The 56,393-nt window shown below is 71.5% G+C and carries 48 protein-coding genes and 1 pseudogene (2 of these 49 only partly in view); 25 read left to right on the forward strand and 24 right to left on the reverse strand.

Annotated elements, in window-relative coordinates:
- Nucleotides 1–541: the final stretch of a dipeptidase gene (locus ACZ7LS_RS18395; protein WP_382877079.1), read on the forward strand. The gene continues 824 nt to the left of window position 1, outside the view; only the last 541 of its 1,365 coding nucleotides appear in the window; its start codon lies off the left edge, out of view; the stop codon is at nucleotides 539–541.
- A gap of 126 nt (nucleotides 542–667) precedes the next feature.
- On the opposite strand, the gene ACZ7LS_RS18400 is transcribed toward ACZ7LS_RS18395, so the two are convergent.
- Nucleotides 668–1,765 carry an NUDIX hydrolase gene (locus ACZ7LS_RS18400; protein ID WP_382515483.1) on the reverse strand — a complete coding sequence of 366 codons (1,098 nt, stop codon included), beginning with the start codon at nucleotides 1,763–1,765 and terminating at the stop codon, nucleotides 668–670.
- A 231-nt stretch (nucleotides 1,766–1,996) separates the two neighbouring features.
- Between ACZ7LS_RS18400 and ACZ7LS_RS18405 the strand changes: the two genes are divergently transcribed.
- Both ACZ7LS_RS18405 and ACZ7LS_RS18410 read left to right on the forward strand, forming a co-directional pair.
- Nucleotides 1,997–2,185 carry a hypothetical protein gene (locus ACZ7LS_RS18405; protein ID WP_382515480.1) on the forward strand — a complete coding sequence of 63 codons (189 nt, stop codon included), beginning with the start codon at nucleotides 1,997–1,999 and terminating at the stop codon, nucleotides 2,183–2,185.
- 23 nt (nucleotides 2,186–2,208) lie between these two features.
- Nucleotides 2,209–2,685, forward strand: coding sequence for a hypothetical protein (locus ACZ7LS_RS18410; protein WP_385135426.1), 477 nt, complete (start codon nucleotides 2,209–2,211; stop codon nucleotides 2,683–2,685).
- A 22-nt stretch (nucleotides 2,686–2,707) separates the two neighbouring features.
- Here the strand turns inward: ACZ7LS_RS18410 and ACZ7LS_RS18415 are convergent, their stop codons facing one another.
- Entirely contained in the window at nucleotides 2,708–3,670 is a 963-nt protein-coding gene (locus ACZ7LS_RS18415; protein WP_382515475.1) for an ROK family protein, read from the reverse strand.
- Nucleotides 3,671–3,925: 255 nt separating this feature from the next.
- On the opposite strand from ACZ7LS_RS18415, the gene ACZ7LS_RS18420 reads away from it, so the two are divergent.
- Nucleotides 3,926–4,915 (forward strand): LacI family DNA-binding transcriptional regulator, encoded by a 990-nt coding sequence (locus ACZ7LS_RS18420; RefSeq protein ID WP_385135514.1) that lies wholly within the window; start codon nucleotides 3,926–3,928, stop codon nucleotides 4,913–4,915.
- Nucleotides 4,916–5,038: 123 nt separating this feature from the next.
- Here ACZ7LS_RS18420 and ACZ7LS_RS18425 read toward each other — a convergent pair whose 3' ends face one another.
- The 5 genes from ACZ7LS_RS18425 to ACZ7LS_RS18445 all read right to left on the reverse strand — a co-directional run bounded on the left by ACZ7LS_RS18425 (nucleotide 5,039) and on the right by ACZ7LS_RS18445 (nucleotide 9,628).
- Nucleotides 5,039–6,337: a DUF6986 family protein gene (locus tag ACZ7LS_RS18425; protein WP_382515472.1), complete on the reverse strand. Its 1,299-nt coding sequence runs from the start codon at nucleotides 6,335–6,337 to the stop codon at nucleotides 5,039–5,041.
- 141 nt (nucleotides 6,338–6,478) lie between these two features.
- Entirely contained in the window at nucleotides 6,479–7,441 is a 963-nt protein-coding gene (locus ACZ7LS_RS18430; RefSeq protein ID WP_382515469.1) for an electron transfer flavoprotein subunit alpha/FixB family protein, read from the reverse strand.
- Nucleotides 7,442–7,537: 96 nt separating this feature from the next.
- Nucleotides 7,538–8,332 (reverse strand): electron transfer flavoprotein subunit beta/FixA family protein, encoded by a 795-nt coding sequence (locus ACZ7LS_RS18435; protein WP_382515467.1) that lies wholly within the window; start codon nucleotides 8,330–8,332, stop codon nucleotides 7,538–7,540.
- A gap of 198 nt (nucleotides 8,333–8,530) precedes the next feature.
- Nucleotides 8,531–9,037 (reverse strand): flavin reductase family protein, encoded by a 507-nt coding sequence (locus tag ACZ7LS_RS18440; RefSeq protein ID WP_382515464.1) that lies wholly within the window; start codon nucleotides 9,035–9,037, stop codon nucleotides 8,531–8,533.
- 195 nt (nucleotides 9,038–9,232) lie between these two features.
- Nucleotides 9,233–9,628, reverse strand: a complete 396-nt coding sequence (locus ACZ7LS_RS18445) for a TlpA family protein disulfide reductase (protein ID WP_382671258.1) — start codon at nucleotides 9,626–9,628, stop codon at nucleotides 9,233–9,235.
- Nucleotides 9,629–9,982: 354 nt separating this feature from the next.
- Between ACZ7LS_RS18445 and ACZ7LS_RS18450 the strand changes: the two genes are divergently transcribed.
- Entirely contained in the window at nucleotides 9,983–10,711 is a 729-nt protein-coding gene (locus ACZ7LS_RS18450) for a lysophospholipid acyltransferase family protein (RefSeq protein WP_356516421.1), read from the forward strand.
- 144 nt (nucleotides 10,712–10,855) lie between these two features.
- Here ACZ7LS_RS18450 and ACZ7LS_RS18455 read toward each other — a convergent pair whose 3' ends face one another.
- From ACZ7LS_RS18455 to ACZ7LS_RS18465, 3 genes are read right to left on the reverse strand one after another with little or no spacing between them, the layout of a single operon-like run.
- Complete coding sequence (locus tag ACZ7LS_RS18455) at nucleotides 10,856–11,944, reverse strand: threonine aldolase family protein (protein ID WP_382515461.1); 1,089 nt, start codon at nucleotides 11,942–11,944, stop codon at nucleotides 10,856–10,858.
- Entirely contained in the window at nucleotides 11,923–12,681 is a 759-nt protein-coding gene (locus ACZ7LS_RS18460) for an SDR family NAD(P)-dependent oxidoreductase (protein ID WP_385135909.1), read from the reverse strand. The genes ACZ7LS_RS18455 and ACZ7LS_RS18460 overlap by 22 nt, the downstream gene beginning before the upstream one ends.
- A 26-nt stretch (nucleotides 12,682–12,707) precedes the next feature.
- Nucleotides 12,708–14,105, reverse strand: coding sequence for a DUF6421 family protein (locus tag ACZ7LS_RS18465; RefSeq protein WP_382515456.1), 1,398 nt, complete (start codon nucleotides 14,103–14,105; stop codon nucleotides 12,708–12,710).
- A gap of 300 nt (nucleotides 14,106–14,405) precedes the next feature.
- On the opposite strand from ACZ7LS_RS18465, the gene ACZ7LS_RS18470 reads away from it, so the two are divergent.
- The gene (locus ACZ7LS_RS18470; RefSeq protein WP_385135912.1) at nucleotides 14,406–15,056 is read left to right on the forward strand and encodes a glycerophosphodiester phosphodiesterase; all 651 of its coding nucleotides are present in this window, start codon (nucleotides 14,406–14,408) and stop codon (nucleotides 15,054–15,056) included.
- A gap of 108 nt (nucleotides 15,057–15,164) precedes the next feature.
- Here ACZ7LS_RS18470 and ACZ7LS_RS18475 read toward each other — a convergent pair whose 3' ends face one another.
- The 4 genes from ACZ7LS_RS18475 to ACZ7LS_RS18490 all read right to left on the reverse strand — a co-directional run bounded on the left by ACZ7LS_RS18475 (nucleotide 15,165) and on the right by ACZ7LS_RS18490 (nucleotide 19,005).
- Nucleotides 15,165–15,728: a GNAT family N-acetyltransferase gene (locus tag ACZ7LS_RS18475; RefSeq protein ID WP_382515450.1), complete on the reverse strand. Its 564-nt coding sequence runs from the start codon at nucleotides 15,726–15,728 to the stop codon at nucleotides 15,165–15,167.
- Nucleotides 15,729–15,836: 108 nt separating this feature from the next.
- Nucleotides 15,837–16,715 (reverse strand): carbohydrate ABC transporter permease, encoded by an 879-nt coding sequence (locus ACZ7LS_RS18480; RefSeq protein WP_385135914.1) that lies wholly within the window; start codon nucleotides 16,713–16,715, stop codon nucleotides 15,837–15,839.
- On the reverse strand, nucleotides 16,712–17,632 hold the full coding sequence (locus tag ACZ7LS_RS18485) for a carbohydrate ABC transporter permease (RefSeq protein WP_382515444.1): 921 nt from the start codon (nucleotides 17,630–17,632) through the stop codon (nucleotides 16,712–16,714). Before ACZ7LS_RS18485 ends, ACZ7LS_RS18480 begins: the two co-directional genes overlap by 4 nt.
- Complete coding sequence (locus tag ACZ7LS_RS18490) at nucleotides 17,629–19,005, reverse strand: ABC transporter substrate-binding protein (protein WP_385135918.1); 1,377 nt, start codon at nucleotides 19,003–19,005, stop codon at nucleotides 17,629–17,631. The genes ACZ7LS_RS18485 and ACZ7LS_RS18490 overlap by 4 nt, the downstream gene beginning before the upstream one ends.
- A 169-nt stretch (nucleotides 19,006–19,174) precedes the next feature.
- Between ACZ7LS_RS18490 and ACZ7LS_RS18495 the strand changes: the two genes are divergently transcribed.
- The 5 genes from ACZ7LS_RS18495 to ACZ7LS_RS18515 all read left to right on the forward strand — a co-directional run bounded on the left by ACZ7LS_RS18495 (nucleotide 19,175) and on the right by ACZ7LS_RS18515 (nucleotide 27,792).
- A complete protein-coding gene (locus ACZ7LS_RS18495; protein WP_382515439.1) occupies nucleotides 19,175–19,960 on the forward strand; it encodes an IclR family transcriptional regulator in 786 nt (261 codons plus the stop codon).
- 144 nt (nucleotides 19,961–20,104) lie between these two features.
- Nucleotides 20,105–20,791 carry a ThuA domain-containing protein gene (locus tag ACZ7LS_RS18500; protein ID WP_382968912.1) on the forward strand — a complete coding sequence of 229 codons (687 nt, stop codon included), beginning with the start codon at nucleotides 20,105–20,107 and terminating at the stop codon, nucleotides 20,789–20,791.
- Nucleotides 20,776–21,855 carry a Gfo/Idh/MocA family protein gene (locus tag ACZ7LS_RS18505; RefSeq protein WP_385135922.1) on the forward strand — a complete coding sequence of 360 codons (1,080 nt, stop codon included), beginning with the start codon at nucleotides 20,776–20,778 and terminating at the stop codon, nucleotides 21,853–21,855. The genes ACZ7LS_RS18500 and ACZ7LS_RS18505 overlap by 16 nt, the downstream gene beginning before the upstream one ends.
- Before the next feature lie 251 nt (nucleotides 21,856–22,106).
- On the forward strand, nucleotides 22,107–25,535 hold the full coding sequence (locus tag ACZ7LS_RS18510) for an alpha-mannosidase (RefSeq protein ID WP_385135925.1): 3,429 nt from the start codon (nucleotides 22,107–22,109) through the stop codon (nucleotides 25,533–25,535).
- Nucleotides 25,528–27,792: an ROK family protein gene (locus ACZ7LS_RS18515; protein WP_385135928.1), complete on the forward strand. Its 2,265-nt coding sequence runs from the start codon at nucleotides 25,528–25,530 to the stop codon at nucleotides 27,790–27,792. Before ACZ7LS_RS18510 ends, ACZ7LS_RS18515 begins: the two co-directional genes overlap by 8 nt.
- A 76-nt stretch (nucleotides 27,793–27,868) precedes the next feature.
- On the opposite strand, the gene ACZ7LS_RS18520 is transcribed toward ACZ7LS_RS18515, so the two are convergent.
- Nucleotides 27,869–29,143, reverse strand: a complete 1,275-nt coding sequence (locus ACZ7LS_RS18520; RefSeq protein WP_382515426.1) for a glycoside hydrolase family 99 protein — start codon at nucleotides 29,141–29,143, stop codon at nucleotides 27,869–27,871.
- Nucleotides 29,144–29,494: 351 nt separating this feature from the next.
- Here ACZ7LS_RS18520 and ACZ7LS_RS18525 point away from each other — a divergent pair, with 351 nt between their 5' ends.
- The 5 genes from ACZ7LS_RS18525 (at nucleotide 29,495) to ACZ7LS_RS18545 (ending at nucleotide 33,602) form a co-directional block, all read left to right on the forward strand.
- Nucleotides 29,495–30,079, forward strand: coding sequence for a DUF5134 domain-containing protein (locus tag ACZ7LS_RS18525; RefSeq protein WP_382515424.1), 585 nt, complete (start codon nucleotides 29,495–29,497; stop codon nucleotides 30,077–30,079).
- Nucleotides 30,080–30,261: 182 nt separating this feature from the next.
- Nucleotides 30,262–31,197, forward strand: a complete 936-nt coding sequence (locus tag ACZ7LS_RS18530) for a M56 family metallopeptidase (protein WP_382515421.1) — start codon at nucleotides 30,262–30,264, stop codon at nucleotides 31,195–31,197.
- A gap of 104 nt (nucleotides 31,198–31,301) precedes the next feature.
- Entirely contained in the window at nucleotides 31,302–32,003 is a 702-nt protein-coding gene (locus ACZ7LS_RS18535; RefSeq protein ID WP_382515419.1) for a phosphatase PAP2 family protein, read from the forward strand.
- 19 nt (nucleotides 32,004–32,022) lie between these two features.
- Entirely contained in the window at nucleotides 32,023–32,733 is a 711-nt protein-coding gene (locus ACZ7LS_RS18540; RefSeq protein WP_382515417.1) for an HAD family hydrolase, read from the forward strand.
- A 215-nt stretch (nucleotides 32,734–32,948) separates the two neighbouring features.
- Nucleotides 32,949–33,602, forward strand: a complete 654-nt coding sequence (locus tag ACZ7LS_RS18545; protein WP_382515415.1) for a TetR/AcrR family transcriptional regulator — start codon at nucleotides 32,949–32,951, stop codon at nucleotides 33,600–33,602.
- Here the strand turns inward: ACZ7LS_RS18545 and ACZ7LS_RS18550 are convergent.
- Nucleotides 33,578–35,074, reverse strand: coding sequence for an LVIVD repeat-containing protein (locus tag ACZ7LS_RS18550; protein WP_382515412.1), 1,497 nt, complete (start codon nucleotides 35,072–35,074; stop codon nucleotides 33,578–33,580). The genes ACZ7LS_RS18545 and ACZ7LS_RS18550 overlap by 25 nt on opposite strands.
- Before the next feature lie 158 nt (nucleotides 35,075–35,232).
- Between ACZ7LS_RS18550 and ACZ7LS_RS18555 the strand changes: the two genes are divergently transcribed.
- The gene (locus ACZ7LS_RS18555) at nucleotides 35,233–35,919 is read left to right on the forward strand and encodes a DUF305 domain-containing protein (RefSeq protein ID WP_382515409.1); all 687 of its coding nucleotides are present in this window, start codon (nucleotides 35,233–35,235) and stop codon (nucleotides 35,917–35,919) included.
- A gap of 71 nt (nucleotides 35,920–35,990) precedes the next feature.
- On the opposite strand, the gene ACZ7LS_RS18560 is transcribed toward ACZ7LS_RS18555, so the two are convergent.
- Together ACZ7LS_RS18560 and ACZ7LS_RS18565 are read right to left on the reverse strand one after the other, a co-directional pair.
- Complete coding sequence (locus ACZ7LS_RS18560; protein ID WP_385135935.1) at nucleotides 35,991–36,959, reverse strand: DUF6214 family protein; 969 nt, start codon at nucleotides 36,957–36,959, stop codon at nucleotides 35,991–35,993.
- Between the two features lie 104 nt (nucleotides 36,960–37,063).
- Nucleotides 37,064–37,450 carry an ArsR/SmtB family transcription factor gene (locus tag ACZ7LS_RS18565; RefSeq protein WP_382671401.1) on the reverse strand — a complete coding sequence of 129 codons (387 nt, stop codon included), beginning with the start codon at nucleotides 37,448–37,450 and terminating at the stop codon, nucleotides 37,064–37,066.
- 220 nt (nucleotides 37,451–37,670) lie between these two features.
- Here ACZ7LS_RS18565 and ACZ7LS_RS18570 point away from each other — a divergent pair.
- The 4 genes and pseudogenes from ACZ7LS_RS18570 (at nucleotide 37,671) to ACZ7LS_RS18585 (ending at nucleotide 41,716) form a co-directional block, all read left to right on the forward strand.
- Nucleotides 37,671–38,829 (forward strand): annotated as a pseudogene (locus ACZ7LS_RS18570) (NADH:flavin oxidoreductase/NADH oxidase).
- Nucleotides 38,830–38,902: 73 nt separating this feature from the next.
- Nucleotides 38,903–39,580 (forward strand): uracil-DNA glycosylase, encoded by a 678-nt coding sequence (locus tag ACZ7LS_RS18575; RefSeq protein ID WP_129771673.1) that lies wholly within the window; start codon nucleotides 38,903–38,905, stop codon nucleotides 39,578–39,580.
- A gap of 100 nt (nucleotides 39,581–39,680) precedes the next feature.
- Complete coding sequence (locus tag ACZ7LS_RS18580) at nucleotides 39,681–40,700, forward strand: N-acetylglucosamine kinase (RefSeq protein ID WP_385135937.1); 1,020 nt, start codon at nucleotides 39,681–39,683, stop codon at nucleotides 40,698–40,700.
- 95 nt (nucleotides 40,701–40,795) lie between these two features.
- The gene (locus ACZ7LS_RS18585) at nucleotides 40,796–41,716 is read left to right on the forward strand and encodes a sirohydrochlorin chelatase (protein WP_382875511.1); all 921 of its coding nucleotides are present in this window, start codon (nucleotides 40,796–40,798) and stop codon (nucleotides 41,714–41,716) included.
- A gap of 257 nt (nucleotides 41,717–41,973) precedes the next feature.
- On the opposite strand, the gene ACZ7LS_RS18590 is transcribed toward ACZ7LS_RS18585, so the two are convergent.
- From ACZ7LS_RS18590 to ACZ7LS_RS18600, 3 genes are all read right to left on the reverse strand, one after another.
- A complete protein-coding gene (locus ACZ7LS_RS18590; protein ID WP_382515391.1) occupies nucleotides 41,974–43,032 on the reverse strand; it encodes a lactonase family protein in 1,059 nt (352 codons plus the stop codon).
- Between the two features lie 166 nt (nucleotides 43,033–43,198).
- Nucleotides 43,199–44,713 carry an FUSC family protein gene (locus ACZ7LS_RS18595; RefSeq protein ID WP_385135974.1) on the reverse strand — a complete coding sequence of 505 codons (1,515 nt, stop codon included), beginning with the start codon at nucleotides 44,711–44,713 and terminating at the stop codon, nucleotides 43,199–43,201.
- A 251-nt stretch (nucleotides 44,714–44,964) separates the two neighbouring features.
- Entirely contained in the window at nucleotides 44,965–47,028 is a 2,064-nt protein-coding gene (locus ACZ7LS_RS18600; protein WP_385135941.1) for an AfsR/SARP family transcriptional regulator, read from the reverse strand.
- Between the two features lie 169 nt (nucleotides 47,029–47,197).
- On the opposite strand from ACZ7LS_RS18600, the gene ACZ7LS_RS18605 reads away from it, so the two are divergent.
- The gene (locus ACZ7LS_RS18605; RefSeq protein WP_382515386.1) at nucleotides 47,198–48,076 is read left to right on the forward strand and encodes an alpha/beta fold hydrolase; all 879 of its coding nucleotides are present in this window, start codon (nucleotides 47,198–47,200) and stop codon (nucleotides 48,074–48,076) included.
- A gap of 49 nt (nucleotides 48,077–48,125) precedes the next feature.
- On the opposite strand, the gene ACZ7LS_RS18610 is transcribed toward ACZ7LS_RS18605, so the two are convergent.
- The 3 genes from ACZ7LS_RS18610 to ACZ7LS_RS18620 all read right to left on the reverse strand — a co-directional run bounded on the left by ACZ7LS_RS18610 (nucleotide 48,126) and on the right by ACZ7LS_RS18620 (nucleotide 53,678).
- Nucleotides 48,126–48,785 (reverse strand): TetR/AcrR family transcriptional regulator, encoded by a 660-nt coding sequence (locus tag ACZ7LS_RS18610; RefSeq protein WP_382515383.1) that lies wholly within the window; start codon nucleotides 48,783–48,785, stop codon nucleotides 48,126–48,128.
- Nucleotides 48,786–48,843: 58 nt separating this feature from the next.
- Nucleotides 48,844–49,632, reverse strand: a complete 789-nt coding sequence (locus tag ACZ7LS_RS18615) for an SAM-dependent methyltransferase (RefSeq protein ID WP_382671195.1) — start codon at nucleotides 49,630–49,632, stop codon at nucleotides 48,844–48,846.
- 266 nt (nucleotides 49,633–49,898) lie between these two features.
- Nucleotides 49,899–53,678: a S8 family serine peptidase gene (locus ACZ7LS_RS18620; protein ID WP_385135945.1), complete on the reverse strand. Its 3,780-nt coding sequence runs from the start codon at nucleotides 53,676–53,678 to the stop codon at nucleotides 49,899–49,901.
- 406 nt (nucleotides 53,679–54,084) lie between these two features.
- Here ACZ7LS_RS18620 and ACZ7LS_RS18625 point away from each other — a divergent pair, with 406 nt between their 5' ends.
- The 3 genes from ACZ7LS_RS18625 to ACZ7LS_RS18635 all read left to right on the forward strand — a co-directional run.
- The gene (locus tag ACZ7LS_RS18625; protein ID WP_385135947.1) at nucleotides 54,085–55,557 is read left to right on the forward strand and encodes a hypothetical protein; all 1,473 of its coding nucleotides are present in this window, start codon (nucleotides 54,085–54,087) and stop codon (nucleotides 55,555–55,557) included.
- Between the two features lie 85 nt (nucleotides 55,558–55,642).
- Nucleotides 55,643–56,125: an Lrp/AsnC family transcriptional regulator gene (locus tag ACZ7LS_RS18630; RefSeq protein WP_356516356.1), complete on the forward strand. Its 483-nt coding sequence runs from the start codon at nucleotides 55,643–55,645 to the stop codon at nucleotides 56,123–56,125.
- Nucleotides 56,126–56,150: 25 nt separating this feature from the next.
- Nucleotides 56,151–56,393, forward strand: partial view of an HAD family hydrolase gene (locus ACZ7LS_RS18635; protein WP_385135950.1) — the start only. Its footprint extends 447 nt past the window's final position; the window shows 243 of its 690 coding nt (coding positions 1–243); its start codon is at nucleotides 56,151–56,153; the stop codon falls past the right edge of the window.

Here is a 56,393-nt window from a genome sequence, read left to right on the forward strand (position 1 = left end):
TGTCGGTCTGATCGGCGAGGGCACGGTCTCCGACCGGATCTGGGCCCGCCCGGCCGTGACCGTACTGGGCATCGACTGCCCGCCCGTGGTGGGCGCCACCCCGTCGATCCAGGCGAGCGCGCGGGCGACGGTCAGCCTGCGGGTGCCGCCGGGCCAGGACGCCGCCGAGGCGACCGGACTGCTGATCTCCCACATCGAGAAGCACACGCCGTGGGGCGCGCGGGTCGCGGTGGAACAGGTCGGCCAGGGGCAGCCGTTCCGCGCGGACACCTCCAGCCCCGCGTACACCGCGATGGCCGACGCGATGCGCGTGGCGTACCCCGGCCAGGAGATGCAGACTTCTGGAATGGGCGGCTCCATCCCGCTCTGCAACACACTGGCCGAGCTGTATCCGCACGCGGAGATCCTGCTGATCGGGCTGAGCGAGCCGGAGGCGCAGATCCACGCGGTGAACGAGAGCGTCTCCCCCGAAGAGCTGGAACGCCTGTCGGTCTCCGAGGCCCTGTTCCTGGTCAACTACGCGCGGTCCAAGCGGGCCTGACGACGCTTGAGGGGACCGGCGCCGGCCGGGGCCGCCCCGGAGTGGCCCCCGGAACGGCCGCCGCGCCGCTCCGGAGCTGCCCTCGGGTCCGCTCCGGAGCGGACCCGAGGGCCTCTGGGGGCGCCGTCAGCCCACGGGGATCCCGTCCTCCAGGTTGAGTACGGTCCCGCGCTCCCTGGCCCGCAGAGCCCAGCGCAGCCGTGCGTAACGGGCGGGCGGCAGCAGCCGTCCGGCCTCCTCCTCGCCGACGAAACGCCAGCCCCGCAGCTCGGGCCCCGGCAGCAGCAGTTGTCCGGCGAGGTGCGCGGGGAGCAGACCGCCGTCGAAGAGCAGCCGCAGGCCGCCGTACCCCGGCGGCCTCGGCGGCTCCCAGTCGACGACCAGCAGTCGGGGCACCTCGGTGAGTTCTATGCCGATCTCCTCGGCGACCTCACGTATCCCGGCGCGGGCGGGCGCCTCACCGGCCTCCACCACTCCGCCGGGGAACTCCCAGCCGGGCTTGTACGTGGGATCGACGAGGAGGACCCGGTCCTGCTCGTCGAAGAGCAGGACGCCCGCCGCGACGGTCTCGGCGGTCGGCTCGGGCGTCTGCACGATCTCGCAGAGGCCCGCCGTGCCGGTCCGTACCGCCTCCGCGAGACAGACGGCGGTCTCGCGGGCCGTGAGACCGGAGTTGTCGATCACGAGGGCGTCGCCGGTGAGCCAGCCGAGCGCCGCGTGGTAGGGCTCGATGTACGCGTCACCCCCGCGCCGGACGCGCTCGCCCACTCCGTGCCCGCCCGCCCCGTGCCCGCCCGGGTCGTCCGCGCGAGACCCGCCCGACTCGCGGGCCCCATGGGCCTCCTGGGCCTCACGGGCCGCGATCCTGCCACGCAGGATCGTTTCATCTGTTGTCAGCAACACGTGCCGTACGGGGATACGACGCGAGGCGAGTCCGCCGAAGATCTCGTCCCGGTACTCCTGGCGCAGCAGCGTCATCGGCACGACGAGCGCCCCGCCCACCTCGGCCAGCAGCGCGGCCGCCGTGTCGACCACCAGGCGGCGCCAGATCGGCAGGTCCTGGAAGTCGGTCACCTCGGCGAGCCGCTTCTGCGGCAGCAGCTCCGCCAGCGTCCCGCCGATCAGCTCGGGTTCGTACAGAGTGCAGTTCGGGATCAGGTCGATCAGTTCGCGTGCGGTGCTGGACTTGCCCGCTCCGAACGCACCGTTGATCCAGACGATCACGGTTCCCCCTCTTCCGTAGCCCTCAGTGGACTGCCCGCAACACCCTGCCCCGGAAACCCCCGGGCAGACCGGGGAGCCCGCACCGGCCGACCGGTCGTGTCCGAGCTGTGTCCGGATCGAGGTCGTGCCGAGGCCCCGTGGGCGTCTTCTGTACGGACCGATGTCGCCGCCGGGCCGTAACACAACCCCGAGGCACGTCGTTGAGAGCTCGACACAGCAAGGGGGTCATCGATGCGCCGGACGGTGCTGGAGAAGTTTCCCGCGGGAGGACCGCGCGGCAGTTGGCCCGCGGAGGAGTTCGCGCGGGCACGGCGGGACGAGGGCACACCGGCCGAGGTCGTGATGGATCTCGACTCGGACGTGTTCCTCGTCGTCGTACCGCACCAGGCGACCGACACGGGCTCCTGCGGCGTCAAGTGACGCGTACGCGCCGGAGAACCGGCATGACCGGAGCACCGCCCGCGCCCGCACCGCCCGCGCACGCCCCGCCGCCCACGCGCGATCCGTCGGTGTCCGCTCCGTCACCGCGCGCCGCGCTCGCGCGCGCACCGCTGCCGCGCGCCCGGCGGTCCGCGCTGACACTCGCGCTCGCGGGCCTCGCCGTGTCGCTGTCCGCCACCCCCGCGGCGGCCGACAGCAGCGCCTGCACCCACCACTTCTCCGGACCGCAGGTCTGCATCAGGCTGGAAGGGCAGGGCGGCCGGAACGCGGTCACCGCGATCTGGACCAATCCGCCGAGGGAGGTCACCTCGCGCACCGTGTCCCTGTTCCGGGACGGACAGCTCGTCGATACGGCGACGGCCACGCGTTCCGGCAAAGCGCTGACGCACGGCTGGCCCGCCGAGGACACGGGCTCCGACACCGAGTTGTGTGTGAAGTTCCGCGGCAGCCAGCGCATGGCCTGCCAGACGACTCGCTAAGTGCTCCCCGGGAGCCCGGCGTTCAGCCGCCGACCGCGGCGGCCGTCCCGTCGCGTCCGCCGACCGCGGCGGCGGCCGCCGCCGCGCCCACCAGACCCGCGTCCCGGCCGGTCAGCGCCGGGGCGATCTTGATGCCCTGGACGAAGGAGAGCGAGGCGTAGTCCTGGAGCGAGCGGCGCAGCGGCGCGAAGAGCACCTCTCCCGCGTTCGCCACTCCGCCGCCGATGACCGCGATACGGATCTCGACCAGTGTGGCGGTCGCGGCGATGCCGGCGGCCAGTGCCTGGGCGGCCCGCTCGAAGGAGGCGATCGCCACCGGATGCCCGGCCCGTGCCGAGGCGGCCACCGCGGCGGCGGAGGTGTCACCGTCGGGTCCCGGCTCCCAGCCGCCCTCCAGCGCCCTGCGGGCGATATTGGGGCCGCTGGCGATGCGTTCCACACAGCCCCGGCCGCCGCAGGGGCAGAGATCGCCGTCCAGCTCCACACTGATGTGGCCGATGTGACCGGAGTTGCCGGTGGGACCCGGGTGGAGTTTCCCGTTCAGGACGAGCCCACCGCCGACCCCGGTGGAGACGACCATGCACAGCGCGTTGTCATAGCCGCGGGCGGCGCCCTGCCAGTGTTCCGCCGCGGTGATGGCGACACCGTCTCCGACGAGTGTCACCGGCAGCCCGCCGGTGATCAGCCGCACCCGTTCCACCAGGGGAAAGCCGCGCCAGCCCGCGACGTTCACCGGGCTGACCGTGCCGGCCGAGGCGTCCACGGGGCCGGCGCTGCCGATACCCATCGCCGTGGCCGACGCCCAGAGCGGGGACGCGGACACCTCGGCCAGGACCTCCTCGACGGCGCGCATCACCGTCTCGCCGTCCTCCCGCGCGGGTGTGGGCCGTTGTGCCCGTACGAGGATCCTGCCGTTGCCGTCCACCAGCGCGCCGGCGATCTTGGTGCCGCCGATGTCGAGTGAGGCAACGGGGTCGGTATGCATCGGTGTGGGATCTCCCGGCGATGAGGTATCCCCGCGTAGACCGGGGATGGACGGAACAGCGGCTTCGATGAACAGTCTCCATTCCCCTGACAACGTTGTCCAGGGCCTATGCTCGACGCCACAGCCGTAGCAGGCAAACCCACGGCAAAGCGACCGGCGAATGAACGCCGGAACACCGACGGAACGACGACAGGACAGCGCACTGTGGCCGACAACACCCGCCGCCCCGAGCCCCGTTACGGCAACAGGCCCACGATGAAGGATGTGGCCGCGCGTGCCGGAGTAGGACTCAAGACGGTCTCCCGGGTGGTCAACGGGGAGCCGGGTGTCACACCGGACACCGAGCGCCGGGTCCAGGAGTCCATCGACGCGCTGGGATTCCGCCGCAACGACTCGGCGCGCGTGCTGCGCAAGGGGCGTACCGCCAGCATCGGCCTCGTCCTGGAGGATCTCGCGGACCCGTTCTACGGGCCGCTGAACCGCGCCGTGGAGGAGGTCGCCCGCGCCCATGGCGCGCTGCTGATCAACGGATCGAGCGCCGAGGACCCGGACCGCGAGCAGGAACTGGTGCTGGCCCTGTGCGCGCGCCGGGTGGACGGGCTGATCGTGATCCCCGCCGGGCACGACCACCGCTATCTGGAGCCGGAGATCAAGGCCGGGGTCGCGACGGTCTTCGTGGACCGGCCGGCGGGGCGGATCGACGCGGACGCCGTGCTGTCCGACAGCTTCGGCGGTGCCCGCTCGGGCGTCGCCCATCTGATCGCACACGGCCATCGCCGGATCGGTTTCATCGGCGACCAGCCCCGTATCCACACGGCGAGCGAACGGCTGCGCGGCTATCGCACGGCGATGGCGGACGCGGGGCTGGCGATACACGACGACTGGGTCTCGCTCGGCACGACCGCCCCGAAGCGGGTGCACGACGCCGTCGTCGCGATGCTCGCGGGGCCCGAGCCGGTCACCGCGATCTTCACGGGCAACAACCGCGTGACGGTGACGGTGGTACGGGTACTGGCCGCGCACGACCGCCCGGTCGCCCTGGTCGGTTTCGACGACATCGAGCTCGCCGATCTGCTGAACCCGGGCGTCACGGTCATCGCGCAGGACGCGGCGACCCTCGGCCGTACGGCGGCGGAGCGGCTCTTCCACCGGCTCGACGGGGCGGCCGACGCCCCCTCACAGGTGGTGCTGCCGACGCGGCTGATCGCTCGCGGTTCGGGCGAGATCCCGCCGCAGGCGGAGTAGCGGCGGAGTAGCGGGAGGCGAGGACACGGCTCGTCGCCGCTCCCCCTTCCCCTGCGGGCGCGGGAGCGGGAGCGGCGCTGACGGCCCGGCGAGCGTGATGACGACGGCCCGGCCGGACAGCGTCTAGGGAGCGGTGACCGTCAGGTCCGCGCGGCGTGGGATCGCGAAGGTCTCCAGATCGGCGCGGGTCAGACCGGTGAGCCCGGTGACCTCGTCGCTGTCGAGGGCGCCGCAGTCGAGTCCGCGCAGCAGGTAGCCGCTGAGCGCCTTGGCGGTGGCGGGTTCGTCCATCACGGCGCCGCCCGCCCTGGCGGCATAGGCGGCCAGCCGGGCCGCGGCCTGCTCCAGGCCCTCGCGGTAGAAGGCGTACACGGCGGCGTAGCGGGTCGGCAGATGGCCGGGGTGCATGTCCCAGCCCTGGTAGTAGGCGCGGGCGAGCGCGCGCCGTGTGAGGCCGTAGTGCAGCCGCCATGCCTCGTGGACCTGTGCGGTGGGCCCGACCGGCAGGACGTTGGTGGAGCCGTCGCAGACCCGTACGCCCGTGCCGGCGGCGGCGACCTGCATGACGGCCTTGGCGTGGTCGGCGGCCGGGTGGTCGCTCGACTGGTACGCGGCGCTGACCCCGACGCAGGCGCTGTAGTCGAAGGTTCCGTAGTGCAGCCCGGTGGCCCGGCCGCCGGCCGCGTCGATCATCCGGGCCACGGTGGCGGTGCCGTCCGCGGCGAGGATCGACTGACTGGTCTCGATCTGGATCTCGAACCCGATCCGGCCCGGTTCCAGGCCGCGCGCCTTCTCGAACTCCCCGGCCAGCCGCGCCATCGCGGCGGCCTGCTCGGCGTAGGTGACCTTGGGGAGTGTCAGGACCAGCCCCTCGGGAAGGCCGCCCGCCTCCATGAGTCCGCTCAGGAAGATGTCGAGTGTCCTGATCGCCCGGTCGCGTACGGCGGCTTCCAGGCACTTCATCCGGATGCCCATGTACGGGGCGGCGGTGCCGTTCCGGTACGCCTCGTGGACGAGCCGGGCGGCGCGGGCGGCGTCCTCGTCCTCCTCGTGGCCGGGGCGGGGGCCGTAGCCGTCCTCGAAGTCGACGCGCAGGTCCTCGACGGGTTCACGGCTCAGCTTGTCCCGTACGCGCTCGTACACGGGTTCCGCCAGTTCGCCGGAGAGACCGAGCACGCGCGCGAGCGCGGCCGCGTCGGGGGCGTGTTCGTCGAGGGCGGCGAGCGCCTGGTCGCCCCAGGAGCGGATGGTGTCCGCGGCGAAGGCGTCGCCGGGTACGTAGACGGTGTGGACGGGCTGGCGGGTGCCCGGGTCGCCTGGGTAGCGGCGGGCAAGCTCCGCGTCGACCGACGCGAGGGAGACGCCGACGGCCGCGCCGACCGCGTCCGGGAGACTCGTGGCCACCTTCTCCTGCTGCCCCATTCCCACACCCTCCAATTTTCCGCTCTGCGGAATCAACAATCCGTTGAATGAAGTTAATCGGCGGGCTCGCGCCGCGTCAACGACGCGGGGCCGCGCGGTGATGGTCACCACGCGGCCCCGGGCCCGTACAACGCCGGCGGATCAGCCCTTGCGGATCTTGATCTCGTCGGTGAGCTGCGGGACGACCTCGAAGAGGTCGCCGACGACGCCGTAGTCGACGAGGTCGAAGATCGGCGCCTCGGAGTCCTTGTTGATCGCCACGATCGTCTTCGAGGTCTGCATACCGGCGCGGTGCTGGATGGCGCCGGAGATGCCGGAGGCGATGTACAGCTGCGGGGAGACCGACTTGCCGGTCTGGCCGACCTGGCTGGAGTGCGGGTACCAGCCGGCGTCGACGGCGGCGCGGGAGGCGCCGACGGCCGCGCCGAGCGAGTCGGCGAGCGCCTCGATGACCGCGAAGTTCTCGGCTCCGTTGACGCCTCGGCCGCCGGAGACGACGATCGCGGCCTCGGTCAGCTCCGGGCGTCCCGTCGACTCACGCGGGGTGCGGGAGACGACCTTCGTACCGGTGGCCTTCTCGGAGAAGGAGACCGTCAGCGCCTCGACGGCGCCCGCGGCCGGAGCGGCCTCGACCGGGGCCGAGTTGGGCTTGACGGTGATGACGGGCGTGCCCTTGGAGACCCGGGTCCTGGTGCTGAACGCGGCGGCGAACACGGACTGCGTCGCCACCGGACCCTCCTCCCCGGCCTCCAGGTCGACGGCGTCGGTGATGATCCCGGAGCCGGTGCGGACCGCGAGGCGCGCGGCGATCTCCTTGGCCTCGGCGGAGGACGGGAGCAGCACGGCGGCCGGCGAGACGGCCTCGTAGGCGGCCTGGAGCGCGTCGACCTTCGGGACGACGAGATAGTCGGCGAACTCGGCGGCGTCGGCGGTGAGCACCTTCACCGCGCCGTGCTCGGCGAGCGCGGGGGCGGTGCTCTCGGCGCCGGGGCCGAGCGCGACGGCGACGGGCTCGCCGAGCCGGCGGGCCAGCGTCAGCAGTTCCAGGGTGGGCTTGCGGACGGCACCGTCCACGTGGTCGACATAGACGAGAACTTCAGCCATGGGACTTCTTCTCTCCTGCTTGCGAAAGATAGCGGGGGCGGGCGGCGAGTGGGGCGCGGACGGGGGCCGGACGAGCTTCCGGCCCGCGAGACCGTGTCAGACGAATTTCCGCTCCGCGAGGAAGGCGGCGAGCTGCTTGCCGCCCTCGCCCTCGTCCTTGACGATCGTGCCCGCCGTACGGGCCGGGCGCTCCGTCGCCGAGTCGACCGCGGTCCAGGCGCCTTCGAGACCGACCTCGTCCGCGTCGATCTCCAGGTCTTCCAGGTCCCAGGACTGCACCGGCTTCTTCTTCGCGGCCATGATGCCCTTGAAGGACGGGTAGCGTGCCTCGCCCGACTGGTCCGTCACCGACACGACCGCCGGCAGGGACGCCTCCAGCTGCTCGCTCGCGGTGTCGCCGTCCCGGCGGCCCTTGACGAGTCCGTCCGCCACCGAGACCTCGGAGAGCAGCGTGACCTGCGGAACGCCGAGCCGCTCGGCGAGGATCGCGGGCAGGACGCCCATCGTGCCGTCGGTGGAGGCCATACCGCAGATGACCAGGTCGTAGCCGGTCTTCTCGATGGCCTTGGCCAGCACCAGGGACGTGCCCATGACGTCCGTGCCGTGCAGGTCGTCGTCCTCGACGTGGACGGCCTTGTCGGCGCCCATGGAGAGCGCCTTGCGCAGCGCGTCCTTGGCGTCCTCGGGGCCGACGGTCAGTACGGTGATCTCGGCGTCGCCGTCCCCGTCGAAGTCCCCGGCGATCTGCAGGGCCTGCTCGACCGCGTACTCGTCGAGCTCCGACAGCAGACCGTCCACGTCGTCCCGGTCGACGGTCAGGTCATCGGCGAAGTGCCGGTCGCCGGTGGCGTCGGGCACGTACTTCACACAGACAACGATCCTCAAGCTCACGCCGGCTCTCCTACTGCATCGTCATTTCTGGGCTGCCTTGTTGCACGCAGCATAGGCGCCTTATCGGGCGGTTTCCGGTCGGGGAGACCGGCGCACCGGAGTAAATATTACTCGCCAGTACACCCAGAGTGTTCCCGCTGAGCAAGCGCTTGGAACTGTGACCTTGCCAACGCGGCGGGAGAGCCGGAGCCAGAACGCTCAGTCGCGCAGCGCGTTGAACCGCCCCTGGTGGTAGAGGAGCGGCCGGCCGCCGCCCGCGGGGTCGCCGACGACGGCCTGCGCGATCACCAGCCGGTGGTCCCCGGCCGGGACCCGGGCGATCACCCGGCAGACCAGCCAGGCCAGTACGCCGTCGAGCACCGGCACCCCCTCGGGCCCGGTCCGCCAGGATGTGGGCGGCGCGAACCGGTCGGCGCCGCTGCGCGCGAACGTGGCCGCCAGATCCCTCTGGTGCTCGCCGAGTATGTGCACGCCGACATGGTCGGTCTCGGCGAGGACCGGCCAGCTGGAGGAGGAGGTGCCCACGCCGAAGGAGATCAACGGGGGTTCGGCGGCTGCCGAGTTGAGGGAGGTGGCGGTGAATCCGACCGGGCCCTCCCCCTGGGCCGTGATGACCGCGACGCCCGCGGCGTGCTGCCGGAACACGGAGCGGAGCAGATCGGGAGAGGCCAGTCGGGGAGTGGAGAGATCGGGTGTGGCCGTCATGGAGTTGTCCTTCTTCGGGAGTGGCGAACAGGGCCGTGGCTGCTCAGACAGCCGGACAGCGCGCGCTCGCGTTGCGGGCCAGGTCGACATGGGCCCGCCCGTAGAGAAGGAGTTCTTGGGGCACCTCGTCAGCGTGACGATAGGTGGCGGGCGCAGTCAAGTACGTAACGGCCGCCCTCACGTCACACCCCGGCGTCACAGCGCCTCGCCCAGCGCGGCGATCACATCCGCTGTGCGGGGCTGACCGGCCGCTCTCCGTACGACGCGGCCCGCGGCGTCCAGTACCAGCACCGTCGGGGTACTGAGGATGCCCAGCTCACGCACCAGCTCCAGCCGTTCCTCGGCGTCCAGCTCCACATGGGAGACGCCGTCGACCATGCCCGCCACGTGGGCGAGGGTGCGCCTGGTGGCCCGGCACGGCTGACAGAACGCGCTGGAGAACTGGACGAGCGTCGCCCGCTCCCCCAGCTCGCCGCCCAGCTCGGCCGCGCCGAGCCGCTCACCGCCGTCGTTCCCCCGCACCATGGGCCTCCCGTCCCCGCGCAGCACGATGAGGGCGCCCGCCTCTGGCGAGCACCGCCGCACGCGCATGAGTCCTGTCGTACTCATCGCCTCGTGAAGCGCCGGCACCACCGGAGAATATTCCGCGGCCGCCGCCCTGAGGGAGACCGGCGGCGACCGGCGGGGGCCGGGCGCGCGCTCGCCTTCGCCTTCCTCCACGCGGTCCTCGGCCGCCGCCCGGGGTGCGAGATGTACCTGTTGGTCCGGCGCACTACGGCTGCGCTGCGGTGCTATGACGCCGACGTGACGAGAATCTCGCCGGACGCACAGACCAGGACTGGCCACGGGGCCGCGTATGGGGCACCATCGGCGCAATGCCGAAAACCTACGGCTGCGTAACTTCCGCCGGGAGAACCCTCCCCGGAACAGAAGGGTCCTCACCTGATGGCAGAGCTCGTCTATCGGCCGGTCATCGGCGCCGCCCGTACGATGTTCAAGGCGCTGGACCTGAAGATCGACACTCAGGGTTCCGAGCACATCCCGCGCACCGGTGGCGCCGTGCTCGTCAGTAACCACATCAGCTACCTGGACTTCATCTTCACGGGGCTCGCGGCGCTCCCGCAGAAGCGTCTGGTGCGCTTCATGGCGAAGGAGTCGGTCTTCCGGCACAAGGTCTCCGGTCCGCTCATGCGCGGCATGAAGCACATCCCGGTGGACCGCCAGCAGGGCGAGCAGGCGTACTCCCACGCGCTGGACTCGCTGCGCTCCGGCGAGATCGTCGGGGTCTTCCCCGAGGCGACCATCTCGCCGTCCTTCACACTCAAGAGCTTCAAGTCGGGCGCGGCCCGGCTGGCGCAGGAGGCCGGGGTGCCGCTGATCCCGATGGCGCTGTGGGGCACCCAGCGGGTGTGGACCAAGGGCCGGCCGCGCAACTTCAAGCGCAGCCACATCCCGGTCACGATCCGGGTCGGTGAGCAGATCGAGGCGGCGGCGGACCAGTACGCGGGAGCGATCACGCGACGCCTGCGCGAACGGGTGCAGGAGCTGCTGGAGGCGGCGCAGCGCGCCTATCCGGTACGCCCGAGGGACGCGGCCGACACCTGGTGGGTGCCCGCGCACCTCGGCGGCACCGCGCCCACCCCGGCGCAGGTCCGTACGGCGGAGACCGGCTGAAACGTCTCTCCTCCGTCCTCCTCGGAGGACGGAGGAGAGTAGGCGGCGGGAAGCGTCGCGAGAGGCGGAACCGGCCGGAAACCGATGGGTTTCCGGCCGGTCGCCTGTCCGCGCGCGTCCGCTGTCGCGTGACGCGCGCGTTCGCTATCGCGCCATCTCTTCCTTGAGGGCCTGCACGAAGGCGTCGACGTCGTCCTCGGTCGTGTCGAAGGAGCACATCCAGCGGACGTCGCCCGCCTTCTCGTCCCAGAAGTAGAACCGGAACCTCCGCTGGAGGCGGAGGCTGACCTCGTGGGGCAGCCGCGCGAAGACGGCGTTGGCCTGGACGGGGTGGAGGATCTCCACCCCGTCCACCGCGCGTACGCCCTCCGCGAGCCGCTGGGCCATCGCGTTGCTGTGCCGGGCGTTGCGCAGCCACAGATCGCCCGCGAGGAGCGCCTCCAACTGCACCGATACGAACCGCATCTTGGACGCGAGCTGCATGGAGAGCTTCCGCAGATGCTTCATGGCCCGCGCGGCGTCCGGATCGAGGACGACGACGGCCTCGCCGAAGAGCATGCCGTTCTTCGTGCCGCCGTAGGAGAGGACATCGACACCGACGGTGTTGGTGAACGTGCGCATCGGGACGTCCAGCGACGCGGCGGCGTTGGATATCCGCGCCCCGTCGAGATGGACCTTCATGCCCCGCTCATGGGCGTGCGTGCAGATGGCGCGGATCTCGTCGGGCGTGTAGACCGTGCCCAGTTCGGTGTTCTGGGTGATCGACACGACCTGCGGCATGGCCCGGTGCTCGTCGTCCCAGCCGTACGCCTGCCGGTCGATCAGCTCGGGCGTGAGCTTGCCGTCCGGGGTCGGTACGGTCAGCAGTTTGAGGCCGGCGACCCGCTCGGGGGCGCCGCCCTCGTCCACGTTGATGTGCGCGGTCTCGGCGCAGATGACCGCGCCCCACCGGTCGGTGAGCGCCTGGAGCGCGACCACGTTGGCGCCGGTGCCGTTGAAGACCGGGAAGGCCTGCGCGGTCGGGCCGAAGTGGCTGTGCATGACGCGCTGGAGGTGACCGGTGTAGTCGTCCTCTCCGTAGGCGATCTGATGACCGCCGTTGGCGACGGCGAGCGCCGCCAGGACCTCGGGGTGGGCGCCCGCGTAGTTGTCGCTGGCGAAGCCGCGTACGTCGGGGTCGTGATGCCGGCGCGCGTCCGTCGCACGGGACCTCACGGCTCGGGGGTCAGCCACAGGCGGTTTCCATTCACTTCCCGGGCGGGCCGGTCCCAGAATCCGGCGATGGCCTCGGCCAGATCCGTGACATCCGTGAAGCCCGCGAACTTCGCGTTCGGGCGCTCGGCGCGCATCGCGTCGTGCACCAGTGCCTTGACCACCAGAATGGCAGCCGCGGCCCGGGGGCCCTCCTCGCCCCCCGCCTTGCGGAAGGCGTCGCCGAGCGCCAGCGTCCATGCCTCGGCGGCGGCCTTGGCGGCGGCGTAGGCGGCGTTGCCCGCGGTGGGCTTCGTCGCGCCCGCCGCGCTGACCAGCAGGAAACGCCCGCGATCGCTGCGCAGCAGGCCGTCGTGGAAGGCGAGGGAGGTGTGCTGGACGGTGCGGATCAGCAGCTTCTCCAGCAGGTCCCAGTCGGCGAGATCGGTCTCGGCGAAGGAGGCGCTGCCGCGCCAGCCGCCGACGAGATGGACCAGTCCGTCGATCCGGCCGAACTCCTTCTCGGTCTTGTCCGCCCACGCGCGGGTGGCGGCGAGGTCGAGCAGATCGACGGTGTCGCCGGTGACCGTGGCGCCGCCGTGCGACCGAGCGGCGTCGACCGCCTCGGCCAGCCGGGTGGCGTCCGCGTCCGCGCCGACGACCGTGGCGCCCGCCGCCGCGAGCCGCAGCAGGGCGGCCCGGCCCGCGGGACCCGCCGCTCCGGCCACCGCGATCACGGCGCCGTCCAGTGCGCCGTTTCCGGCACCGTTCCCGTTCATGGCCGTGGCCTCTCGCTCGCGAGGGCTCACGCGGCCGCTCGCCCGGTGTCGTTGGCGGTGATCCCCTTGGTGGAGGCGATCACGTTCTTGAGCTTCTTGGAGAGCGCCTCGTAGAACATGCTGAGCGGGAACTCGTCCGGAAGCACGTCGTCGACCAGCTTACGAGGCGGCTGGGTGAGGTCGAGGGCGTCGGGGCCCTTGGCCCAGCGGGAGCCGGGGTGCGGGGCGAGATACGTCGAGACCAGTTCGTAGGCGGCGAACCAGTGGACCAGCTTGGGACGGTCGATGCCGGCCCGGTACAGGTCCTCGATCTCCGCGCAGAGCTGGTTGGTGATCTGCGGGGCCCGCTCCCAGTCGATGCGCAGGGTGTTGTCCGTCCAGCGCACCACATCGTGCTGGTGGAGATAGGCGAAGAGCAGCTGGCCGCCGAGTCCATCGTAGTTGCGTACCCGCGCGCCGGTGACCGGGAAGCGGAACATCCGGTCGAAGAGGACGGCGTACTGGACGTCGCGGCCCTGCGCGACACCGTCCGCCTCCAGCCGTACGGCCTCCCGGAACGCGGTGAGGTCGCAGCGCAGCTCCTCAAGGCCGTACATCCAGAACGGCTGGCGCTGCTTGATCATGAAGGGGTCGAACGGCAGGTCGCCATGGCTGTGCGTACGGTCGTGGACCATGTCCCAGAGCACGAAAGCCTGCTGGCAGCGGTCCTGATCGGCGACCATCGCGCTGATGTCGTCGGGCAGTTCGACGCCGAGCGTACGGACGGCCGCGTCGATGACCCGGCGGAAGCGGGCGGCCTCGCGGTCGCAGAAGATCCCGCCCCAGCTGAACCGCTCCGGGGCCTCGCGCACGGCGATGGTCTCCGGGAAGAACACCGCGGAGTTGGTGTCGTAGCCGGAGGTGAAGTCCTCGAAGGTGATGCCGCAGAAGAGCGGGTTGTCGTAGCGCGTGCGCTCCAGTTCGGCGAGCCACTCGGGCCAGACCATGCGCAGCACCACCGCTTCGAGATTGCGGTCGGGGTTGCCGTTCTGCGTGTACATCGGGAAGACGGCGAGGTGCTGGAGGCCGTCCACCCGGTCGGCGGCGGGCTGGAAGGCCAGCAGCGAGTCCAGGAAGTCCGGGACGTCGAAGGCGGCGTCCGCCCATTTGCGGAGGTCGGCGACGAGCGCCGTGTGGTAGGCGGAGTCGTGCGGCAGGAGAGGGGACAGCCGCTCGACCGCGGTGATCACCCGCTCGACCGCCGCCTCGACGAGAGCGCGCGCCGGGGCGCCCTCGGCGTCGAAGTCGATCGAGCCGTCCTTGGACTGCCAGGGGCGGATCTCCTCGACGGCATTCTTGAGCTCCCGCCAGGCCGGGTGATCGATCACCCGGGCAGCGCTCGATATACCGGTTACGGCGGCGTCCTGCGCAAGAATTTCCGTCATGTCACTTCCTCCACGGGAGAACTTGGCGTCAAGACACCGTATAGGGCTTCGCTTCTCCCTTACAAGCAGGGCTGACACAAATTATCCTGCGCACCCCCATGGTCACCGTAGTTTTTCCCGTTACCCAGGGGTCGCACACTCGTAACCAGCGTAGCCCGGCGGGCTTCAACCGGCCTCCGGACTGCCTGGTGCGCGGCCGGGTCCCAGGGAGGGGCCTGGCCGTTAGGCTGCGCGCGGGAGCCGCCGTCGACGGAAGCGAGGATCGTCTTGACTTTCCAGACCATCGGTCATCGTGGAGTGATGGGTGTCGAACCGGAGAACACCCTGCGCTCCTTTCTGCATGCCGAGCGCGCGGGTATGGACGCCATCGAACTGGACCTCCATCTGACCAAGGACGGCGCCCTCGCCGTCATGCACGACACGGACGTGGACCGTACGACCGACGGAACGGGCGCGATCGCCGACCACACCCTCGCCGGGCTGAGGGAGCTGGACGCGGGGCGGGGCGAGCGCGTCCCGGTCTTCGAAGAGGTGCTGGACGCCGTACGGTCGCCGCTCCAGGCGGAGATCAAGGACAGGGCCGCGGCCCGCGCGCTGGCGGAGGTGATGCTCAGGCGGGGGCTCGTGGAGCGCGTCGAGGTGTCGTCGTTCCATGACGAGGCGGTCGCCGAGATCGCCTCGCTGGTGCCGGGCGTGCGTACCGTACTGATCGCCAGCCGCTGGGGCGCCGACATCGTGGACCGGGCCGGGGCGGTGGGCGCCGCCCGGCTGGCCCTGAACATCAGGAGACTGACCCTGGAGGTCGTGGAGCGCGCGCACGCGCAGGGGCTGGGGATCATCGGCTGGGTGGTGAACACCCAGGACCAGCTGCGGCTGGCGCGGGCGTTCCAGCTGGGGGCGGTGACCACGGACTTCCCGGAGATCCGGCGCACGGGCCGGTTCACCGCCTGAGTCCGCCGAGTCCGCCGAGTCCGCGCGGGGCCCGCCCGAACCCGCGCGGGGCCCGACCGGGCCGGGCCCCCGCGTCTCGGCACAGCGGCGTTCCGGTCCGGCGGCGTTTCAGCCCAGCGGCTTGACCAGCAGCTCGAACTCCAGGTCGGCACGTTGCGGGATACCGAAGCGCTCGTCGCCGTACGGGAAGGGGTGCAGCTTTCCCGTACGGCGGTAGCCGCGCCGCTCGTACCAGGCGATCAGTTCCTCCCTGACCGTGATCACGGTCATATGCATCTCCCGCACGTCCCAGGTCTCGCCCGCGATGCGCTCCGCCGCCGCCAGGACCTGCTTGCCGAGGCCGGAGCCCTGCGCGCCCGGCTGTACGGCGAACATCCCGAAGTAGGCGGCGTCGTCGCGGTGTTCGAGCTGGCAGCAGGCGATCAGCTCGCCGTCCCGCTCGGCGACCAGCAGCCGGCTGCCCGGCGACTCGATCACTTCGAGCACCCCTCGCGGGTCGGTTCGCTGCCCCTCCAGGATGTCCGCCTCGGTGGTCCATCCCGTACGGCTGCTGTCGCCGCGGTACGCCGACTCTATGAGCGCGACGAGCGCGTCGGCGTCGGCCGCCGTGGCGTCCCGGTAGACGAGTTCGCCGGTCCGGTGCGGGACGGTGGGGTGGCTGGGGACGTCCATGGTGCGCGCTCTCCTCTGTCCGGCCTGTTCGGTATGCCCGACCTGCCCTGGGTCGGCCGGGACCTCCGCAGCCTAGCGCGAGCGGCCGCCGCGGCGACCGGGCCCGCGTCAGCCCTTCACCGCCCCGACCAGCCCGTTGACGAAGTACCGCTGGAGGCTGAGGAAGAGCAGGATCACCGGGATGACCACGATGAGCGCGCCCGCCATCAGGTTGTTGTACTGCGGCACGTTCTCCGTGGAGAGGTACTGGAGTCCCAGCGGCAGGGTGTACGTGGACGGATCGTTCAGGGAGACCCGGGTGAGCAGGAACTCGTTCCAGGTCGGGATCGCCGTCAGCAGCGCGACGGTGATCAGCGCGGGTCTGGCCAGCGGCAGATAGACGCTGGTGAAGATCCGCAGCTCGCTCGCCCCGTCGACGCGCGCGGAGTCGCGCAGCTCGCCCGGGACGGCCAGGAAGGCACCGGTCATCAGCAGCACCGAGAGCGGGGCGCCGCCGTTGACGAACGGCAGCACCAGCCCGAAGTGCGTGCCGAGTACGCCGAGTTTGTTCTCCAGCAGCACGATCGGCAGCATCACCGTGATGCCGGGCACGAACAGCAGGGACACGAAGAGCTTCTGGAGGGCGCCCCGTCCGGGGAAGCGCAGCACGGCGAAGGCGTAGCCCGCCGCCGCGTAGATCACCAGCGTCAGCACGACCGTATAGACCGTGACCAGCAGGCTGTTCAGGAAGAAGTCGAAGAAGTGCAGCTTGTTCCAGGTGTCGACGAGCGTGTCGAACGTCGGGTTGGCCGGGATCAGATGCCCGCCGCGTACGACCTCGATCTGGTCCTTGAAGGCGGCGGACACCATCCAGAGGAAGGGGTAGACGCTGACGAGTCCGTAGAGACCGAGAAGTACGCCGACGACGGTACGGGCGACGAGCCGGCGGGTGCGTGCCCTGCTCTCGTCGGGCGCACCGGTACGGGCTTTCAGGGAGAGCGAGGTCATGTTCTGCTCCGCAGCGCTCGCAGGTTGATCAGGGCGAGGACCAGCGCGACGGCGAACAGGATCCAGCCGAGCGCACTGGCGAGCCCCAGGGTGGGCGCGAGATTCTTGAGGAACGCGAGGCGGTACGCCTCCAGGCCCAGCACATTGGTGTGATCACCGGGGCCGCCGTTCGTCATCACCAGGAAGGTCTGGAAGCCCTGGAGCGATTCACGCAGATTGAGCAGCACGACGATGGCGGTGAGGGGCCGCACCAGCGGCCAGACCACCGAGGCGTTGGTGCGCCACCAGCCCGCGCCGTCCAGTTCGGCGGCCTCCAGCACACTGCGGTCGATCCCCTGCAGACCGGTCAGATACAGCAGCATCGCGACCGGGACATGGCCCCAGACCGTCACCACGATCATGGTGGGCATGGCGGTGGACGGATTGCCGAGCCAGCCCTGGGGCTGCTGGAGCGAGCCGAGCCCGAGACCGTCGAGGAGGAAGTTGACGGCACCGTCCGGCTGGAGGATGTACTGCCAGGCGAAGAAGACCGCGACCCCGCTGGTCACATAGGGCAGGAAGTACACCGAACGCAGCACCGACTGGAACCGCTTGACCCGGTTGAGCAGTACGGCGAGCGGAAAGGCGACCGCGACGGTGAGGGCGGGTGCGGCGATCATCACCCAGAGGGTGTTGACCGCCGCGTGCCGTACCCGCGGGGCGTAGACGGGGCTGCGCCACAGCAGGTCGGCGTAGTTGTCCAGCCCGACCCAGGTCCAGTTGGGGGTGAAGCCGTTCCAGGTCGCGAAGCTGAGCGCGAAGCCGTACCCGACGGTGTACAGGCCCATCACACAGAACAGGACCACCGCCGGGCCGACGAAGAGGTATCCGGTGAGCGTCTCGTACGGACGGATGCGCCGGCGGGGAGCCGTCGTCACCGCGCCGCCGCCCAGTAGGAGGCGTTGAGTTCGCGCAGCTTCCTCGCCGTCTGTTCGACGGACTGCTGCCCCAGCGGGGTGAGGTCGGTGAGGATGGCGCCCGCGTCGTCCTGCTCGTAGCCCGGCGCGCGGAACTCGTTGCCGCGGCTGGGGTCGTAGGTGTTCTGCGGGCTGCCCTTGAAGCTGTCGACCATGGCGGCGAGCGCCGGGCCGAGTACGGCGGCGGAGCCGGCGCCGAGTTCGGTGGCCGGGACGTCGGAGGCGTCCTTGGCGAAGCGCTCGGCGATGTCCTTGGTGGAGAGGAACGCCAGCCATTTCTTGGCGTTGTCGGGCTGTTCGCTGGTGGCGGCGACGCTGAGACTGGTCAGCGCGAGCGGGCCGAGCGCGCGGTCGGGGACGGCGCCGTCCTTCGGGGAGGGCAGCCCGAACGCGAACACGTCGTCGGGGTTCATCCCGTTCTGCTTGAGGAAGGCGAGAGTGAAGGTGCCGCCGATGTTGAAGGCCGACTTGCCCTGCGCGAAGGCCTGGTCGGCCTGGTCGATGGTGAGGGACTGGGCGCCCGGCATCCAGTACGGGGTGAGCTGGTCGTACATGCTCAGGACCTTGATGCCGTTGGGCGAGCCGAAGTCGGCGCTCCGCTCCTTGCCGAAGAGGCTCTCGTATCCGCGCTGTCCGAGCTGGCTGAAGGCCAGCGGCTGGAGGACCCAGGTCAGGCCGGTGGACTGGACCTTGAGGCCGAGGGACACGCCGCCGGTCCTCGGGTTCTTGTCGGTGGTCGCCTTCAGCGCGTCCAGGAAGCCCGCCCAGTCGGCCGGGGGCTCCGTGATACCGGCCTCGGCGAGCATCTTCTTGTTGGCGTAGACGATGCCGAAGGTGCCCACGGTCAGCGGCACGCTGTAGCGGGCGCCCTTCTCGATGCCGTGGTCCTTGGCGGCCTCCGACAGCGAGTCCTTGTAGCGCTGGTCGGTGATGAGTCCGGACTCCCGTACGGACTCCTGGATACGGCCGGCCCAGTCGCCCGTGAAGTCGTCGCCGAGGTCGGACACGACCCCCGCCGCGCCGAAGACCCGGTCCTCGCCGTCGGAGTGCACTTCCAGCACATCCGGCAGGTCGCCGGTCTTCGCCGCGCTCTGCACCTTGGTGGTGTAGGCGTCGTCGGGTGTGTAGGACTCGACCGTGACCGAGATGCCTGTCTGCTTCTTGAACTCGGCGGCGGCGTTGCGCAACGCGCCGACGTGGGACTGCTTGAACGTCCACATCTCCAGCGAGGTGGAGTCTCCTCCGGAGTCGGAGGAACCGCCGCAGGCGGAGAGGGCGGTGAGCGAGAGCGCCGTGGCGACGGCGACCGCCGCGAGCCGGATATTCCTTGACATAGGTATACGCATGGCCCCTACCTAAGGATCAACCGTTCAGAAGGCCGAATGGCGTTGGAGTGACTGAACTTATGGTTGGGGTGATATAGCGTCAAGACGCACGTCGAGATTCGTGCCGACCGGTTCGCCGAGGGGCACCGGTGCGAGAAGCGGAGGTTCCGTGGAATCGGTGGCAGCAGCAGCGCGGGGGCGCAAGCCCGAAGAGGTCAAGTCCGCGGCTCGGGTCCTTGAGGTCCTCGAACTGCTGGGCGCGGAAGGCGCCCGGCTCTCGCTCGCCGAACTGGCCGGCACGATGGCCGTGCCCAAGAGCAGCCTGCACGCGATCCTGCGCACGATGGAGGCGCGCCGCTGGGTGGACCTGGATCCGTCGGGCACCCGCTACAGCCTTGGCCTCAAGGCCCTGTTGACGGGTACGGCCTATCTGGAGGGCGACGATGTGGCGAGCCTCGCCGGCCCGGTGCTCGACTCCCTGGCGGAGGAGACGGGCGAATCGGTGCACCTGGGCAGGCTCGATGGTACGGACGTCGTCTACCTGGCCAAACGCGAGTCGCGGCATGCCCTGCGGATGTACTCGGCGGTGGGCAGGCGACTGCCCGCGCATGCCACGGCACTGGGCAAGGCGATGCTCTCCCTCTATGACGCGGCCGAGGTCAGGATGCGGCTCAACTGGCCGCTGGAGAGGCTCACTCCGGACACGGTGACCGACCCCGACGCGCTGCTGGGCCAGCTGTCCGAGGCGCGGCTGCGCGGGTGGGCCATGGACGACGGCGAGAACTCGCCGGACATCCGGTGCGTGGCCGTGGCGCTCGGCACCGGCCATGGCGGCGGCGACGCGATCAGCTGCTCCGCGCCCAAGAGCCGGATGGACGACGCCCGCGCGGAGGAGATCGCTCTCGCGGTCACCGAGGCGGCCCACTCGCTGCGGACTCTGCTCAAACGGCTCGGGCAGCACTGACGCCGTTCCGCCGCCCATTTGGTAGAGTCGTTGACAAATAGATCTCCCTCTCCATACGTTCGGATGGCAGTACGTTATTCCGCCATACGTATGCCCACGTTCGCTGGGCCTGCCGCGCGACACCCGACCTGCCACGCAACACCGATGGGAGTGTGCACGACCATGACGTCCGAGACATCCGACGCCCGGAGGGCCCTGGTGGTCCGCGGCGGATGGGAGGGACACCAGCCCGTGGCGATCACGGAGTTGTTCCTGCCCTTCCTCCGCGACCGCGGCTATGACATCCGGATCTCCGACACCTTGGACGTCTACACGGACGCCGAGCTGCTCGCCGCCACCGATCTGGTGGTCCAGTGCTGGACGATGGGCGAGATCACGGCCGAGCAGAGCGCCGGACTCACCGCGGCGGTCCTGGCCGGCACCGGACTGGCCGGCTGGCACGGCGGGATCGTGGACTCCTTCCGGGGCGATGTCGGCTACCAGCTGCTCACCGGCGGGCAGTTCCTGATGCATCCGCCCGGCTTCTCCGACCACCAGGTCACGCTGGCCGAGGAGCGTGCCGACCATCCGGTGATCGCCGGACTGAGCGACTTCGCTGTCCATACGGAGAAGTACTGGCTGGCCACCGACCCGCTGATCGACGTCCTGGCGACCACGGAGTTCGCGGCGGACGAGGAGCGGGCACGGCCGGTCACCATGCCCGCCGTCTGGACCAGGACCTGGGGCGAGGGACGGGTCTTCGTCTCCACCATCGGCCACAAACCGGACGACTTCGACGTGCCCGAGGTACGGGTGCTCACCGAGAGGGGACTGCTGTGGGCGAGCCGCTGAGGATCGGCATGGTGGGCGCGGGCAAGATCAGCGGCGCCTATCTGGACACACTGGAGCGGCTGGAGAACGTCACACTGACGGCCGTCACGGATCTCGACCAGGAACGCGCCGCGTCGGTCGCCGCCCGGGTACCGGGCACGGCGGTGGCCGGATCGGTGGCCAAGCTGGTGGCGCGCCCCGATGTGGACGCCGTACTCAATCTGACGATCCCGGCGGTCCATGCCGAAGTCGCCCTGGCCGCGCTCGCCGCGGGCAAGCATGTGTACGGGGAGAAGCCGCTGGCCGCCACGCGCGCGGAGGCGGACCGGATGCTGGCCGCGGCCGGGGCGGGCGGGCTGCGGATCGGCTGCGCGCCCGACACCGTGCTCGGTACGGGCGTCCAGACGGCGCGCAAGGCGGTCGACGACGGGCTGATCGGCGCGCCGGTCGCGGCGACGGCGTTCATGACCACGGCGGGCCACGAACGCTGGCACCCGGACCCGGAGTTCTACTACCGGCGGGGCGGCGGCCCACTGCTCGACATGGGTCCGTACTACCTCTCGGCGCTCGTCCATCTGCTGGGGCCCGTCATCACGGTCACGGGCGCGGGATCCCGGCCGCGTGACGAACGGGAGATCGGCAGCGGGCCGCGGGCCGGAGAACGGTTCGCGGTGGAGGTCGACACGCATGTCACGGGCATACTGCGGCACGCCAACGGCGCCCTCACCACGCTGGTGATGAGCTTCGACATCCAGGCCGCCCGGCTGCCCCGTATCGAGGTGTACGGCACCGAGGCCTCGCTGTCCGTCCCCGATCCGAACGGCTTCGACGGAACGGTCGAACTGCACCGGGGCGCCGGGGAGTGGGAGACGCTGCCGGTCACGGCCGGATACGTGGGTGCCGGGCGCGGCACCGGACTCGCGGACCTGGCCGAGTCGCTCGCCGAGGGCCGCCCGCACCGGGCGTCCGCCGAACTGGCGCGCCATGTCCTCGACGTCATGCTGACGCTGCTCGACTCGGCTCGGCAGGGCAGGGCGCTCCCGGTGGAAAGCGTCTGTCGCAAGCCGGAGCCCGTACGGCACTGACACGGCAGCGGCGCGGCAGCGACACGGCGCTCGCACAGCACTCGTACACGGCGCCGGGCGGCGGCCGGCCTTCCCCTCACGCGTTGTCAATTCACTTACTTTCCGACGCCTTCGCCATTCGTCAATTTATTAACCTGACAATTCCGCCGCACGCCGTCACCACCAGGCAGAAGAAGGCAGAGGAAAGCCGTTGACTTGATAACACACGTGGTTTTACATGGCGGTTACTGGCTGGACAGGAAGGGCCGCCCATGTATGACCGCAGGAACTCCGGAGAGGCGCGGATCAGTCATTTCCTCGCCGCCCGACTGCGTCCCGCGCTGTACACCGGGCGGCTTCCGATGGATATCAGCGCCTGGCACATCCCCGGTGAGCCGGTACCCGTCGATGTGGCCCTCCGGGCCGACTACACACCGTTCTTCGTGGGTGACGCCTGGGGCCGTCCCTGGTCGACCAGCTGGTTCCAGGTCCACGCCACCGTCCCGCAGCGCTGGGCGGGCGAGCGGGTGGAGGCGGTCTTCGACCTCGGATTCGAGCCGGGCTCCGGTTTCGATCCCGGCCCCGGCCTCGTGTCAGGCCCGGGCTTCGCGTCCGGCTCCGGCCTCGGGAGCCCCGGCGGGCCGGGGAGCCGCGCCGTGGGACTCGTCCACGACCCGCGCGGCACCCCTCTCCAGGGGCTGCACCGGCTGCACCGGTCCATGACGGTGTCGGCCCCGGCGAGCGGCGGCGAGCCGGTCCGGCTGTTCGTCGAGGTCGCCGCCAATCCGCCGATCGACGCGGATACCGGCGCGGGCGCGCACTACGGGGATCCGGTCACCGCCGGGGACGAGCCCCTGTACCGGCTGCTCCGCGCCGATCTCGCCGTACGCGACGAGGGCATCTGGCAGCTGATCCATGACATCGATGTCCTGGACGGTCTGATGCGCGCGCTCCCGGCCGAACTGCCCCGCCGGTACGCGATCCTGCGGGCCCTCGAAGAGGCCGTGGACGCCGTCGATCCGCGCGATGTCGCCGGGACGGCCCCGGACGCGCGGCGGATCCTCGCCCCCGTACTGGCCCGTCGCGCGCACGAGTCCGCGCACACCGTCTCCGTCGTCGGACGCGCACCCCTGGGAGCGGCCGTGCTGGGGCCGGCGCGCGAGTCGGTACGCGAGACCGCCCGCGCCTTCAGCACCCTGGCCGCGCTGGCGGAGGAGTACCCGGAACTGACCGTCGCCGCACCCGCCGCCCACCGGTACGCCTGGATGAAGGACCGCCATCCGGATGTCTTCGAGCGGGTGCGCAAGTCCGTCGCCGATGGCAACTGGGTGCCGGTCGGCGGTATGTGGGCGGAGCCCGACGGAAATCTCCCCGGCGGCGAGGCGCTGGCCCGCCAGTTCGTGTACGGCCGCCGCTTCCACCGCGAGGAGCTGGGCACCGACACCGATGGCGTGTGGCTGCCCGGCGCCTCCGGACTGAGCGCCGCCTTCCCGCAGTTGGCGGTGCTCGCGGGGGCCCGCTGGTTCCTCGCGGAGCGTTCCGGTCCCGTGCCGCATCCGGCCGTCTGGTGGGAGGGCATCGACGGCACCCGTATCCTCAGCCACTTCCCGCCCGCCTCCGCCCTCACTCACGACGAACCGGCCGGCGGTGAACTCGACGGCGCCGAACTCGCAGGCGTCGCGGAGGCGTTCGCCGATCAGGGCGACGCGGCCCGCTCCCTGGTGCCGCTCGGCCACGCCGACGGTTACGGCCCCACGCCCGGGACGCTGGAACGCGCCCGGCGGCTGGCCGATCTCGAAGGCTCGCCGCGGGTCGCGAGCCGGCACCCCGCGCACTTCTTCCGCGACGCCCTCGGCGTACGGCCGGACGCGCCGGTGTGGCGCGGTGAGTTCCGCCAGGAGTCCCACCACGGCACGTACACCAGTCAGGCGCGTACCAAGCGCGGCAACCGCCGCGCCGAATCGCTGCTGCGCGAGGCCGAGTTGTGGTCGGCGACCGCCGCCGTACGGGACGGCGTCCCCTATCCGTACGACGAACTCGACACGCTGTGGAAGAAGGTCCTGCTCCAGCAGAGCCACGATCTGCTGTCCGGCACCTCGACCGCGTGGGCGCATCAGGAGGCCGAGCATGTCCACCGCGAGGTCCACCGCCGGCTGGAGCGGCTGATCCGCCGGGCCGTGGGAACGTCCGACGTCGGCGGCGCCACCGGCGCGTCCGTCTTCAACGCGGGGCCGCTGGCGCGCCGTGAGGTGGTGGTCCTGGACCGGGACCGGCCGACGGGCGGTGGGCAGCGGCTCTCCGACGGACGCGTCGCCGTGCTGGCCGAGGCACCGGCCCTGGGTCGCGGCGCGGTCGTTCCCGCGCCTTCCGAGCGCGCCGTCACCGGGCCTGTCGTTCGGGAGCGTGTCGTTCCGGAGCGTGTCGTTCCCGAGCGTGTCGTTCCCGAGCCTGTCCCGCCGGAGCCCGACAGGGTCGCCCCGGTGACCGTACGGCCCACGGACGGCGGCGGATGGCTGCTGGACAACGGGCTGCTGCGGGTCCATGTCGACGCCGAGGGGCTCGTACGCTCCATGCTGGACCTCGCCACCGGGCGGGAGGCCGTCGCCCCGGGGGCGGCGGGCAATCTGCTGCGGCTGCACCGCGACGATCCGCCGCGCTGGAGTGCCCGGGACCTGGACGCGCGCCACCGCGGGGTGTTCCGGGATCTCGACCGGGCGGAATCGGTCGAAGTGAGCGAGGAGGGAGCGCTGTTGGCGGCCGTCCGGGTGGTACGGAACACCGGCAGGTCCGCGATCGGGCAGACGCTCTCACTGACCGCCGGCAGCCGGTCCCTGACCATCGACACGGAGATCGACTGGCGCGAGCGCGACACCCTCCTCAAGGCCGTCTGGCCGCTCGACGTCCATGCCGAACACAGCCGCGCGGAGGTCCAGTTCGGCCATGTCGCGCGCCCCACGCACGAGAACTCCGGCGGGGACGCGGCCCGTTGTGAGCTCTGGGCGCACCGCTGGATCCATGTGGGCGAGCACGGCTGGGGCGTGGCGCTGGCCGGTGATGCCACGTACGGCTACGACGTCTCGCGCCACACCCGCGAGGACGCCGGTACGACCACCACCGTACGGCTCACCCTGCTGCGCGCGGCGCACAGCCCCGACCCGCACGCCGACCGGGGGCCACAGCGCTTCAGGCACTCCGTACGCCCCGGGGCGGGGGTCGGTGACGCGATCGCGGAGGGGTACGCCATCAGTCTGCCGCTGCGCCCGGGACCTTCGGAGCCCGCTGGATCCGCCGCGCCGCCGCTGGTCTCGGTGGACCATCCCGATGTGCTCGTGGAGGCGGTGAAGCTCGCCGACGACCGCTCGGGGGATGTGGTCGTACGGCTCTACGAGTCGCGCGGCGGCCGGGCCCGTACGGCGCTCTCCGCCGCGTTCCCGGTGGCGTCGGTGTGCGAGACGGACCTCCTGGAGGAGCCGCTCGCCGCCCGCCCGTGCGAGAACGGCTCGGTCGCGCTGACGCTGCGGCCCTTCCAGATCCTGACGCTGCGGCTGACGCCCGGGGACCGCCCGGCGGCGGGCCGTACGGCCTCGTCCACGGGTCGTACGCACCCGGCGGCAGGCCGTACGGCCTCGTCCACCGGTCGTACAACCCCGGCGGCGGGCCGTCCCGCGGCGCGTCACGGGGCCGGAGGCAGCGATGTCTGAAGCCCCCCAGAACGACGGCCCGGTCGGCTCTCTGCCCCCGGACCACCGGGCCGTCTTACACCGCTGGGCCGAGGAGGGCGGCCCCCTCGCGACCCGCGCGAACGTCGTCCTCCTCGCCGCCGAGGGGCTCCGCGACGCCGAGATCTCCCGTCGGCTCGGAGTGTCACGGCAGACGGTCGGCACCTGGCGGCAGCGCTGGACGAGCGCGGGGATCGACGGTCTCGGACACCGGCCGCGCACCGGCCGGCCCGCCACCGTGGACGAGGCGGAGGTCGTCACCCGTACGCTGCTGGCGCCCGGGGGCAGCGGCGCCTCGCGCGCGGTCGCCAGGGAACTGGGCCTCTCGCACGCCACGGTCGCCGGGATACGGCGCCGCTGGCGGCTCTCCCCCGACGAGACACCCGCCCCGTCCGTACCGACCAGACCGCCGCTGCCGAGCGGCGAGGTCTGGGTGATGGGCCTGTACGTGGACGCGCGGCGCGCCGTGCTCCTCGCCGGCACCGGACAGGGGGTTCCCCGGCAGTCCGCCGCCGGGACGGTCCTCGGCACCGACGTACTCGCCGGACTCGGCCGGGCGGTGGAGGCCGCGCTGACGGCGGCGACGGCACGCGGGCCGGACGGCGACGCCTCTCCGCCGTACGGGCTGGCGGAGTACCTGGCCGAGGCGGGCCGCAGCCATCCGGGCCTCGGGCTGCACGCCATCACGCTCTGGGACGCGTCGGGCGGCCCGGCACTCCAACAAACCGCTCCGGACGGCATGGTGACACGCCATCAGATCCCCGCGCGGTCGACCTGGCGCACCTTTCTCCGGGCCATGATCGCGCTCGACAGCACCAGCCATCCGGAGTCCTCGCGCCGCGTCTATCTCGATCTGGCGGCCGAGCTGGAACGGTACGCGACGGCGCGGCCCGACGCCCCGTGCGCCGCGGTGCGCTGGCTGCGCGAGAACGTCGCGGGCCTGCCGGGCACGGACCGCCCCGCGGACAGCACGGCGGGAAGCCAGTCCTGGAGCGGGGTCAACCAGATCGATCTGGGTTCGTTCAACGAGTGTGTGGTCATCGAGACGGTGCGGCTCTCCGGCACCATCACCCGGGGCGAGATCGCCCACCGCACGGGCCTCACCCAGCAGTCGGTCTCCCGGATCGCCCGTTCGCTGCTGGACCGCGGCATCCTCATCGAGGACGCCCAGCGGCGCGCGACCTCGGGCAAACCCCGTACGCCGGTGCGGCTCTGCGGGACGGCGGCCCACGCGCTCGGGATCCATATCGACCCGGAGGTGCTCACCGCGGTCGTCATCGATCTCGACGGCGCGATCGTCCGTACCCGTACCCGCCCGGTCACCGCCGACATCGATCCGGCGGAGTTCGTCGAACGGGTGGCCGCGCTGGGCCGGGAGACGCTGGCGGAGGCGCGCGGGTCGGTGCGGGAGGACGGCTTCCTCGGGATCGGGGTCGCCGTACCGGGGCCGGTCGACATCGCGTCGGGCACGGTCCTCGGGCCGCCGCTGATGTCGGCCTGGGGCGATCTGCCGCTGCTGTACCTGCTCCAGGACCACTTCCCGTGCCCCGTCCTGATGGAGAAGGACTCCACCGCGGCGGCGGCCGGCGAGCGGTGGATCGGGCGCGACCGCAGGGCCAGGGACTTCGCGTATCTCTATCTCGGTACGGGCGTCGGTACGGGGCTCTATCTCAACGGCGACCTGTACCGCGGGATCAGCGCCAACGCCGGGGAGTTCGGGCAGCTGTGCGCCATAGCGCTGGGGCGGGTGGCCAAGGACGGCCGCCCGGAGATCCTCCCCGAGTGCAATCCGCCGGTGTCCGTACCGGAGCTCGCGGTACAGGGCGGGATGCGTCCCGTACCGGCCGCGCCGGGGCGTACGTCCGGGAGCACCGCCGCCTACCTGGCGGTGGGCGAGGCCGCCGCCGCGGGCGACCCCGCGGCGGCGGCGGCCGTACGCGAGGTCGCGCAGGCGGTGGGGCGGGGGGCGCTGGGCATGGTCGATCTGCTGGACATCGATCTGATCGTGCTCGGCGGCCCCTTCTTCACCGAGGACGTCGCCGGCTTCTATCTGGACGAGATCGCCCGTACCGTCAACGCCTTCCCGACCGCCAGACGGCTGCGGCGGGTCGCGGTCGAGCCGTCCGTGCTGAGCGCGGAGGCCGCCGCGGTGGGGGCGGCCTCCACCATCTTCCACGCGACGTTCACCCCGCGGCTGCGCGGCCGGGAGAACCGGGCCCGGCATCTGCCGGCACGCTGACGCGCAGGGCCGCCGGGGTGTCCCGGCGGCCCGTATGTCGGCGTCCCGCTGCCCGCGAGTCCTGTCTGACGTACCGTCAGATTCTGGGCCGGGTGGGCCTGGTGGCCGTCAGTCCGATCTGTCCCTTGAGCATCCGGCCGCCGTCGCCGGTCAGCCGCAGGTAGTAGTCGGACGAGCAGGACGTGCCGTCCTCGTCCAGCGCCCAGATACCCGATCCGGACGGCACCTGCGAACCGGTCTCGGCGGTCTTCGCGATCTGGTTGCCCTCGTTGAACTCGTCGAACATGGAGATGTAGATGCCCTGCGCGCCGAGCCGCACCATGTTGTAGAACTGCCGCCACATGAAGTCACCGTGGGCGCGGTGGCGTTCCTGGAGGTCTCCCGGCAGCACACACGGCTGGTAGTCGATGCCGCGGGCGTTGCACTCCGCCTGGTCGGGGGTGTTGACGTCGCGGAAGAACCGGTCGGTGTCGGCGACGTTGCTGATCCGTCCGACCATCCAGGGCGAGATCATGTTGAACGCGCGGTACACGTCCTGGAAGCCGGGGCGTGAGTCGTCGGTGCTGTTGCGCCAGTGGGTGGGCACGCCGCCGATGACGTAGCAGCCCTGGGCCTTGAACCAGTCCACGACCTCCTTGCACGGCCCGGGGGCGAAGGGCCGGCCGGGGTCGTTGAAGCCGAAGCCCCAGATGCACACCACCGGCTTGCCGTTCTGCTTCGCGTAGGCGCTGGACGCGGTGTGCGCCCTCATCTTCGACGTCCAGTCCTCCTTGATCTGGGACTGCATGGACGTCCAGCCGGTGACGTCGTACATGATGTAGAACTTGCGGCCGTTGGCCTCGGCCGACTGGCGCACCTTCTGCGCCATCGCGTCCCGGGTCGGGCCCTCGGGGCTGAAGGGGTTGAAGCGCTGGAGCGCGGCCGTGTCGCAGTTGTTCTCCCGCATCCAGCGGAAGTGCGTGTCGACCGTCTGCTGGTCCCACGAGGAGAACAGCGTGGCGGGCTGGCCACTGTTCAGGTTCGGGTAGGCGGTGGGGTAACCGCGCGAGTATTCCCGCATGTCCGGCCACGACTTGATGGTGGTATTGCTGAGCGACGGCGGCTGGCTCATGTTCTGACTCCAGTGCCACCACCCATTGATGGGGGCGCCGTCACCGGTACAGGCGAACCAGCCCTGGTAGCCCACGGTGATTTTGCCGACCACGTCGCCGGGGGGACTCGCGGCGGGGGCCGGCTGTGCGCGGCGCCGCGGTTCGGAGGCCGACGCACCCTGCTGGGCTGCGCCGACGCCGGCGATGGCGGCCGAGGCGGCCAGCGCGGACGCGATGGCGGACCGTCGTGACATATGCATGGGGGAATGCCTCCCACTCGATTTCTGCCAGAAAGACGTAAAGCCCGCGGGGTGGGGGGTTTTACAGGCGGCGGCAGTCCGCCCGGCCCCCAAGGGCACGCCTTCGCAAAGTAGTCGGGCGCTACCGTCACCACAAGGCCACGCGCACCAGGAATTCGTTCCGTGAAATCGACGGCGTGTCAGTCGATTTTCTTTACGCTTTCCGTTTCCACTGAAATGCGAATAACCGAACGGCGGTGCCCCGCCGGGCCCGTGACCCCCGGTGCGCTCCCCCTGTGTCCCTCTGCGCTCGTATGCGCATCGTCGGCGTCGGGCATTTTCTGGACGAGTCCGTAGACGGAGAGGTGCGCGATGCACGGAACGGCGACGTCCGGCTGGCTGCTCGTCGCGCTCTGCGCGGCGGCCGGGAGCTACTGTCTGCTCCGGTTGCGCGGCAGCGTGGGCGAGCAGCGCGGTTCGGTGGGCGGTGAGGCCCTGATGGGGTTCGGGATGGCGGCCATGGCGGTGCCCGCGGCCGTGCTGACACCGCCCCGGTGGGTCTGGGCGGGATACGTGGTGGTGTTCTGCGGCGCGGCGCTCCATACGCTCGTCCGCGGCGGCGGTTCGGGGCACCGGCTGCACCATCTGCTGGGGATGCTCGCGATGGTCTACATGGCCGGGGCCATGGCCGTCGCCCCGGCCGGGGCGCACAGCGCGCACATGGCGGGCGCGACCGGCGCGGGGAGCGGAGCGCCGCTGATCACCGGCGTACTGCTGGTGTACTACGCCGGCTATGTGCTGTGGGCGGGGGCCCGGCTGCTGCCCGTTCCGGCCACCGCCGGCCCCGAGGGCGGGGGCGCTACCGCAGTGGCGGGCTGGGGCGAGCGGCCGGAGCTGGCGCTGGTCTGCCGGCTCGCCATGGGCATCGCGATGCTGGCGATGCTGCTCACGCTCTGATCACGGCCGATCACAGGGGGTCTCGGCTCGCTCCCGCTCAATCCGGCCCGGCCGGGCCTGTCGGGCCGGCCCGGGAGGATCCGCCCCGCAGGACCAGCGGCGCCCGCGCCGAAACGTGTCGTGGGTCACTTGCCAGGTAAGGACATACCCCTGAGTAGCGCACCCCTCATACTCTGGCTCCCATGATGGTCTCCCTGGCACTGCTGCTGCTCGGTGCGCTGACCGCCGTCGTCGCCCCGCGGCTCCTGTCGCGCGCCGACTGGCCGGAGCGCGAGCCGGTGGTGGCGCTCTGGGTGTGGCAGTGCGTCGTGGCGGCCGTTCTGCTGAGCTTCGCGCTCTCCATGACCTTCAGCGCCGCCGCCTCCTGGCTCCGTGTCCGCGGCCATGTCTTCGCGCCCGCCCCGCGCGGGGTGGTGGAGGCCTACGCCTTCGGTTCGCACGGGCCGTGGACCGTCGTGCTGACCGTGCTGCTGGCCTGCGGTGGCCTCTGGACGGCCGCGATGCTCACCCGCGAGATCCACCGGGCCCGCCGCCGACGCCGGCAGCGCCGCAAGGAGCTGCTCGTACGCTCCCCCGTGCTGCCCGGTGAGGAGCCGAGCGGTGAGCCCCTCGTGGTCCTGGAGGGCGAGCGTCCCGGCGCGTGGTGGCTGCCGGGCGCCGCGCCCCAGCTGGTCATCACCACGGCCGCGCTGCGCCGCCTGAAGGGGCGTCAGCTCGATGCCGTACTGGCCCATGAGGAGGGCCACGCGCGCGCCAGGCACGACTGGCTGCTGCACTGCTCGGGGGCGCTGGCGAACGGATTCCCGCAGGTCCCGGTGTTCGCGGCGTTCCGTGACGAGATGCACAGGCTGGTCGAACTGGCCGCGGACGATGTCGCTTCGCGGCGCTTCGGACGGCTGACGATCGCGCTCGCGCTGGTCGAACTGAACGAGGACCGCGGCGTGTTCGGGCCGGGCACCACACCGGACGCGCAGCTGCCGCAGCGGGTGAACCGGCTGCTGTCGCCCGTACCCCGGCTCACCGCGGGACGCAGGCTGCGGCTGACCGCGGCGGCGGCGCTGGTGCCGGTGGTGCCGCTGCTCGTCGCCTTCGTACCGGCTCTTCGCGCCCTGGGATAGCCCCGCCCCATCTTGGAGCGGCTCGCCCCACCCGGAATGCCTCCGGGATGGCCCGCCCCACCCCGGGATGGCCCTCCGGGCGCCGCGTGCGCGAGGATCACCCCATGCGCTCCCCCTCGGCCCCCGTGTCCTCTCCGTCGTCCCCGGCCCGTCCCCCGCTCGCCGGACTCACCGGAGCGGGCGCGGTGGCAACGCTGCTGGCCGTCCTCTCCGGGGTGCTGACCGTCCTCGTCGTCGCGGAGTGGGCCCCGCTGGTCTCCTTCGACCGGTGGGTCGCGGAGGGCCTCCACCGCCGCGCGGTGGCCGAGCCCGGCGCGACCTGGGCGAACCGGGTGCTGACCGACTGGGTCTGGGATCCCTGGACGATGCGGCTGCTGACCGCGGTGGCCGTGATCGCGCTGTGGCTGCGGCGTGAGCGGCTGCTCGCTCTGTGGACGACCGGGACGGCGGCGCTGGGCGCGGCCGTCTCCCAGGGGGTGAAGGCCGCGGTCGGCCGTGAGCGCCCGCGCTGGCCCGACCCGGTCGACTCCGCGCATTTCGCCGCGTTCCCCTCCGGACACGCCATGACCGCCGCGGTGACCTGCGGGCTGCTGCTGTGGCTGGCACGCCGCCACGGGGCCGGCGGCCGGCTGTGGCGTACGGCGGTCGTCGTCGCGGCCGTATCGGTGGCCGGGGCGGGCCTCACCCGGCTCTGGCTGGGGGTGCACTGGGGCACGGACGTGATGGCCGGGTGGCTTTTCGGTGGCTGTCTGGTCGCGCTCTCGGTCTCGGTGTACGGGCGCGTGACCTTGTCCGGGAAGCGGTGACCCGGCGAGGATCGTACGCATGACCTTCAAGGGTGTGCTCTTCGACTTCTCCGGAACCCTCTTCCGAATCGAATCCGCGGGCTCCTGGCTGCGCGCCGTGCTCGACGAGGCGGGCATCGCCGTACCCCCCGACGAAGTGCGGCGGTACGCGATGCGGCTCGCCGTGGCGGGCGCGCTGCCCGGTGGCTCCTCACCGGAGCGGGTGCCGCCGGATCTGGCCGGGCTGTGGGCCACCCGCGACGAGAGCGCCGGGCGCCACCGCGCGGCGTACACGGGGCTCGCCCGGCAGGTGGAGCTGCCGGGCCCGGACCTGTACGACGCGCTCTACGACCGTCATATGACGCCGGACGCCTGGCGTCCGTACGCCGATGCCGCCGAAGTACTCGGCACGCTGCGACGCGAGGGCATCGGGATCGCGGTAGTGAGCAATATCGGCTGGGATCTGCGGCCGGTCTTCCGCGCCCACGGCCTGGACGCGTTCGTCGACGCGTATGTGCTCTCGTACGAGCACGGCATCCAGAAGCCCGACGCCAGGCTCTTCCAGGCCGCTTGCGAGCAGTTGGGGCAGGATCCGCACGATGTGCTGATGGTGGGCGACGACCGCGAGGCGGACGGCGGAGCGGTGGAGCTGGGCTGCTCGGTCCATTTCGTGGACCATCTGCCCGTCGAGGAGCGCCCGGCGGGACTGCGGCCCGTTATCGCCCTGGCGGCCCGGGGACCGTTGCGATAGACCCGTAAAGAGGGCCGCGAACAGAGCCTCAAACGGGCGGCCAGAGGCCCGAAACGGGCACCACCGCGCCGGCCGGGCATGCCGAAATCGCCTGCCTTGGACGATCCCCCGCGTCGCCCAAGGCAGGCGGAAGCCCCGCTGACCAGGCCCGGAAGGGTCTGCGACGGGACGCGCTGAGTATATTGGCTTGGAGCCAGTCAACGCAGGAGTAAAGCATGTCCCCGCGGAGCGCATCGGTCAATGAAGAACTCCGTCGGCGTTCCCGGGAGCGGTTGCTGCAGGCGACGGTGGAGTTGGTCGCCGAACGCGGTTACGAGGCCACGACGCTCGCCGACATCGCCGACAGGGCGGGGTCCGCGCGCGGTCTCGTCTCGTACTACTTCCCGGGGAAGCGGCAGTTGCTGCAGTCCGCCGTGCACCGGCTGATGCACCGCACGCTGCACACCGCCCTGGAGCGCGAACCGGCCACGGACGACGGCCGGGAGCGGCTGGCACGGGCGATCGACGCCATTCTCGGGCTCACCGAGGACAGCCCCGTCCTGATGCGGACTCATATGGCCGGCATCCTGCAGGCCGAGGGGTTCGTGCAGTGCCCGGAACAGCAGCGGCTCGCCGGGCTGCTGCGGGAGACGGTGGAGCGGTACGGCTCACAGGATCCGGACAGCGATTATCCGCTGCTGCGCGCCCTGTTGATGGGAGCGGTCTTCGCCGTTCTGATGCCGGGCGCCCCGATGCCGCTGCCGCGACTGCGCGCCGAGTTGTTCCAGCGCTACGGGCTGGAATGGGAACTCGGCGTTCCGCCGGGCGGCTGCCCGCCCGGCGGAACGAGTCAGGACACGATCCTTCAGTGGCCGGAGCGGTCGAAGTAGTCCGGCTGCGTCTGCACGTTCAGCTCGGACATCCGCACCCGCTTCGCGGGGTCGGTCACACGGTCGTCGAGCCGGAGCACGTCGAAGCCCTTGACCATGTCGTTCGAGTAGATGTGGCCGTTGTAGTAGTAGGAGGACCAGGTGCCTCCGCCGACCATGGTCTCGGCCGAGATCGGACCGCGCTCGAAGTACGCGATCTCCTTCGGCTTCGACGAGTTGGTGAAGTCCCAGACCGAGACGCCACCCTGGTACCAGGACTGGACCATGATGTCGCGGCCCTTGACCGGGATCAGCGAGCCGTTGTGGGCCACGCAGTTCTCGGTGTCCGCCTGGTAGCGCGGGATCTTGTAGTAGCTGCGGAAGACCAGCTTGCGCTTGTCGCCCTTGCCCACGATGTCGTAGATGCCGTCGGCGCCCCTGGTCGGACCGATCTCGGCGTTGCAGGTGGCGGCGCCACCGCCGCCCAGCTCGTCGGTGAAGACGACCTTGTTGGCGCTCTGGTTGAAGGTGGCCGAGTGCCAGAAGGCGAAGTTGACATTGTCCTGAACCTGGTCGATCACCCTGGGGCGTTCGGGGTCCTTGATGTCGAACAGGATGCCGTCACCCATGCAGGCACCGGCGGCAAGGTCCTTGGAGGGCAGCACCGTGATGTCGTGGCAGCCGGTGGTCGCCGAGACACCCGGGTTGGTGGGCGCTCCCGGGTTTCCGCCCTCGGGGAAGAGCACCGGGAAGTTCACGATCGCGGCCTTCTCCGGGGACTTGCGCGGCACCTTGATGATGGAGATACCGTCGTGCGGCGGCTGGCAGTCCGGGAAGGAAGCGCTGGGCGAGTACGAGGAGACGTAGATGTAGACGTCCTTGCGCTCCGGCACCAGCGTGTGGGTGTGCGAACCGCACGCGGTCTCGACAGCGGCGACGTACTTGGGGTTCCGCTTGTCGCTGATGTCGAAGATCTTCATGCCCTCCCAGGACGACTTCTCCGTGGCGGGCTGCGTCGTGCTGGTGCACGAGTTGTCGCTGCGCGAGGAGTCGGTGGAGAGGAAGAGCAGATCGCCGGAGACCGAGATGTCGTTCTGCGATCCGGGACAGAGCACCTGCGCGACGGTCTTGGGGGACTTCGGGTTGCTGATGTCGAAGATCCGGAAACCGTCGTAGTTGCCCGAGAAGGCGTACTTGCCCTGGAAGGCGAGGTCCGAATTGGTCCCCTTGATCAGGTCTTTGGGCACATTGGCGAGGTGACTGATGTTGCGGCTGTGGACGATCTCGTCCACGCCGGGTATCTCGCCGTTCTGGATGGCCGACTTCACCTCGGCGGCCTGGCCGCTGGAGATCTTCTCCTTGGCCTGACGGTCGCCGGGGTCGGGTGTGGCGACCGCCGGACCGGCGGTCAGCAACGTCGCGAAGAGCCCGACCGCGGCTGCCGCCACGCCCAGACGTCTGCGCCGCACGCGGGTGGTGTGCAACGAACTCACTACGTCCTCCCTTGTATCCCCGCCCAGACATGAGCGGGTCACGGACCTCGGCAGTATCGTCCCTCTCATGTACATCTCAACAGATGGCAACAGAGATGTAATGAAAGTTTTTGATCACTCGTTGCCTCAAGCGTGCTAGGAAATGTCCACCACACCATGTGCCGCAGGAGGTCGCCGTGTTGATCCGCCACCGGAGCCCGCGTGTTCGCCGGTCCGCCGTCGCGGCGGCCGTCGCCGCCGCCGTACTCGCCCTGGGCGCCTGCGAATCGGGCAGCGACAGCGGCGCGGACGCGGCAAAGGCCGACGCGGGCAAGGGCGCTGGGGTGGTGGCCCCCGGGAAGCCGGGCGAGCCCGCCAGGACGCTCTCCGCCGAGGAGGCGCTGAAGGCGGCGCCGGACAACACCCCCAACTCCGCCGATTTCACCTATGCGCAGATGATGATCGTGCACCACGGACAGGCGCTGGACATGGCCGCGCTCGTGCCGGAACGGGCGGGCTCCGAGCAGGTGAAGCGGCTCGCGTCACGGATCGCCGACGCGCAGAAGCCCGAGATCGGCATGATGGAAGCCTGGCTGAAGAACAACGGCGGGGCGAAGAAGCACCAGGGCCATGATCACGGCACGATGCCCGGAATGGCCACCGAGGCCCAGCTGAAGCAGTTGCGGGCCGCGAAGGGCAAGGCCTTCGACGAGCTGTTCCTCAAGCTGATGATCACTCACCATCAGGGCGCGATCACCATGGCCACCGAGGCGCTCTCGGAGGGCAACAACGTCCAGGTCGAGGAGATGGCGAACGATGTCATCTCACAGCAGACGTCCGAGATGAACCGTATGCGCGCCATGTGAGGTGCACACCCGGCCAGGCGACGAACCGTACGTGCGGTGCGGGAAGTGACTGACGGGACGAACGCCGTTGGTCAGCGCCGGTGGTGGCGGGGGGTCAGATGACCCTCGTCGCGTGCGCCCGCGATCAGCCTCAGCGCCTTGCGGCGGCTGAACCCGGTCGCGGACATCACGGCGAGCACCGGGTCCTGGCCGGCCTGCTGGGCGGCGCGGTAGATCTCGGCGACGCCCTGCCGGGCGGCGCTGCCGCGCGGGAGGGACGGACGGGCGCGGTGCCGGCCGGACTGGACCTGGTCCTGCGGGGCTTCCTGGACGGCTTCCGGCGCGGACGGCTGCGCGACCGCCGGCTCGGACTCCGGCCGCGCGGGCGGGGCGGGTTCTGTGGCCGGCTCCCCCGCGGGCCGTTCGGCCGGCCGCTCGGGCGCGGACCCCGCCGCGTGAACGGGACCCGACGCGTGGACGGGCCCGGCTTCGGGTGCCGGTACGGGTTCGGGCGCCGGTACGGGCTCTGACGCCCGTGCGGGTTCTGACGCCGGTACGGGCTGAGGCGCGGACGGGGACTCGAACGCGGGCTCGGCTTCCCCCAGCGCCATCGCCCCCTCCGGCCCCGACAGCGGCTGCGACCCGTCACCGGGGCCCGCGGCGAGCGGGGCGACCGGGGCGTCGGCGCAGACCGCGCCGTCGTCGGGCTGGGGCGCGGGCGGCCGGTGCCGGCCGGCGACCACCTGGCAGGCGTTGTGGAGCGGCGCCTCGATCGCCTCGGCGAGCGCGGCGAAACCGTCCAGGGCGAGCGGCGGGTCGGCCTGCGCGTCCTCGATGGCGATCCGGCCGTCACGTACCACCGCGAGCACATCAATGCGCGCGCCGTCCGCGAAGGTCAGCCTGATATCGACCCAGGGGGGCAGGATCTCGCGCCGCGCGGCGCCGTCCCTGGGGTCCCCGGCACCGGTGACGGTGCCGTGCCCCTGCACTTCCCATACGGGCCATGGGTAAGCGTCGCGCTCGTGGGATTCCTGGGCGGAAATCAATTTATGTTCCGACACATTCACAACTTAATCAGGCAATCCACCCTTATTGTCATGGCGCGCACGTGCCGAGACGTACGGCACCCTGTCGGCTCATCGGATCAACCGTGGCCGCTCCCGGATCAGCCGTCACCGAGCCGGCCGGCCTGCGCGGCGGCGGCGCCGAGAACGCTGTCGAGCAGACCGGGGAAGAGCCGGTCCAGATCCTCCCTGCGCAGTCCGCTCATCTTGGCCGTCCCCCGGTAGTTCTGCTCGATCACGCCACTCTCGCGCAGCACCCGGAAGTGGTGGGTGGTGGTGGATTTGCTGACGGGCAGCTCGAAGTGCGAGCAGGAGAGCTCGTCGTCCACCACGGCCAGCTCACGGACGATCCGCAGCCGCAAGGGGTCGGAGAGCGCGTGCAGCACGCCCTCCAGCCGGATCTCCGCGCACGAGGGGTGCGCGAGTTCACGTGTACTGGTCGCGGCGGTCACGGCGGGGCTCCACTTCATCGCGTTCATCGCGTTCATCCCGTCCATCGCGCCTCATCGCGCTTGATCGACGAGATCTCGTCGGGCGAGAGTCCATTGTACGAGAGTTCTCGTAGTTTGACATTCGCCTTACTACGAAGGGTATCGTACGAGGCGTTGACGGGTCTCCCGCCGAGGCGGCGGCCCGTCCGTCACGTACCGATGCCCCAGGTACCGGTGGCCCACGCACCGATGCCCCACGTTCCGAATGGAGTCCGCCGTGAGCGCACTGTTCGAGCCGTACACCCTGCGGTCCCTGACCATCCCCAACCGGGTCTGGATGGCGCCCATGTGCCAGTACTCCGCGGACGTGACGGGCCCGGACGCCGGGGTGCCGAACGACTGGCACTTCTCCCATCTCGCCGCGCGCGCCACCGGCGGCACCGGGCTGATCCTCGTCGAGGCCACGGCCGTCAGCCCGGAGGGCCGTATCAGCCCCGCCGACCTCGGGATCTGGAACGACACGCAGGTGGAGGCGTTCCGCCGGATCACCCGCTTCCTCGCCTCGCAGGGCACCGTCGCCGGCATCCAGCTCGCTCACGCCAACTGAACCGACTTACATGCGACACCCGGCACGCACCGTGAAGCCGTACCCATCACCGGCGTCGACTTCCGAGCACGCCGGCCGGAAGGCCTCGACCGACCGGCCGTGGAAGGGCGGCGGTCCCGTCGGCGCCGAGGCCCATGGGTGGGAGCCGCTCGCGCCGAGCGCGCTGCCCTTCGCGGAGGGCCATCCGCTGCCCGCCGAACTGACCGTGGAGCAGATCAAGGAGATCGTCGGACAGTTCGCGGCGGCGGCGCGGCGGGCCAGGGAGGCCGGTTTCCGGATCGTCGAGGTGCATGGCGCGCACGGCTATCTGATCGGGCAGTTCCTGTCGCCGTACAGCAACCGGCGCACCGACGCCTATGGCGGTTCGTTCGAGAACCGCGCGAGGTTCGCGCTGGAGGTCGTGGACGCCGTACGCGCCGAGTGGCCCGAGGAGCTGCCCCTCTTCTTCAGGATCTCCGCGACCGACTGGCTGGACGAGGGGGGCTGGACCGTCGACGACACGGTGCGCCTGGCGGACGAGCTGCTGGCGCACGGAGTGGATCTGCTCGATGTGTCGAGTGGCGGCAACGCCGCGGACGTACGTATTCCGGTCGGTCCCGGCTACCAGGTGCCGTTCGCGGCCCGGGTCCGGGCGGAGACGCGGCTGCCCGTGGCGGCGGTCGGTCTGATCACCCAGCCCGAGCAGGCCGAGAAGATCGTCGCCAATGGTGAGGCCGATGCCGTACTGCTCGGCAGGGAGCTGTTGCGCGACCCCTCCTGGGCCCGCCGCGCCGCCGGTGAGCTGGGCGGGCGCGTACACACCCCGCAGCAGTACCACCGGGCCGTCTGAAATACCGCCCGGCGGGGGCCGGTTGACGGGTGTGTGCGGAAGCGTGCCGTGCGCACCAGTAGAGTGGCCCCCCGTGGCAGCACGACCGTTGAACGAAATCGTCGAGCCCGGATGGGCGGATGCGCTGGGCCCCGTGGCCGGACGCATCGCCGAGATGGGTGACTTCCTGCGTACGGAGATCGCCGCGGGGCGCACGTACCTGCCGGCCGGACCGAATGTGCTGCGCGCCTTCCAGCAGCCGTTCGACGAGGTACGGGTCCTGATCGTGGGACAGGATCCGTATCCGACCCCCGGGCACGCGGTGGGGCTGAGCTTCTCGGTGGCGCCCGAGGTGCGGCCCCTGCCCGGCAGCCTGGAGAACATCTTCCGGGAGGCCCATACGGATCTGGGCCTGCCGCGCCCCTCCAACGGCGATCTGACGCCCTGGACGCGGCAAGGGGTGCTGCTGCTCAACAGGGCGCTCACGACAGCGCCCCGCAAGCCCGCCGCGCACCGCGGCAAGGGCTGGGAGGAAGTGACCGAGCAGGCCATTCGCGCCCTGGTCGCGCGCGGCAAGCCGATGGTCTCCATCCTGTGGGGGCGTGACGCCCGTAACTGCCGCCCGATGCTCGGGGACTACCCGGCCGTCGAATCGGCCCACCCCTCCCCCATGTCGGCGGACCGCGGCTTCTTCGGCTCGCGTCCGTTCAGCCGGGCCAATGACCTGCTGATCGGCCAGGGGGCGCAGCCGGTGGACTGGCGGCTGCCGTGAGACGGACGCCCGCGTGAGCCGACCGGGGCCGATGAGCCTGCCGAGGCCGATGAGCTGGGTACGCCGATGAACGTGGTGTGCCGATGAACCTGGTGTGCCGATGAGCTGGGTGCTGGGCGTGGACTCCGGCGGCTCCGGGCTGCGGTTCGCCCTCGGCTCGACGTCTTCCGACGCTTCCGACGGGACGGCGGGCGTGACCACGGTCGCGGCCACCGCCTCCGCCGGGCCCGTGCGCACGGGCCCCTCGGGTATCGACGCCGGGCAGTTGCTCGCCCGGCTGCTGCCCGCGGTGGACACCCTGCTGGCGCGGGCGGGCGTGGACGCGGACACGAGTGCGGGTCCTGGCGCCCTGTCCGCGGTCGCGATCGGCGCCGCCGGGATGGCGACGCTCGGCGACGGACTGCGCGCCGAACTGCCCGCGGCGCTGGAGCGCTCCTTCGGGGTGCGGCGGCTGGCGCTCGCGGCGGACGCGGTGACCGCGTACGCGGGAGCACTCGGCCAGCGGCCCGGCGCGGTCGTCGCGGCCGGTACGGGCATGATCGCCCTGGGCACGGACCTGACCGGCTGGCGGCGCGCGGACGGCTGGGGTCATCTGCTGGGTGACTGCGGCGGCGGCGCCTGGATCGGCCGGGCGGGACTGGAAGCGGCCATGCGCGCGCACGACGGACGGCGCGGCGGATCGCCCGCACTGCTGTCCAGATTGGAAGAGGTTTTCGGGCCCGCTCCCGAACTGCCCGGACTGCTCTATCCCCGTACCGACCGGCCCGCGGTACTCGCCTCGTTCGCGCCGGAAGTGGCCCGTTGCGCGGCCGGCGATCCGGTCGCGGAGGGCATCGTCTCGACGGCCGCGCGGCATATCGCGGAGGCCGCCGCGGCGGTCTGCCCGCCGTCGGGCGCGTGCGAAGTCGCCCTCACGGGAGGGCTGTTCAACCTCGGCGAGCCGCTGCTCGTTCCTCTGCGCGCCGAACTGGCCGGTCAACTTCCGCACGCCACGACCGTGTCCGCCGCGGCCGATCCGCTCGGCGGGGCGCTGCTCATCGCGGGGGCGCTCGCCGGGGACGCGCTCCGGCTGCCGCACGACGCGCGCCTGCTGAACGTCCTGACAGAACAGGATGGATGAGCAGAAAAACACCTAACGGATAAATAAGGACAGATGGTTCGCCACTGCCCCCTCCCCGAACAGCCGCGCCCACAAAACCAGTAGCATTCGACGCCATGAGCACCCCCACTGGGCCCGCATCCGGCCTGCCTGTACGAATGCCGCGACCCCGTCAGTCGGGGCGCCACCGCCGCCCCGAACCGGTCGCTGCTCCCGAAGGCGCGTCGGCACTCGTCGTCGCCGTGCCCGGCACGCCCTCGGCCGCCGTCCGCGGTCTGGCCGAAGAGGTCGTCAGTATCGCCCGTTCCGAGCTGCCCGGCCTCGACGCCGTCATCGGCTTCCTGGACGGCGACGACTCCGAGTACCCCACGCTGCAGAGCGTCCTGGCCGGGACCGCCGCGCTGCGTACCGAACGCTACGAGCTGGCGAAGGCGGCGGGCCGCGAGGTGGCCGAGCCCGAGGGTCCGGCCGCCGTCGTCGTACCGCTGCTCGCGGGACCTGACAGTGGGCTGGTCACGCGGATAGGTCAGGCCGTCGCGGACAGCGGCGCGACCGCGGAGCTGACCGATGTCCTCGGTCCGCATCCGCTGCTCGCCGAAGGGCTGCACGTACGCCTGTCGGAGGCCGGCCTGGCCCGCGCCGACCGCGCCAGGCTGTTCACGGTCGCCACCGCGGCCGACGGGATCATCCTGGCCACAGTGGGGGGCAAGGAAGCGGTGCAGACCGCGGGGATCACCGGAATGCTGCTGGCCGCGCGCCTCGCCGTACCGGTCATGGCCGCCGCGCTCGACGAGGAGGGCTCGATCGCGGCCGTGGCCCAGGAACTGCGCGAGGCCGGTTCCACCCAGCTCGCGCTCGCCCCGTATCTGATCGGTCCCGAGCTGCCCGAGGGCCTGCTCGAAGCGGCGCTGAAGGAGGCGGACTGCGCCGCCGCCGAGCCGCTGGGCGCGTACCCGGCGATCGGGAAGCTGGTGCTGTCGAAGTACACGGCCGCACTGGGCATTCCCGCGCAGCCGCAGGGGACGCCGACGCACTGACGCACCCGTACCGGCCGTGCGCCGCACGCCCCTGAGTACGGGAGCGCAGCACGCCCGTACCCATGGAAAGGGCCCGCCCCGGATCACTCCGGCGCGGGCCCTTCCGCGTCGGTACGGACACATCCGTGCGTACGGACACATCCGTGCGTACGGTCGCCTTCGTGCGTACGGTCACGTCCGCTCGTACGGGTGGATTCGCCCGTACGGAGAGGATCGTCCGGGACGGAGGGCCGACCGGTGACCCGGCCGGTGACCGGTCAGCCGAAGACCACGCAGGAGGCGGCGGGGGCCGCGAGGGAACCGGCCCGTACCGGAATACCCGTCGCCGGATCCACGTCGAACCAGGTCACATCCCCGGAGTGCTCATTCGCGGCGTAGAGGCGGCCGCCCGCCGGGTCCAGCGCGAGATCGCGCGGCCAGCGCCCGCCGCAGTCCACCGAGGTGACCAGTTCGGCCTTCTCGTATGTCGCGTCGAGCGCGAGGACGGCGATGCTGTCATGGCCGCGGACCGCCGCCCAGACGAAGCGTCCGTCGTGCGACACGACCACCTCGGAGCCGAAGCCCTCGACGTCCACACCGTCGGGCAGGACCGGGGCTTCGCCCACCGGTTCGAGCAGACCCCGCTCCGCGTCCCAGCGGCACAGGGTGAGCGTCGGCTCCAGTTCGTTGAGCACGTACGCGTGGCCGCCGCCCGGGTGGAAGACGAGATGGCGCGGTCCGGTGCCGGGGCGCAGCGCGGTCTCGGCGTGCGGTGTCAGCTCGCCGGCGGTGGCGTCGAGAGCGCTGATCCGGACGGAGTCGGTACCGAGGTCGGTGGTGAGGATCCACCGGCCGCTCGGGTCCGTGACCACCTGGTGCGCGTGGGGTCCGCGCTGGCGGTCCGGATGCGGCCCGGAGCCTTCGTGCCTGGTCACTCCGCTCGCCGGCCGGAGCGCGCCGTCGGTGCCGACGGGCAGCACGGTGACGCTGCCCGAACCGTAGTTGGCGGTCAGCAGATGCCCGGCGGCGAGGGTGAGATGGGTGGGGCCGGCGCCGCAGACCGGTACGGGCTCCCCCAGCGGCCGAGCCGCTCCGTTCCCCGCGTCCGCCGCCGGTGTCCTGAACGCCGCCGCCGCGCCTTCCTCGGTCTCGGAGACCGCGTAGAGCACGGATCCGTCCGGGGCGAGCGCGAGGTAGGACGGATCGGCGACGGCGTCGGTGACTCCGCGCTCCGTCAGGGCTCCGGTCTCCTCGTCCACGGTGACGGTGGTGATCCCGCGGCCCCCCGTGGAGGTGAACGATCCGATGAAGGCCCGCCCGTCGTTCCTGCCGCTCACTGTCTGTCCCCTTCTCCGGCTGATCTCTTCGGCTGTCTCCGCGCCCGTCGCGTCTCCGCGCCCGTCGCGTCGGCCACCGCTCCCCCGGTGTCCGGGGCAGACGGTAGCAGGGGGTCTGGACCAATCGCCCGGCCCGGTGGGCCGTTTCGAGGCGCCTTCCGGCAGCTCAGGCGGGGACGAGCGGGCCGCGCGGCGCCGTGCGCAGAGGCGCGGAGAGATCCGCGAGGGCCCGCTCCAGGCCCCGCAGATGGGCCAGCGCCGCTTCGGCCCCGGGGTGGTGGTGCGGCGTCTCCGGCGCCCCGGGCACCGGAGGGGCGGGCTCCGCCACGGGCGGTGCCAGCTCGCGTACGGCGGCCTCGACCCGGCGGCAGGCGGCGACGAGCCGGGCGTCGTGCGAGGCGGCGGGGTCGGCGGCCACCGCGGCGAACCCCCGTACCTCGCGGGCGCATGCGTCCAGCAGGACGAGCACCTGGCGGGCTCTGGCCCGGCGCGCCCGCGACGGGTTCAGCGGGTGGACGAGCGGCGCGAGGGACATCCGTACCCGGCCGAGCAGCAGCTCCAGTTCCGCGGCGAGCGGCCCGGGGTCGGCGTGTTCGTCCCCGGCGAGGCGGCGGGCGGCCGTGGTGGTGCAGCCGTGGACACAGCGCAGCGCCTGCTGGATCCACGCGTCGGTGACGGCGTGTGTGGTCACCGGCAGCAGGAGAAGGACGGCCGCCGTCGCGCCGAGCGCCCCCACACCGGTCTCCGCCAGCCGCAGGGCGAGCAGCCCCGGGTCGAGCACCCCGAGCAGCCCGTACAGCAGGCCGACCATGACGGTCACGAAGAAGATCATCCAGCTGTAGGAGACCGCGGCGGTGTAGAAGATCCCGAACACGCACAGGGCGACGAGCGCGGCGGTGGGGCCGGGCGCGCCGTGCAGGGGTACCGCCACGACCAGCCCGACGGCGCATCCCGCGGCCGTGCCGACCGTCCGCCGGAAGCCGCGGACCAGGGTCTCCCCGCGTGAGGCGGTGTTCACAAAGATCCACCAGGCCGCGCCGACGGCCCAGTACCACCGGTCCTGCGAGAGCAGCTGGCCCGCGCCGAGCGCGAGGGCACCCGCGACGGCCACCTGAACCGCCTGCCGGGTGGCCGTGCGGACCACGCCGGACGCACCGGGCGGCGCGGGTACGGCGGGCGGCGGCAGCCGTCGCTCGTAGCACCAGACCCCGAAGCGCACGGCCGACGAGGCGAGCAGGGCGAGCAGAACCGCGGAGTACAGACCGGGCAGCCGCGCGGGGACCGTGTGCAGGAACTGCGCCACGAAGAAGGTCATGAATCCGAAGACCCCCAGGGCATGGCCTCGCGGCCCCCAGCGGCGGGCGTACACCCCGGCGGCGGCCACGACGAGGAACGCCGCGTCGCGGAGCAGCGGGTGATCGTGCAGCGCGGACGCGAGGGCGAGCACCGGAAAGCCGACGGCGGGCAGGAGCGCGGTGGTGACGGCCTGGCCGCGGACCGTCGTGTCGGTGACCGTGAAGAGGGCGAGGAGCGCGGCGAGCCCACCGGTGATGACTCCGGCGAGGGGATGACCGGCGGCCCCGCACACGAGGACGGCCAGGCCGATGCCGAGAACGGCGCGTACGGCACCGTACAGCCGCAGCCGTCCCGGATCGGGACTCACGAACATCCTCTTCAGCACTGCCAGCCCGCCCGTTTTCACTCCGGCATGAGAAAGGCGCCGCGGGGATCCGCAGCGCCATTGATGGTTCCATCACAGCACCCTTGGCCCCAGTGGCTCAAGCGGGCTCTGAGCCACTGGGCCATTGGCACAGTAGGCCTTGATCGTCACGAGTGGGTGGAGGGCCAACGGGCCACGGTGGTGCCTCGGCTTTCCCTGTGGCAGCTCAACGGCTTTCGCAGGACTTACGGGTTTCCGCGGGACTTACGGGCTTACGGTCCTTCCGTGCCGGCCGATCCCGCGGTGGCGAGCTCATCGAGGTATCTCGCGACCGGGCCGAGGCTGAGCAGGCCGCTGCCCGCTCCCGCCAACTCCGCCGCCGCCGGGGCCAGTGCGCCGTGCGCACGCCGCATCGTCTCCCGGTCACCCAGGGCGACGGCCGCCCGCGCGGTGAGACACCACAGCGCCTCGAACAACAGGTCGGGCGGCGGGTCCGGGCTCTCGCGCAGCGCCGTCCCGGCCGCGTCGCGGCGGTCCCGGGCCAGCAGCACGAGGGGGCGGACCCATGGCTCGTACGGCCCCCAGTCGAGGTGCTCGCCGGCCGGGGCCGGCAGACCGTGCCGCACCCGCAGGCACAGCAGCGCGAGCGGCAGCAGGCCACGTTCCAGGCCGGGCATGCCTGCTCCGTCGAGACGCGCGGCGGCGTGCCGGTACGCCGTCTCCACCTCGGCCACCGGTGCCCGGCCGGTCTCGGCCAGCCGCAACGCCCGGTACCACCGGGTGAATACGCCCACGAGCGGCAGCTCATGGCGCTCGGCCAGCCGGTCGGCGGCGGCCGCGTGTCCGTCGGCTCCGGAGAAGTCGGCGAGCGCGCCGCGCGCCTGGAGACGGATGAGGTGGCCGAGTACCTCGTAGGTGACCAGATCGTGGCGGGCGGCCAGAGCGACCAGTTCGGCGCCGATCCCGTCCCGGCGCGGAGCCAGACCCGCGCGGTGGAAGGTCTGCATGAACACCCCGTTGAGCGCGAAGGCCAGCAGTGCGGGATCGTCCAGGCCGCGTGCGATCGCCTCCGCCTGCCGGGCGGCCTGGAGGCCGCGTGCCGAGCGGGTGCCGCCCCGCCGGAGGGCGTGGGGCGGGGTGCCGCGCGACTCCAGCGCGATCGTGGCGAGCAGCCGGGCCCCGGCCCCCTCGTGGCCGCCGGGAGGGAGCGCGGTCAGGGTGCGCTCGGCGGCGGCCACGACGGCCGCCGACTGCTCCGGGTCGTCCGAGCGCGTCCAGATCGCGGGGACGTCGTACGCGCCGATCACCCGGGCGGTCAGCGCCGGGTCGCCCAGCTCCTCCGCCGCCGTGATGGCCGCCACGCGGTGCAGGCGGGCGGCCTCCAGGCCGCCGCCCCCGGTCACCGCGAGACCGCGCAGCAGACCCACGGTCGATTCCAGGCGGGCACGGGCGCCGGTGGCGACCGTACGGTCGTACGCGGCGGCCGCCCGCGCCCACACCTGTCCCGCCGCGCCGTCCCCACTGCCGGGCGGTCCGGCCGGTCCGCCCGGTCCGAAAGACCCGGCCTCTCCGGCCGAGGGGTCGAGGTGGTCGGCGTGGGCGAGGATGTCCGCTTCCAGCCGGCGCAGCCCCGGGCCCGGGTCCACGCCCAGCTGCTCCACCAGGAGCGTGCGTGCCCGGCGCAGCATCGCGAGCGCGTCGCCCTGGCGGCCGGTCCGGTAGAGCGCGAGTGCCAGCAGCCGCCAGGCGTCCTCGCGCCAGGGGTGCTCGGACACATGCGCGTCCAGGTCCGGCACCGCCTCGGCCGCCAGGCCCAGGGACAGCCGGGCCTCGGCCCGCCGCTCGACGGCGTGCAGCCGCAGTTCGGCCAGGCGGGAGCGTTCGGCGCGGGCCCAGGCCGCGTCGGAGAACTCCGCGTACGCGGGCCCTCGCCACCACCCCAGCGCCTCTTCCAGCCGCGCGAGCGCGTCTCCCGGGGGCAGCGTCGCGGCGGTGGTCACCGCACGCTCGAAGCGCCAGGCGTCCACGGCGTCGAACTCCGCGCGCAGCGCGTATCCCGGCCCCTCCGTGATCAGCAGCCCGGCCGGGGCGCGGGGTGGACGCTCCGGCTCCAGCGCGCGGCGCAGCGCGGCCACGAAGGTGCGTACGGCCCCCACCGCGCCCGGCGGCGGATCCGCCCACAGATCCTCGACCAGGCGGCCGACCGGGACGACGCGGCGGCGGGCGACGATCAGCCGGGCCAGCACCGCGCGGTGCCTAGGGCCCTTCAGCCCGATCGCGCCCCCGGTACCGTCCCAGGCCGTCACCGGCCCCAGGACCCCGAACCCGACCCGCACCCGTGACCACCCCTTCCGTCGGGCGTGGCTGCGCCCCCGGCCACGCTATAGCGCGCTGATCCGATGCTCATTCGCGCCCGGCAGGCTGAAGGCACCTGTTCACACCGTCCGGCCGGGGCGGCCACGTCACCCCGGCCGACCGGATCAGTCAAAGGAAAGAGGCGGAACCATGACGCCTGCCATCGCCGGCTTCGACTACCGGCGCGTTCCCGTCGCCGACGGCGTGTCGCTGAACGCGGCCGTCGCGGGCACGGGCAGTCCGGTCGTGCTGCTGCACGGCTTCCCCCAGACCCATCTGATGTGGCGGCATGTCGCCGCCGATCTCGCGGCCGATCACACCGTGATCTGCCCCGATCTGCGCGGCTACGGCGCCAGCGACAAACCCGCCGAGGCCGATGGCGCCACATACTCCAAGCGCACCATGGCCGCCGACATCGTCGCCCTGGCCCGCGCGCTGGGTCATGAGCGCTTCGCGCTGGCAGGGCACGACCGGGGCGCTCTGGTCGCCTTCCGGGCCGCCCTCGACCACCCCGCGACGATCACCCACCTGGCCTGCCTGGACGTGCTGCCGACCCTGGACATGTGGGAGGTGATGCACGGCACCACCGCGGCCGTGGGCTTCCATCTCTATCTGATGGCCCAGCCGCCCGGCCTGCCCGAGCGGATGATCACCGCCTGCGCGGACGACTTCTTCGGCCACTTCCTGGACAGCTGGACCGGCGACCCGCGGGCGATCCCCGCCGATGTCCGCGCCGCGTATCTCGACGCCTGCCGCGCCGCGGTGCCCTCCATCGTCGCCGACTACCGCGCCTCGGCGGGCGTCGACGCCGACCACGACCGTACGGACCGGGATGCCGGCGAGCGGCTGCGGATGCCGGTCACCGTCCTCCAGCAGGACTGGGGCGCGGCCCTCGGCTACGACGCCCGGGCCCTCTGGGGAGCGTGGGCCGCCGATCTGCGCCATGTCTCCGTCACCTACGGCCACTTCATGGCGGAGGAAGCTCCCGCCGATATCGCCAAGGCCCTGCGGGATCTGCTCATCCGGTGACGGGCCCGCTCAGCGGCTGAGGAAGCGCGGCCCGGGGCCCACCGCGTCCTCAGCCGGGCAGGGAGATTCCGTTGATGAGCACTTCGGCGACATTCTCGGCGTAGAGCCGTACGCGCGCCTCGTCCTGTGAGGTCACTTCCGGGTTCATCAGCGCGGCGAACCCGATCTGTCCATAGGGCGCGGGACCGCCGGAAGTGAGAAGAAAATAGAAGACCTCGTACGGGATATTCTTGATTCGTCCCTGCTCTCGCAGCAGATCGAAAACGGGGGTGATTCGCGATCGTACGGGCTCGATGTACTGGTGGTAGAGATAGTCCACCCGCTCCGTATGGGCCCCTCCCTCCACCGTGACCAGACGTCCGAGATAGGGGCGGGTCGCCGAATACTCGATGAAACTCCGGATCAGTACCCGCAGCCGCACCATGGGGTCGGCGGATTCGTCGTCCGCGGCTTCGAGATGCTCCAGGAGCGGGCGGAAAGCCCAGTCGACGGCAGCGCGCCACAGGTTGGCTTTCGAGCCGAAGCGCTGATAGAGAAGGTTGCGGCTGACACCCAATTGGTCATTGACCGTCCGCAGGGAAACCCCGTTGTATCCGTGCACCGAGAAAGCCTCGATCGCCGCGGCCATCACCTGGTCGGTCGGCGCGAATTGGGCGTCTTTACGCGGACGCCCTCGCGGACGGGCAACGGGTTGCGGAGTATCAGACATGAGGCCAGCTTAGCGGCGCCCGTTCCTGTCCCGGCCGGGGACAGGGGGGAGGAATTGCCTACCGTACGCGCGCCACTCCGACATAGAAGCCGCTCTCCTCGCGCTCCGGCGCCGCCGTGTCCCGGTACCATTCGGGCGCCCTGACCAGGCCCGGGTCCACGAGGTCGGTTCCCTCGAAGAACCGCTCCACCTCGGCGCGGGTGCGGGGGCACAGGGAGATGCCCCCCTTCCGGTAGGTCCCGGTGACTTTGCTCGCCTGCTCGGGATCGAGGAAATCGGCGGTGCCGTGCGACACGATCAGGACGCTGCCGGAGGGCAGGCTGTCCACCAGGGTGCGGGTGATGCCGTACGGGTCGTCCTCGTCCGGGACGAAATGCATCAGCGCGATGAGCGACAGCACCACGGGGCGGCTGAAGTCCAGTAACGCACGGGCGTGTTCGAGGATCTCCTCCGGGCGGCGGACATCCGCCTCCAGGTAGTCGGTGGCCCCCTGTGAGCCGCTGACGAGGCGAGCCTCCGCGTGGCGCAGGACGATGGGATCGTTGTCGGTGTAGACGATCCGGGACGCCGGGAGGATCTCCTGGACGACCTGGTGCAGATTCGGCTCGGTGGGGATACCCGTACCGATGTCGAGATACTGGTCGATACCCTCGCGAGCCGTCCAGGCGACGGCGCGGTGCATGAACTCCCGGTTGATCTGGGCGCCGCGCTGCGCGCCCGCGGCCAGTTGCTCCGCCATCTCGACATCGACGGGGTAGTGGTCCTTGCCGCCGAGAAAATAGTCGTACACACGAGCGGGGTGGGGCTTACTCGTGTCGATTTGGCGCCTGAGCCTGCCGACCGTCACGGGGACGCTCCTGAATGTGGGGGCCGAGAAGGGACGGATGATGCCTACCCGCGCGGGTGTGCGGACGAACTGACAGACTAGAGGACGGAGTTGGTACGCCCTTGTCGCTATACACCTGTGTGCGGGGCGAGTTGGCCTGTTCCCTTCGGCCTTCGTCCGGCAGTTCACGGTGGTGCGGGGCCCGGTGGACCGGTACGGCGCACGTTGTCGGCCGTACCGGTCCACCGAGTCATAGGGCGACAGGGCCACCGAGCCCTGAAGCGGCGCTACTTGACGCCCACCGCCCGGATGATCTCCTGGGTCACCGATCCGCCCCGGTCATCGGTGGCGGAGGCGCGCAGGGAGACATACACCGCGTCCTTCGGTATCCGTACGGTGCCCTCCCAGGCCGTCCGCTTGCCTCCGGCCCGGTCCAGGGAGACGGCCGTCCAGCTCTTGCCGTCGTCGTACGACACCTCCAGCCGGCCGCCACCGATCGTGCCGGTGTCCGGTGCTCCCTTGACGTACTCGGAGAAGATGCCGAGTGACAGCCGCTTGCCCGCGCGCACGTCGCCCGCGAGATCGGTGTCGACATCGAAGCCGAGGTTGAGGAGCGGCAGGAAGGTCTCGCGGTCCGCGGGGGTCTCCGCGGAGCGGAAGGTCCACTCCGAGTGGCCCTTGGTGGACAGCCGCCAGCGTTCCGGGTCGAGGGTGGTGTCCGTGACGACCTTGTACGTCCGCTCGGCCGGGTCGGCGTCCCAGGCGTACGCGCCCGAGCTGGTCTTGCGGTCGACGAGCTGCCCGTTCGCGTACACCTCGGTGGTCTGCGTCATCGAGTCGTCGCTCCACACATCGCCGAAGCCGGTGTGGTCGGGGCCCGAGTCGCCCCAGCCCGGTGTGTTGAACCGCAGGTCATTGCCCCTGCGCTGCTGTCCCCAGCCCAGCCCGGTGCCCAGCCATGGATGCAGCACCGGCTTGAACCAGTTCAGTGCGGAGTGTGTGCCGCCGCGATAGGTCACCACGCCGCCGCGCTGTTCGAGCGTGGTCGGGCCCGCCGTGACGGACTCGTGCCAGTGCTGGCCGGTGCCCGTGCTGACGTAGTCGGTGCGCTCCGCCGGGTAGGCGGTCTTCTCCGGGAAGCCGAAGCCGATGGGGAAGGTGTCCGTGATCGAGTAGCGGAACTCTCCGCCGTCGACGGGCTTTGCCGCATGGAACTTCGTGTCCAGCACGGCCAGTTCACGCTTCCCCGGCCGGTAGACCAGATCCTCGGGGATGGCCCCGGGGTGGCCCTCGGAGAGGTCGTAGACGTACGGGGTGTGGCGCGTGCCGGTCAGCTCCGCGCTGTGGTGGCGCCTCGCCGACTCCAACAGCCGTGTGCCGTCGGCCGAGTTGACGGTGGCGATGGTCAGCGGACGCTCTTCGCCGGATTCCGTGGCGAAGTCGGCGAGCAGCCTGCCGGGCGCGTCGTCGGTGACGAACAGCGCCTTGGCGCCCGCGTCCTGTGCGTTCCGGGCCAGCTGTCGCGGGCTGACGGCGTCGCTCGCGCGGACGACGACGGCCTTGCCGCGCGCGGACCCGCCCTCGTACTCCTCCTTGCTTCCCGTACCCGCGTCGACCAGCGGGAGCCGCTGCCGCCCCGCGGGCAGCGCGGAACCGAACTGGACGACGGTCTCCCCGATCCGCTTGCCCCCCGCCGTCAGCTCCAGCAGGGGCTTGCCGAGGCGCCAGACCGTGCGGTACTCGAAGGTTCCGGTGGCGGGCTCACGCGTGGGGGCCGCGAAGACACTGTCGTAGGCGAGGGGCACCTGCACGGCCCCGCCGTAGGACGCGCCGTTCGCCTCCCTGGTGAACTCCATCAGCAGCTGACGGGTCTCCGTCCGCCGGTCCACCTCGGCCCGGATCTCCCGCAACCGCCGCCCGTCCAGGGTGATTTCGCGGTCGCGGTCCATCACGACCTCGGGTTCGGAGAGGAAACCGAGGCCGAGCGAGTCCTTCCCCTTGCCGCCGCGTACGTCGAGGAACGAGGAGACGGCGTAGCTGCCGGGCGCCAGGCGCAGCTGGAGCGTTCCGGAGTCTCCGACCGTGGCCGAGAAGGGGTCATGGCCTTCGGCGAGCCTCTGCACCGCGAGCGGGGCGGCGGTGGGCGCGCCGTCCCGGTCCTTGGCGTGGACGGTGAGGGTGTACCGCTCCTCCTCCTTGACCAGGCCGAAGGCGGTGTGTGCGACGACCGTGTCACCGTTCTTCGCGACGATACGGCCCGAGGTGCTGCCGACGGGGGCCTTCGTGCCGTCGCCGGTGACGGTCGTCGTGGCCGTACCGTGCGCCGGGACGGTCAGGGTGGTGTCGGCGAGTGTCACGACTCCGTCGGCGGCGCCCTCCGCGGCGAGGCTCAGCGTGACGGGACTGCCGGAGGAGTTGGCGTAGCCGACCGTGCGGGTGACGGGCTGGTTGTCCTCGTACGGCCAGCGGTGGAAGCCGAGGTCGGCGCTGCCGGTCGCGGTGATGGCCGCGTTTACGGCGGCCGGTACGTCGACCCGGCCCGCGCCGAGCGCGTAGGCGGAGTCGGTGAGCCGCGCGGACGTGCTCATGAGCGCGTCCTTGAGCCGCTGCCCGGACCAGTCGGGGTGCTTCTCGGCGAGCAGCGCGGCGGCTCCGGCGACATGCGGGGTGGCCATGGAGGTGCCGCTCATCGTGGTGTACGGGCCGCTGCCCTCGGTGAGCCGGGAGCGGGCGGCGAGGATGCCGACACCGGGGGCGGACAGGTCCGGCTTGAGGGCGTTGTCGCCGTGGCGCGGGCCCTGGCTGGTGAAGTAGGCGGGCCGGTCGGCGGAGTCGACGGCGCCGATGGTCAGCGCGGAGTCCGCGGCGCCGGGCGAACCGATGGTGCCCGCGCCGCCGGTGTTGCCCGCCGCGATCACGAAGAGCGCGCCGGTCTGCGCGGAGAGGGTGTTGACCGCCTGGGCCATCGGGTCGGTTCCGTCGCTGGGTTCCGTCGAACCGAGGCTCATCGACACGATCTTGGCGTCGATATCCTTCGCGGCCCACTCCATACCGGCGATGATCTGCGATTCGCTGCCGGTGCCCGCGTCGCTGAGCACTTTGCCGACGGCGAGACCGGCGCCGGGCGCGACGCCCTTCTCCTTGCCGTCCGAGGCCGCGCCGCTGCCGCCGACGGTGGAGGTGACATGGGTGCCGTGTCCCGCGCGGTCGGCCACCTCCTCGCCCTCGATGAAGCTCTTGGTCTCGGCCAACCGGCCGGTGAGATCGGGGTGTCCGGCGTCCACGCCGGTGTCCAGGACGGCGACCTTGACTCCCTTGCCGGTGAGGCCGGCTTCCCACGCCTTCGGGGTGCCGATCTGTGCGTTGCTCTCGGCCATGCCGGCCGTCACACGCCCGTCGAGCCAGATCGTGTCGATGCCGGCCGCGAACCGCGCCGTGGCGGGGGCTGAAGGGGCTGTGGACGCTGCGCGTGTCGGGGACGCTGACGACGCTGATGACGCTGATGACGCTGATGACGCGGGGGGAACGACCGTACGCCAGAAGGCCGTTCCGTTCTTCGACGCCTCGACGGCGGCGCCATTGACGCTCGGCAGCGACCGTATCCGGTCGGCGCCGCGCGGGGTCGCGGCCCTGCTGCCCTTGCCGTACGTGACGATGAGCGGCAGTGTGTCGGCGCCGCGGTCGTCGTAACCCAGCTCGATCAGCGATGTGACGTCGAAGAGCCGCTTGTCGAGGGCGCCGGACCGGAGATAGGGCGCGGCCTCGTCCGGTACGACGGTGATCCTGCCGCCGGAGATCTCGCTGCGCACCGCTCCGGTCGCGCCCTCGGGACGCTCCACGGAGACGGTGCGCCGACCGCCGCCCAGATCGGTGACGGTCACCTTGTCGCCCGTCACGAGCGTGACGGTGTGCGCGGAGCGGGCGGTCGCGTTCGACGGCTGCGCCGCGTCGGTGGTGGCGGAGGTGTGGCCGGCGCCGGCCGCGACGGCCTGTCCGGCGGGGAGCAGTACGAGCGAGAGCCCGGCTGCCAGCAGCCGGGCTCCGCGTCTCGCCGGTGCTCTGGTCATGAGTTGCCTCTCCTCAAGCACCCGGTGCAGGAGGTGGGTTCGGGTGCTGCGAAGAGTCTCGGCGCTCCTTTTCTTCGAACACAGCGCCGGATACTGGCGGTAAGTCGCCATGGCGGCAATCTGCCACGCGCGTCCGCCGGCCGGCTCCTGACCTGCCGCCCGACCCGCCCGCCCGCCGTACGGACGGGACGGGTGGACGGGACGGGTGGACGGGACGGGTGGACGGGACGGGCGCCTGGGGCCGAAACCCCGGCGCCAAACCACAACGGCCTCAACCACTCCGGATCCATCGCACAACCACCCCCAAGAGTGGCGGTGCGTCAGTTATCGCCGTTCCCGAGGTTTCACCTGGGGCGTGTACCGCCAGAGATCAGATGACTACTTACCGTAGAGACGAGGAACAGTGTTGGCCCGGAACAAGGACGACGTCTCCCACACCCTGCTGAGCATGCTGCACAACTCGCTGACCGACACACGCAGGGAGCTGCGGGCGGCCCTCGCCGAGGGGTTCGACCGGCTCCGGATGGCGGGCGACGAGGCGCACCGGGCCACCCAGGAGGCCATCGCCTCCGGGCTGAACGAGCTGCGTACGGAGCTCCGGGAGACGAAGGAGGGCCTGGCGCGCGGCAGGGAGGAGCTGGGGCAGACCGTCGAAACCGCCGTGGAGATCCTTCAGGACGAGGTCCAGCAGCTGAAGGAGGCGGTCGAGGGACTCCGTCCCGGGTCCGCCGGCCACCCGTCGCTTCCGTTCGGTACGGCCGACGGACCGCTGTTTCCGCCCGGGATGACGGTGCCCGGCGTGTCGGGCCTGCCCGAGGTCCCCGGTATGCCCGGCGGCGTACCCGGTATGTCTGGCGTCCCCAGTGCGTCTGGCGTCCCCGGTATGCCCAGCGTCCCCGGTATGCCCAGTGTTCCCGGTATGCCCAGCGTTCCCAGCCAGCGTGAGGAGGACGACGCCCGGACCGTGCTCCCCGGGCCGTCCGAGCCGTCGGCACCGGCCGAGCCCTCGCCCGATACCTTGCCCGAGCCCTCCGACGATCCTGCGCGGCCGCACGGGGACTCGGCGCTGTCAGGACCCTCGGCGCTTCCCCGGGGTGTCCCGGTGGAGGGGGCCTGGCCAGGGCCCCCGGAGCGGGTGGCGCCCTCGCTCCTGAACGCGCTGCGCCGGGAGTTCGGCCCGCTGCTGGCGCACCTCGAAGAGGCGCGCGGCGAGCTGGCGGCGGTCCGTGCGGACATCACCGCGCTGACCTCCCGTATGGACGACGCGGACGGGGGTCTGCGCACGCCCGGGGAGCCCGCGCGACAGGCGCCGCCCGTGACCCCCGTCACCGCGTTGCACCCCGTGACCCCCATGCACTCCATGAGCCCCATGCACCGTGTGACCCCCGTGCCCGAGGAGCACGGTGAGCTGCTGAAGCGCGCCGCCCGGGTGTCGTCGGCGTCCCTGGTCTGCCACCGCGACACCTGGGAGTTCATCACCGGCCAGGCGGGCCGTCACTCCCACTTCCGGATGCCTCCGCGGATCACCGACCGGGGAGATGACCGGATCGCCGCCGCGCTGTCCGGGCGCTCGTTGATCGCCATCCTGATCTCCCTGTTCACCACGCGGCACACCACGGACGCGGGTGACGGCGACTGGGCGCTGGCCACCACTCTGTACGAACGCATCGGCACCGGTCTGGACACCCTCGCGCACGCGGGCACCACCGTCACCATCACGCTGGACGACCGTGCTCCCGGCGCCGGGAGCGAAGACGGCGACAGTGACGGCGACAGCGCCGCCGAGGCCGGCGGCGGCGAGGTGGCCGAGAGGATCAGCCTGCCGTCGCCCGCGTCGCCCGACGGCCCGGGGCTGATGGCTCAGGCCGGTCCCACATAGCCGGTCCCACATAGCCGGTCCCACATAATGGGGCCATTGGTACAGGCTCGGGCCGTACCCACGGACGGCAGGAGGCCGGCGGACGATGGCGGTGGACGCGCTCGACACCCGCATCCTGCGGCTCCTCATCGAGCGGCCGCGTACCAGCGTGCGGGAGTACGCGCGCATCCTGGGGATCGCCCGGGGAACGCTCCAGGCCCGGCTCGACCGACTGGAGCGCGAGGGGGTGATCACCGGCACCGGGCCGTTCCTCTCCCCGGCCGCCCTTGGCCATCCGGTGCTCGCCTTTGTCCATATCGAGGTCACGCAGGGGCATCTGGACGAGGTCGGTGACGCACTGGCGGAGGTACCCGAGATCGTGGAGGCTTTCTCGATCACGGGTGCCGGGGATCTGCTCACCCGGGTCGTGGCGCGCGACAACGGCCATCTGGAGGACGTGGTCCAGCGTCTGATCCAGCTGCCGGGTGTGGTCCGTACGCGTACGGAGATGGCGCTGCGCGAGAGGGTGCCGCACCGGCTGCTGCCGCTGGTCGAGTCGGTGGGCCGGGCCGTCGGTGAGCGACGCTGACGGAAGGCTTGGCATGCTGGACCGTATGAGCACTTCCCAAACGCTTGCGGTCATCTTCGATCTCGACGGAACACTCGTCGACAGCGAGCCCAACTACTACGAAGCCGGACGGCTGCTCCTGGCCCAGTACGGTGTGTCCGACTTCAGCTGGGAGCACCACAGCCGGTTCATCGGGATCAGCACCCGCGAGACACTGGAGGCGCTACGCGGGGAGTACGGGATCGACGCGCCGCTGGACACCCTGCTCGCCGAGAAGAACCGGCTCTAT

The sequence above is a fragment of the Streptomyces sp. NPDC039430 genome (assembly GCF_055639435.1).

Bases quoted from the DNA above. Each gene is read 5' to 3' on its own strand.
- ACZ7LS_RS18405 (WP_382515480.1), top strand. From the start codon at position 1,997: ATGCGCCGGACGGTGCTGGAGAAGTTTCCCGCGGGAGGACCGCGCGGC.
- ACZ7LS_RS18410 (WP_385135426.1), top strand. From the start codon at position 2,209: ATGACCGGAGCACCGCCCGCGCCCGCACCGCCCGCGCACGCCCCGCCG.
- ACZ7LS_RS18415 (WP_382515475.1), bottom strand. From the start codon at position 3,670: ATGCATACCGACCCCGTTGCCTCACTCGACATCGGCGGCACCAAGATC.
- ACZ7LS_RS18420 (WP_385135514.1), top strand. From the start codon at position 3,926: ATGAAGGATGTGGCCGCGCGTGCCGGAGTAGGACTCAAGACGGTCTCC.
- ACZ7LS_RS18425 (WP_382515472.1), bottom strand. From the start codon at position 6,337: ATGGGGCAGCAGGAGAAGGTGGCCACGAGTCTCCCGGACGCGGTCGGC.
- ACZ7LS_RS18430 (WP_382515469.1), bottom strand. From the start codon at position 7,441: ATGGCTGAAGTTCTCGTCTATGTCGACCACGTGGACGGTGCCGTCCGC.
- ACZ7LS_RS18440 (WP_382515464.1), bottom strand. From the start codon at position 9,037: ATGACGGCCACACCCGATCTCTCCACTCCCCGACTGGCCTCTCCCGAT.
- ACZ7LS_RS18445 (WP_382671258.1), bottom strand. From the start codon at position 9,628: ATGCGCGTGCGGCGGTGCTCGCCAGAGGCGGGCGCCCTCATCGTGCTG.
- ACZ7LS_RS18450 (WP_356516421.1), top strand. From the start codon at position 9,983: ATGGCAGAGCTCGTCTATCGGCCGGTCATCGGCGCCGCCCGTACGATG.
- ACZ7LS_RS18460 (WP_385135909.1), bottom strand. From the start codon at position 12,681: ATGAACGGGAACGGTGCCGGAAACGGCGCACTGGACGGCGCCGTGATC.
- ACZ7LS_RS18465 (WP_382515456.1), bottom strand. From the start codon at position 14,105: ATGACGGAAATTCTTGCGCAGGACGCCGCCGTAACCGGTATATCGAGC.
- ACZ7LS_RS18470 (WP_385135912.1), top strand. From the start codon at position 14,406: ATGGGTGTCGAACCGGAGAACACCCTGCGCTCCTTTCTGCATGCCGAG.
- ACZ7LS_RS18475 (WP_382515450.1), bottom strand. From the start codon at position 15,728: ATGGACGTCCCCAGCCACCCCACCGTCCCGCACCGGACCGGCGAACTC.
- ACZ7LS_RS18480 (WP_385135914.1), bottom strand. From the start codon at position 16,715: ATGACCTCGCTCTCCCTGAAAGCCCGTACCGGTGCGCCCGACGAGAGC.
- ACZ7LS_RS18490 (WP_385135918.1), bottom strand. From the start codon at position 19,005: ATGTCAAGGAATATCCGGCTCGCGGCGGTCGCCGTCGCCACGGCGCTC.
- ACZ7LS_RS18500 (WP_382968912.1), top strand. From the start codon at position 20,105: ATGGGAGTGTGCACGACCATGACGTCCGAGACATCCGACGCCCGGAGG.
- ACZ7LS_RS18510 (WP_385135925.1), top strand. From the start codon at position 22,107: ATGTATGACCGCAGGAACTCCGGAGAGGCGCGGATCAGTCATTTCCTC.
- ACZ7LS_RS18515 (WP_385135928.1), top strand. From the start codon at position 25,528: ATGTCTGAAGCCCCCCAGAACGACGGCCCGGTCGGCTCTCTGCCCCCG.
- ACZ7LS_RS18520 (WP_382515426.1), bottom strand. From the start codon at position 29,143: ATGCATATGTCACGACGGTCCGCCATCGCGTCCGCGCTGGCCGCCTCG.
- ACZ7LS_RS18525 (WP_382515424.1), top strand. From the start codon at position 29,495: ATGCACGGAACGGCGACGTCCGGCTGGCTGCTCGTCGCGCTCTGCGCG.
- ACZ7LS_RS18530 (WP_382515421.1), top strand. From the start codon at position 30,262: ATGATGGTCTCCCTGGCACTGCTGCTGCTCGGTGCGCTGACCGCCGTC.
- ACZ7LS_RS18535 (WP_382515419.1), top strand. From the start codon at position 31,302: ATGCGCTCCCCCTCGGCCCCCGTGTCCTCTCCGTCGTCCCCGGCCCGT.
- ACZ7LS_RS18540 (WP_382515417.1), top strand. From the start codon at position 32,023: ATGACCTTCAAGGGTGTGCTCTTCGACTTCTCCGGAACCCTCTTCCGA.
- ACZ7LS_RS18545 (WP_382515415.1), top strand. From the start codon at position 32,949: ATGTCCCCGCGGAGCGCATCGGTCAATGAAGAACTCCGTCGGCGTTCC.
- ACZ7LS_RS18565 (WP_382671401.1), bottom strand. From the start codon at position 37,450: ATGAACGCGATGAACGCGATGAAGTGGAGCCCCGCCGTGACCGCCGCG.
- ACZ7LS_RS18580 (WP_385135937.1), top strand. From the start codon at position 39,681: ATGAGCTGGGTGCTGGGCGTGGACTCCGGCGGCTCCGGGCTGCGGTTC.
- ACZ7LS_RS18585 (WP_382875511.1), top strand. From the start codon at position 40,796: ATGAGCACCCCCACTGGGCCCGCATCCGGCCTGCCTGTACGAATGCCG.
- ACZ7LS_RS18605 (WP_382515386.1), top strand. From the start codon at position 47,198: ATGACGCCTGCCATCGCCGGCTTCGACTACCGGCGCGTTCCCGTCGCC.
- ACZ7LS_RS18610 (WP_382515383.1), bottom strand. From the start codon at position 48,785: ATGTCTGATACTCCGCAACCCGTTGCCCGTCCGCGAGGGCGTCCGCGT.
- ACZ7LS_RS18620 (WP_385135945.1), bottom strand. From the start codon at position 53,678: ATGACCAGAGCACCGGCGAGACGCGGAGCCCGGCTGCTGGCAGCCGGG.
- ACZ7LS_RS18630 (WP_356516356.1), top strand. From the start codon at position 55,643: ATGGCGGTGGACGCGCTCGACACCCGCATCCTGCGGCTCCTCATCGAG.